At 58.7% G+C, this 57,671-nt stretch carries 49 protein-coding genes (1 of these 49 running past the window's edge); 11 read left to right on the top strand and 38 right to left on the bottom strand.

Annotated elements, in window-relative coordinates:
- From HMPREF3138_RS00705 to HMPREF3138_RS00690, 4 genes are all read right to left on the bottom strand, one after another.
- Nucleotides 1–270, bottom strand: the start of a protein-coding gene (locus HMPREF3138_RS00705) for an amino acid aminotransferase (protein ID WP_038872186.1). It extends 918 nt beyond the left edge of the window; 270 of the gene's 1,188 nt are visible here — the first part of the coding sequence; the start codon lies at nucleotides 268–270; the stop codon falls past the left edge of the window.
- Between the two features lie 57 nt (nucleotides 271–327).
- Nucleotides 328–699, bottom strand: coding sequence for a RidA family protein (locus tag HMPREF3138_RS00700; protein WP_038872188.1), 372 nt, complete (start codon nucleotides 697–699; stop codon nucleotides 328–330).
- A 1-nt stretch (nucleotide 700) separates the two neighbouring features.
- Nucleotides 701–1,498, bottom strand: a complete 798-nt coding sequence (locus HMPREF3138_RS00695) for an alpha/beta hydrolase (RefSeq protein WP_038872191.1) — start codon at nucleotides 1,496–1,498, stop codon at nucleotides 701–703.
- Between the two features lie 147 nt (nucleotides 1,499–1,645).
- Nucleotides 1,646–2,557: a LysR family transcriptional regulator gene (locus tag HMPREF3138_RS00690; RefSeq protein ID WP_038872194.1), complete on the bottom strand. Its 912-nt coding sequence runs from the start codon at nucleotides 2,555–2,557 to the stop codon at nucleotides 1,646–1,648.
- Between the two features lie 98 nt (nucleotides 2,558–2,655).
- Here HMPREF3138_RS00690 and HMPREF3138_RS00685 point away from each other — a divergent pair, with 98 nt between their 5' ends.
- Nucleotides 2,656–3,273, top strand: coding sequence for a glutathione S-transferase family protein (locus tag HMPREF3138_RS00685; protein ID WP_038872196.1), 618 nt, complete (start codon nucleotides 2,656–2,658; stop codon nucleotides 3,271–3,273).
- 4 nt (nucleotides 3,274–3,277) lie between these two features.
- Nucleotides 3,278–4,192: a pyridoxamine 5'-phosphate oxidase family protein gene (locus HMPREF3138_RS00680; RefSeq protein WP_038872198.1), complete on the top strand. Its 915-nt coding sequence runs from the start codon at nucleotides 3,278–3,280 to the stop codon at nucleotides 4,190–4,192.
- Between the two features lie 38 nt (nucleotides 4,193–4,230).
- Here HMPREF3138_RS00680 and HMPREF3138_RS00675 read toward each other — a convergent pair whose 3' ends face one another.
- Nucleotides 4,231–4,446, bottom strand: coding sequence for a glycogen synthase (locus HMPREF3138_RS00675; RefSeq protein WP_038872200.1), 216 nt, complete (start codon nucleotides 4,444–4,446; stop codon nucleotides 4,231–4,233).
- A gap of 211 nt (nucleotides 4,447–4,657) precedes the next feature.
- On the opposite strand from HMPREF3138_RS00675, the gene gabD reads away from it, so the two are divergent.
- From gabD to HMPREF3138_RS00645, 7 genes are all read left to right on the top strand, one after another.
- Complete coding sequence (gene gabD / locus HMPREF3138_RS00670; RefSeq protein ID WP_038872203.1) at nucleotides 4,658–6,133, top strand: NADP-dependent succinate-semialdehyde dehydrogenase; 1,476 nt, start codon at nucleotides 4,658–4,660, stop codon at nucleotides 6,131–6,133.
- 102 nt (nucleotides 6,134–6,235) lie between these two features.
- Nucleotides 6,236–6,649, top strand: a complete 414-nt coding sequence (locus tag HMPREF3138_RS00665) for a GyrI-like domain-containing protein (RefSeq protein WP_038872205.1) — start codon at nucleotides 6,236–6,238, stop codon at nucleotides 6,647–6,649.
- A gap of 19 nt (nucleotides 6,650–6,668) precedes the next feature.
- Nucleotides 6,669–6,818 carry a glyoxalase superfamily protein gene (locus HMPREF3138_RS26885; protein WP_220035413.1) on the top strand — a complete coding sequence of 50 codons (150 nt, stop codon included), beginning with the start codon at nucleotides 6,669–6,671 and terminating at the stop codon, nucleotides 6,816–6,818.
- A 109-nt stretch (nucleotides 6,819–6,927) separates the two neighbouring features.
- The gene (gene pqqU, locus HMPREF3138_RS00660; RefSeq protein ID WP_049194200.1) at nucleotides 6,928–9,081 is read left to right on the top strand and encodes a TonB-dependent receptor PqqU; all 2,154 of its coding nucleotides are present in this window, start codon (nucleotides 6,928–6,930) and stop codon (nucleotides 9,079–9,081) included.
- 147 nt (nucleotides 9,082–9,228) lie between these two features.
- A complete protein-coding gene (locus tag HMPREF3138_RS00655) occupies nucleotides 9,229–11,601 on the top strand; it encodes a glucose/quinate/shikimate family membrane-bound PQQ-dependent dehydrogenase (RefSeq protein ID WP_070558739.1) in 2,373 nt (790 codons plus the stop codon).
- 229 nt (nucleotides 11,602–11,830) lie between these two features.
- Entirely contained in the window at nucleotides 11,831–12,016 is a 186-nt protein-coding gene (locus HMPREF3138_RS00650) for a hypothetical protein (RefSeq protein WP_038872209.1), read from the top strand.
- On the top strand, nucleotides 12,013–12,192 hold the full coding sequence (locus HMPREF3138_RS00645) for a hypothetical protein (RefSeq protein ID WP_038872213.1): 180 nt from the start codon (nucleotides 12,013–12,015) through the stop codon (nucleotides 12,190–12,192). The genes HMPREF3138_RS00650 and HMPREF3138_RS00645 overlap by 4 nt, the downstream gene beginning before the upstream one ends.
- A gap of 44 nt (nucleotides 12,193–12,236) precedes the next feature.
- On the opposite strand, the gene HMPREF3138_RS00640 is transcribed toward HMPREF3138_RS00645, so the two are convergent.
- Nucleotides 12,237–12,419 (bottom strand): LuxR C-terminal-related transcriptional regulator, encoded by a 183-nt coding sequence (locus tag HMPREF3138_RS00640; protein WP_038872216.1) that lies wholly within the window; start codon nucleotides 12,417–12,419, stop codon nucleotides 12,237–12,239.
- Between the two features lie 310 nt (nucleotides 12,420–12,729).
- On the opposite strand from HMPREF3138_RS00640, the gene HMPREF3138_RS00635 reads away from it, so the two are divergent.
- Entirely contained in the window at nucleotides 12,730–13,575 is an 846-nt protein-coding gene (locus HMPREF3138_RS00635) for a lytic polysaccharide monooxygenase (protein ID WP_038872219.1), read from the top strand.
- A 21-nt stretch (nucleotides 13,576–13,596) separates the two neighbouring features.
- On the opposite strand, the gene HMPREF3138_RS00630 is transcribed toward HMPREF3138_RS00635, so the two are convergent.
- The 18 genes from HMPREF3138_RS00630 to HMPREF3138_RS00545 form a co-directional block, all read right to left on the bottom strand.
- Nucleotides 13,597–15,072: an EmmdR/YeeO family multidrug/toxin efflux MATE transporter gene (locus tag HMPREF3138_RS00630; RefSeq protein ID WP_038872221.1), complete on the bottom strand. Its 1,476-nt coding sequence runs from the start codon at nucleotides 15,070–15,072 to the stop codon at nucleotides 13,597–13,599.
- Nucleotides 15,073–15,186: 114 nt separating this feature from the next.
- Entirely contained in the window at nucleotides 15,187–15,585 is a 399-nt protein-coding gene (gspS, locus tag HMPREF3138_RS00625; protein ID WP_038872224.1) for a type II secretion system pilot lipoprotein GspS, read from the bottom strand.
- Between the two features lie 86 nt (nucleotides 15,586–15,671).
- Entirely contained in the window at nucleotides 15,672–15,872 is a 201-nt protein-coding gene (locus tag HMPREF3138_RS00620; RefSeq protein ID WP_016927170.1) for a hypothetical protein, read from the bottom strand.
- Between the two features lie 95 nt (nucleotides 15,873–15,967).
- Nucleotides 15,968–18,085, bottom strand: a complete 2,118-nt coding sequence (locus HMPREF3138_RS00615; RefSeq protein WP_038872229.1) for a peptidase domain-containing ABC transporter — start codon at nucleotides 18,083–18,085, stop codon at nucleotides 15,968–15,970.
- Nucleotides 18,072–19,367, bottom strand: a complete 1,296-nt coding sequence (locus tag HMPREF3138_RS00610; protein ID WP_038872232.1) for an HlyD family secretion protein — start codon at nucleotides 19,365–19,367, stop codon at nucleotides 18,072–18,074. Before HMPREF3138_RS00610 ends, HMPREF3138_RS00615 begins: the two co-directional genes overlap by 14 nt.
- A 73-nt stretch (nucleotides 19,368–19,440) precedes the next feature.
- Nucleotides 19,441–19,800 carry a hypothetical protein gene (locus HMPREF3138_RS00605; RefSeq protein WP_038872235.1) on the bottom strand — a complete coding sequence of 120 codons (360 nt, stop codon included), beginning with the start codon at nucleotides 19,798–19,800 and terminating at the stop codon, nucleotides 19,441–19,443.
- Nucleotides 19,801–19,936: 136 nt separating this feature from the next.
- Nucleotides 19,937–20,878, bottom strand: a complete 942-nt coding sequence (locus tag HMPREF3138_RS00600; protein ID WP_038872238.1) for a fimbrial protein — start codon at nucleotides 20,876–20,878, stop codon at nucleotides 19,937–19,939.
- Nucleotides 20,879–20,921: 43 nt separating this feature from the next.
- On the bottom strand, nucleotides 20,922–23,504 hold the full coding sequence (locus HMPREF3138_RS00595) for a fimbria/pilus outer membrane usher protein (RefSeq protein ID WP_038872241.1): 2,583 nt from the start codon (nucleotides 23,502–23,504) through the stop codon (nucleotides 20,922–20,924).
- A gap of 55 nt (nucleotides 23,505–23,559) precedes the next feature.
- Nucleotides 23,560–24,243, bottom strand: a complete 684-nt coding sequence (locus tag HMPREF3138_RS00590) for a fimbrial biogenesis chaperone (RefSeq protein WP_038872243.1) — start codon at nucleotides 24,241–24,243, stop codon at nucleotides 23,560–23,562.
- 56 nt (nucleotides 24,244–24,299) lie between these two features.
- Nucleotides 24,300–24,839: a fimbrial protein gene (locus HMPREF3138_RS00585; RefSeq protein ID WP_038872246.1), complete on the bottom strand. Its 540-nt coding sequence runs from the start codon at nucleotides 24,837–24,839 to the stop codon at nucleotides 24,300–24,302.
- A gap of 641 nt (nucleotides 24,840–25,480) precedes the next feature.
- Nucleotides 25,481–26,959: a PhoPQ-activated protein PqaA family protein gene (locus HMPREF3138_RS00580; protein WP_038872249.1), complete on the bottom strand. Its 1,479-nt coding sequence runs from the start codon at nucleotides 26,957–26,959 to the stop codon at nucleotides 25,481–25,483.
- A gap of 71 nt (nucleotides 26,960–27,030) precedes the next feature.
- A complete protein-coding gene (locus HMPREF3138_RS00575; RefSeq protein WP_038872252.1) occupies nucleotides 27,031–27,429 on the bottom strand; it encodes a hypothetical protein in 399 nt (132 codons plus the stop codon).
- 78 nt (nucleotides 27,430–27,507) lie between these two features.
- Nucleotides 27,508–27,741, bottom strand: coding sequence for a hypothetical protein (locus tag HMPREF3138_RS00570; protein WP_038872255.1), 234 nt, complete (start codon nucleotides 27,739–27,741; stop codon nucleotides 27,508–27,510).
- Nucleotides 27,742–27,847: 106 nt separating this feature from the next.
- Nucleotides 27,848–28,675: a Cof-type HAD-IIB family hydrolase gene (locus tag HMPREF3138_RS00565; RefSeq protein WP_038872258.1), complete on the bottom strand. Its 828-nt coding sequence runs from the start codon at nucleotides 28,673–28,675 to the stop codon at nucleotides 27,848–27,850.
- A gap of 1 nt (nucleotide 28,676) precedes the next feature.
- Entirely contained in the window at nucleotides 28,677–34,463 is a 5,787-nt protein-coding gene (locus HMPREF3138_RS00560) for a non-ribosomal peptide synthetase (protein WP_038872262.1), read from the bottom strand.
- Between the two features lie 34 nt (nucleotides 34,464–34,497).
- Complete coding sequence (locus HMPREF3138_RS00555; RefSeq protein WP_038872265.1) at nucleotides 34,498–35,367, bottom strand: hypothetical protein; 870 nt, start codon at nucleotides 35,365–35,367, stop codon at nucleotides 34,498–34,500.
- Between the two features lie 106 nt (nucleotides 35,368–35,473).
- Nucleotides 35,474–36,049, bottom strand: coding sequence for a helix-turn-helix transcriptional regulator (locus HMPREF3138_RS00550; RefSeq protein WP_038872267.1), 576 nt, complete (start codon nucleotides 36,047–36,049; stop codon nucleotides 35,474–35,476).
- A 703-nt stretch (nucleotides 36,050–36,752) separates the two neighbouring features.
- Nucleotides 36,753–37,043 carry a hypothetical protein gene (locus HMPREF3138_RS00545; RefSeq protein ID WP_038872271.1) on the bottom strand — a complete coding sequence of 97 codons (291 nt, stop codon included), beginning with the start codon at nucleotides 37,041–37,043 and terminating at the stop codon, nucleotides 36,753–36,755.
- Nucleotides 37,044–37,281: 238 nt separating this feature from the next.
- Here HMPREF3138_RS00545 and HMPREF3138_RS00540 point away from each other — a divergent pair, with 238 nt between their 5' ends.
- On the top strand, nucleotides 37,282–37,509 hold the full coding sequence (locus HMPREF3138_RS00540) for a hypothetical protein (protein ID WP_019453435.1): 228 nt from the start codon (nucleotides 37,282–37,284) through the stop codon (nucleotides 37,507–37,509).
- Nucleotides 37,510–37,771: 262 nt separating this feature from the next.
- Here the strand turns inward: HMPREF3138_RS00540 and HMPREF3138_RS00535 are convergent, their stop codons facing one another.
- The 14 genes from HMPREF3138_RS00535 to HMPREF3138_RS00470 all read right to left on the bottom strand — a co-directional run bounded on the left by HMPREF3138_RS00535 (nucleotide 37,772) and on the right by HMPREF3138_RS00470 (nucleotide 57,638).
- Nucleotides 37,772–38,125, bottom strand: coding sequence for a DUF6277 family protein (locus HMPREF3138_RS00535; protein WP_004935323.1), 354 nt, complete (start codon nucleotides 38,123–38,125; stop codon nucleotides 37,772–37,774).
- A gap of 25 nt (nucleotides 38,126–38,150) precedes the next feature.
- Entirely contained in the window at nucleotides 38,151–41,630 is a 3,480-nt protein-coding gene (gene tssM / locus HMPREF3138_RS00530) for a type VI secretion system membrane subunit TssM (RefSeq protein WP_038872277.1), read from the bottom strand.
- 35 nt (nucleotides 41,631–41,665) lie between these two features.
- Complete coding sequence (gene icmH / locus HMPREF3138_RS00525) at nucleotides 41,666–43,177, bottom strand: type IVB secretion system protein IcmH/DotU (protein ID WP_038872280.1); 1,512 nt, start codon at nucleotides 43,175–43,177, stop codon at nucleotides 41,666–41,668.
- Nucleotides 43,174–44,532, bottom strand: a complete 1,359-nt coding sequence (tssK, locus tag HMPREF3138_RS00520; RefSeq protein WP_038872282.1) for a type VI secretion system baseplate subunit TssK — start codon at nucleotides 44,530–44,532, stop codon at nucleotides 43,174–43,176. The genes icmH and tssK overlap by 4 nt, the downstream gene beginning before the upstream one ends.
- Nucleotide 44,533: 1 nt before the next feature.
- Nucleotides 44,534–45,040, bottom strand: a complete 507-nt coding sequence (locus tag HMPREF3138_RS00515) for a type VI secretion lipoprotein TssJ (RefSeq protein ID WP_038872284.1) — start codon at nucleotides 45,038–45,040, stop codon at nucleotides 44,534–44,536.
- 9 nt (nucleotides 45,041–45,049) lie between these two features.
- A complete protein-coding gene (locus HMPREF3138_RS00510) occupies nucleotides 45,050–45,415 on the bottom strand; it encodes a PAAR-like domain-containing protein (protein WP_038872288.1) in 366 nt (121 codons plus the stop codon).
- 6 nt (nucleotides 45,416–45,421) lie between these two features.
- Nucleotides 45,422–46,036 carry a DUF3540 domain-containing protein gene (locus HMPREF3138_RS00505; RefSeq protein WP_038872289.1) on the bottom strand — a complete coding sequence of 205 codons (615 nt, stop codon included), beginning with the start codon at nucleotides 46,034–46,036 and terminating at the stop codon, nucleotides 45,422–45,424.
- Nucleotides 46,029–47,183 carry a pentapeptide repeat-containing protein gene (locus tag HMPREF3138_RS00500; protein WP_223294888.1) on the bottom strand — a complete coding sequence of 385 codons (1,155 nt, stop codon included), beginning with the start codon at nucleotides 47,181–47,183 and terminating at the stop codon, nucleotides 46,029–46,031. The genes HMPREF3138_RS00505 and HMPREF3138_RS00500 overlap by 8 nt, the downstream gene beginning before the upstream one ends.
- Nucleotides 47,173–49,398 carry a DUF2169 family type VI secretion system accessory protein gene (locus HMPREF3138_RS00495; protein ID WP_038872294.1) on the bottom strand — a complete coding sequence of 742 codons (2,226 nt, stop codon included), beginning with the start codon at nucleotides 49,396–49,398 and terminating at the stop codon, nucleotides 47,173–47,175. Before HMPREF3138_RS00495 ends, HMPREF3138_RS00500 begins: the two co-directional genes overlap by 11 nt.
- Before the next feature lie 12 nt (nucleotides 49,399–49,410).
- Nucleotides 49,411–51,651, bottom strand: coding sequence for a type VI secretion system tip protein VgrG (gene vgrG / locus HMPREF3138_RS00490; RefSeq protein WP_038884710.1), 2,241 nt, complete (start codon nucleotides 51,649–51,651; stop codon nucleotides 49,411–49,413).
- Nucleotides 51,652–51,715: 64 nt separating this feature from the next.
- Entirely contained in the window at nucleotides 51,716–54,301 is a 2,586-nt protein-coding gene (gene tssH, locus HMPREF3138_RS00485; protein WP_038872299.1) for a type VI secretion system ATPase TssH, read from the bottom strand.
- 16 nt (nucleotides 54,302–54,317) lie between these two features.
- Nucleotides 54,318–55,346, bottom strand: coding sequence for a type VI secretion system baseplate subunit TssG (tssG, locus tag HMPREF3138_RS00480; protein WP_038872302.1), 1,029 nt, complete (start codon nucleotides 55,344–55,346; stop codon nucleotides 54,318–54,320).
- Nucleotides 55,339–57,180, bottom strand: coding sequence for a type VI secretion system baseplate subunit TssF (gene tssF, locus HMPREF3138_RS00475; protein ID WP_038872304.1), 1,842 nt, complete (start codon nucleotides 57,178–57,180; stop codon nucleotides 55,339–55,341). The genes tssG and tssF overlap by 8 nt, the downstream gene beginning before the upstream one ends.
- Before the next feature lie 11 nt (nucleotides 57,181–57,191).
- Complete coding sequence (locus HMPREF3138_RS00470) at nucleotides 57,192–57,638, bottom strand: type VI secretion system baseplate subunit TssE (protein ID WP_038872306.1); 447 nt, start codon at nucleotides 57,636–57,638, stop codon at nucleotides 57,192–57,194.
- Between the last annotated feature and the right edge of the window lie 33 nt (nucleotides 57,639–57,671).

Below are 57,671 nucleotides of genomic sequence, written 5' to 3'. Positions count from 1 at the left end.
TTCGGCCGCCTGTTGCTCGCCGAACAGCAGCGCCTGCACCTGGCGAGCGAACTGTGGCGAACCTTCGATCGGCGGATAACCGTGCGGGCGACGCAGCGCCAGCAACCGCTGCTCGGCGGCCTCCACCGCCTGCATCAGCGGAATATTCCCCTGCCGGTCGTAATAGAGCCCAATGCCTAAATTCACTTTTTTCGGATTGGGGTCCTGCAAATAGGCTTCCATCAGCGACATAATAGGATCGGCTGCAGAAGGTGCAATCTGTTTAAACATGACGCATCCTTAACTCGTTATTGAATTAATATGAAGACGGACTTAATAAAAATTAAATCAGGCGATGGCGCTGACGGTGATTTCTATTTTCATTCCCGGCACCACCAGTTTTTCGACAATAACCGTGGAACGATTGGGATAAGGATAATTAAAGTGTTTCCGGTAAATATCATCGAGCAATTTAACGTCGTTGACGTCGGTAAGATAAACGATCACCTGCAGTACCTTATCGCTGTGGCTGCCCGCCGCCTTCAACGTCTGCGCCAGGTTATCGAAGGTTAACGCAATCTGTTGCTCCGGCGTGCCGGTCTCGATGCTGCCGTCCGCCCGCACCGGGCCGTGGGCGGTAAACAGCATGCCACCGCCCCGGGTGGCCCAGGAAAAAGGCTGGCCGATGTCCGGCAGCCCGGTCTCTACGATCTCGCGCATGTCAGTGGTTTCCGTAGTGGTCAAGTTGGCGAAGCAGCGCGCCACCGGCGGCGAACAACGCATCCAGAATGGTGAAATGATTGGCGCCGGGCACCGCGACCAGTTCGGCCGGCAACCCGCGTTGGCGCAGCGCCGCGTGATAGTGTTGCGACTGACCGATCAACTCCGGCAGCTCAGCCGCGCCGTAATACAGCGTGAGCGGCTTACTGCGCGTCGGCGGGTGGCGCGCCGGGCTTAGCGTTTCAATCTGCCGCGCGGTCAGCTGCAGCGCCCGATTGACATAGCTCTCTTGCAGCGGCGCCAGTTCGAACAGGCCGCTGATGGGAAAGACCGCCTCCACCAACGCATGCTGCTGCCAAAACGCCGCCAGATGCCCGCCGGCGGAATGGCCGCACAGATGCACCGGATGGGCATAGTGCGGCGGCAGACGGCGCTGAATAGCATCAAGCGCCGCCCCCACCTGGCGACAAATAGCGTCAAGATTAACCGCCGGCGCCAGCGTATATTCCACCAGCACCACGTCAAAACCCAACGCCAACGGCCCGGCGGCGATAAAGGCGAAATCCGCCTTGTCGCAGAATTGCCAATAGCCGCCGTGAATAAAAATTAACGTCCCCTGGTGCTGCTTTGCAGAATAGAGCCAATCCATCGTCTCGCGTTCGCTTTCGCCATACGCAATATTCTTTTCATGTTTTGTCTGATGATAAATAGCCGCGCTACGGTTCTGAAATGAAGCCAAAATAGCGTCTTCATTATCCACCGTAGCGCCGTTGTCATAGCGCCCCGCAAGTTGTTTCATATATTAAACTTCGTTTATTATTTAAGATATGAATTAACTATTAGCACCCGCAACATTATTGTCAAGACGGGTCTATCAGCAATGCGCGCCCGGTAAAATAAAACAACACCGGCAGCGAAAAAGTTTAACCCATGAAACTTTTTGCGCTTATTTTCCCCGCCCGTCCGGCTGAATTTGCGGCAATGCGCTTAGCCGCTCAAACGCATAATCCCAAAAGGCGCGCACCTTCAGCGGCATGCGCTGCGCCTGCTGCGCCACCAGCTGCACCGGCATCGGCAACGGTTCATGGTCCGTCAACAGCCGCACCAGCGTACCGGCGGCCACATCGTCCGCCACCTGATACGAGAGCAGCCGGGCGATGCCCTTGCCGGCACGCACCGCCAGCAGCTGCGCTTCCACGTCGTTGAGCAACAGCCGGGGGGCCAATCGCACGCGCTCGCCGTTTTCCTGCGGGCCGAAGCGCCATTCACGCAGCGACGGCCGCTGGGTGCCGACGATGGTGGCGTGCTCCGCCAGCTGCGCCGGCGATCGCGGCTCACCGCAGCGCGCCAAGTAATCCGGGCTGGCGACCGTCACCCGGCTGACCTGCCCCAGCCGCCGCGCCACGCGGGAAGAGTCCTGCAGATGACCGATGCGCACCGCGATATCCAGCCCTTCGTCAATCAGATCGAGATTGCGATCGTTCAACACCATTTCGATCTGCATCTGCGGGTAATCATCGAGAAATGCCATCACCACCGGCGCCACGTACCGGCGGCCGAACTGCACCGGCGAAGTAACGCGCAGCAAGCCGCTCAGCTGCGCTTCGGCGGTATCCTGCACCACCGCCTGATAATCCTGCAGCAGCTGTTGCGCGCGCTCCAACAGCCGCACACCCGCTTCGGTGGGCGCCAGCCGCCGGGTGGTGCGCTCCACCAATCGGGTGCCGAAACGCTGTTCCAGCGCGGCGATGGCCCGGGTGATCGCCGGCGCCGAACGCCGCAGTTTGCGCCCGGCCGCCGCCAGGCTGCCCTGCTGCACCACCGCCACGAAGATTGCCAACTCGTCTAACCGATCCATAGATTCTTCCGAAAAATGAAATTATCAATTTCCACATTGCCGGATTTCGCTCATTCAACGCAAGAGTATGCTGACAAAAAGCACAGAGGAGAAACGCCATGTCCACCATCACACTCTACGGCACCCCGCTTTCCGGCCACGTTCATCGCGTGGCGTTGCTGCTGCGCATGCTGGCGCTGCCCTATGCATGGGTCGAAGCCTCGGCGGACGTACGGCAGAGCGCAGCCTTCCGCCGGCTCAACCCATTCGGCCAGATCCCGGTCTTGCAGGATGGCGATCTGACGCTGGCCGACAGCAACGCCATTCTGGTCTATCTGGTGAAGCGCTATGCGCCGGACAGCCACTGGCTGCCGGAACAGCCGGCCGCGGCGGCGCGGGTGCAGGCCTGGCTTTCCAAAGCCGCCGGTGAAGTTCGCTACGGCCCGGCGGCCTGCCGACTGATTGCCCAATTCGCCGTGCCGGAGGATTATCAGGCGGCGCGGGCAATCAGCGATCGTTTTCTGCCGCAGATGGAGCAGCACCTGAGCGAGCGCGACTACCTGGCCGGTGAACACCCCACCATCGCCGATCTGGCCTGCCACAGCTACGTGGCGGTCGCGGCCGAGGGCGGCATTTCGCTGTCGCCTTATCCTGCGATACGTCGCTGGACGGCGCGCATCGCTGCACTGCCCGGCTTCTTCGCCATGCCGGCCCTGCCGGCACCGGCGGCGAGCTGACGCCATGATCCCGCAACTGTTCCATCCCGATGAGCTGCGCGCACAGACGCTGGCCGGTTTCGATCGCGTGGGCGGCGGCATCTACCCCGCGATGCCGGATCAGCACCGCGCGTTTTTCGCCGCGCTGCCCTACCTGTTTGTCGCCACGCTGGACGACCAGGGCTGGCCCATCGCCACCCTGTTCAGCGGCCCGCCCGGATTTTTACGCACGCCGGATGACACGCACCTGCGCATCAGCGCGCCGCGCCGCAGCGACGATCCCGCCCAGGCGCTGTTGCTGCCCGGCAAACCGGTCGGCGCGCTCGGGCTCGACTTCAGCAACCGGCGGCGCAACCGCGCCAACGGCACCGTCGGCCGCACCGATAAAAACCGGGTGGAGATCGTCGTTCACCAAAGCTTCGGCAACTGCCCGCAGTACATTCAGCGCCGCGAACTCTACCCGATGGAGAGCCGGCCACAGCCGGTTGAGCATTTAGCGTCGCTCGATGCGGCGGCGCAGGCGCTGATCCGCACCGCGGACACCAGCTTCGTCGCCAGCGGCGCGCACCTGGAACTGGCGCAGGGCGGCGTCGATATTTCCCATCGCGGCGGGCGGCCCGGTTTTATCCATCTGGAAGGCGACAGGCTGTGGATGCCGGACTTTCGCGGCAACCGTTATATGAATACGTTGGGCAACCTGCTGGCCGAACCGCGGGCGGCGCTGCTGTTCATCGATTTCGATCGCGGCGACGTGCTGCACCTGCAAGGAAAAACGCAGATCCTCTGGCAGACGCAAGGGGATCCCGGCGTTGAAGGGGCGGAACGCTATTGGCGGTTTGACGTTCACCGCGCCTGGCGCTTTGCGGCGGCGCTGCCGTGGCGGGGACGCGATCTTGAGTATTCGCCCGCGACGCTGGCGACCGGAGTGTGGCACCGCTGAAATGAAAAGCCCCGCTGCGGCGGGGCTGAATCGGGAAATTACAGGCTGTGTTCGGCCGCCGCTGCGGCCTGATAAAGCTGACGAAAATAACGCAACCGCGCAAAGAACAGGCGGCTTTGCTGTTCCGACATATTGCCGGCCACCTGCCCGGCGTCAATCTGCCGCCCTTGCCATTCCATCAGGGCGATACTCGACGCCAAAAAATCCATTTCGCTGCCGTAGGCCGCGAGATGTCTGTCCACTGATTTCATCATTCGCACACTCCTTTTAATCACATCGAAAAGGGTCATATGCCTGCTCTTTCAGTATCGGCCCGACGGCGGATATTTTTTGTACAGAAGGTGCGCATGAAGAAAACGCTCATCTTGTCGCCACGCTGGCAAACGGCGACGGCAAAGTTTGCTAGGGTAAAGGGTAGCCGTATGGGATAGACCATTCTGTTGAACTCAGCAAAGGAAGAGACTAATGAGCACCAGCATCAGCGCTACCCTCAAGGACCCCTCGCTGTTCCGCGAGGCCAATTACATCGACGGGCAATGGTTGCCGGCCAAAGCAGGCCACGCGATCGCCATCCATAACCCCGCCAACGGCGAGCTGGTTGGCCATGTGCCGGCCTTCGGCGCCGAAAAAACCGCGCGCGCCATCGCCGCCGCCAAGAAGGCGCTGCCCGCCTGGCGTGCGCTGACCGCCAAAGAGCGCGCCGGCAAACTGCGGCGGCTGTTTGAGCTGATGATGGAAAATCAGGAGGATCTGGCGCGCATCATGACGGCGGAACAGGGTAAACCGCTGGCTGAAAGCCGCGGTGAGATCGCCTATGCCGCCTCCTTTATCGAATGGTTCGCCGAGGAAGGCAAGCGGGTCTACGGCGACACCATTCCACAGCCCCAGGCGGGCCGCCGCATCATCGTGCAGAAAGAGCCGATCGGCGTGTTCGCCGCCATCACCCCGTGGAATTTTCCGGCGGCGATGATCACCCGCAAAGCCGGCCCCGGCTGGGCGGCGGGCTGTACCGGGGTGATCCGCCCCGCCAGCCAGACCCCGTTCTCGGCGCTGGCGATCGCCGTGCTGGCGGAGCGCGCCGGGCTGCCCGCCGGGGTGTGCAACGTGATCACCGGCCCCAGCAAAGGCATCGGCGGCGAGCTCACCGCCAACCCGGACGTGCGTAAACTCTCCTTCACCGGCAGCACCGAAGTCGGCGCGCAGCTGCTGGCCCAGTGTGCGCCCACCATCAAGAAAACCAGCATGGAGCTGGGCGGCAACGCGCCGTTTATCGTGTTCGACGACGCGGATCTGGACGCCGCCGTGGCCGGCGCGGTCGCCTCGAAATACCGCAACGCCGGCCAGACCTGCGTCTGCACCAACCGTTTTCTGGTGCAGGACGGCGTGTACGACGCCTTCGCCGCCAAACTGAAAGCCGCCGTCGCCAAGCTGAAAGTCGGCAACGGCCTGGATGACGGCGTCACCATCGGCCCGTTGATTAACCCGGACGCGGTGGAGAAAGTGCGCGAACATATCGCCGACGCCGTCGAGCACGGCGCATCGGTGCTGCTGGGCGGCAAGCCTGACGCGCTGGGCGGCAATTTCTTCACCCCGACCATCCTGACCGATGTGCCGCGCACGGCGAAAATCTTCCGCGAGGAGACGTTCGGCCCGGTAGCGCCCCTGATCCGCTTCAGCCAGGAAGCGGAAGCCATCGAACTGGCCAACGACACGCCGTTCGGCCTGGCCGCTTACTTCTACAGCCGCGACATCGGCCGGGTGATGCGCGTGGCCGAAGCGCTGGAGTACGGCATCGTCGGCATCAACGAAGGGCTGATTTCCACCGAGGTGGCACCGTTCGGCGGCATGAAGCACTCCGGTTTGGGCCGCGAAGGCTCAAAATACGGCATCGAGGACTATCTCGAGATCAAATACCTGTGCCTTGGCGGTTTGGGCGCTTGATGCGATCGGCCTCCGCGTCTGCGGGGGCCCTGTCTGGCGGATCCGGAAAGCCTTTGCTACCTTTAGGCTTCTCGTTCAGAACGGTTAAAAGGCATTTCCAGTATGCAACCTCTCGTGGTACAGCTGCCCGGCTTTTACGTCGCCGGCCAAACGGTCAGAACCACCAATCAGGACGAAACCCGGCCCGAGACGGCAAAAATCCCGGCGCTGTGGTCAGACTTTTTCGCCACCTCGCCCGCCACGCCGGTCTATGGGGTCTACTCCAACTACGCCTCCGACGCCGGCGGGCCATTTGACGTCACCGCCGGCAGCGCGGCAGAGAGCGGTTTGCACATCCAACCCGGCCGCTATCTGGTGTTCCAGGCCCGTGGCGCCATGCCGGCGGCGGTTATCGCAGGCTGGCAAGCCATCTGGGCCTACTTCGAGCAACACCCGGAAATCGAACGCCGCTTCCTGACCGACTTCGAAACCTATACCGGCCCCGAGGCGGTCGATATCCATATCGGCTGCCGCTAACGTCGCATTGAACTCAACGATGACAACGTTCTTCTCCACCATTCCTATGGCGCATGTCTTTTCGGGGGACAAAACCAAGGCGTTTTACCTGAATTTTCTCGGTGACACGCTGGAATGTGAGCACCGTTTCAGCAAGGAGAACATCCCATCGCGAGATAATCTATACTGATGCCAGGATGCATTACTCTTTTCGTTTAGCGTCATGTAGATGGAGTGACAGATGGCTAACTCTGAATCGACCTGCGATTCCCTTTCAATACCAGTGGCAGATTTATTCCATGATCAATAAGAAAAACGCCGTGCTTACCCCGGCTGCAATGCTATTGCTACAGCCTATTTTCGCCAGCCAGGCACTGGCGGCAGAAAATAATGAAGAAAAAAGCGACACCCTGGTGGTGATGGCGCAACCCACCGGATTGACCGAGCTGGGATCGCCGGTCTCCGTCAGCGTGATCGACGGCGAAACCCTGCGCAACGCCGCGCCGCAGATTAACCTGTCGGAAAACCTCGGCAGCGTGCCGGGCCTGCAGATCCAAAATCGGCAAAACTATGCGCAGGATCTGCAGATGTCGATACGCGGGTTCGGCAGCCGTTCGATGTTCGGCGTGCGCGGGGTGCGCATGTACGTCGACGGCATTCCCGCCACCATGCCCGACGGCCAGGGTCAAACCTCCAATATCGACATCAATTCCGTCGAGCGCATCGAGGTGCTGCGCGGCCCTTATTCCGCGCTGTACGGCAACGCCTCAGGTGGGGTAATCAACGTTGACACCCAGACCGGCGCCCAGCCGCCGACGCTGGAAGCCGGCGGCTATTTCGGCAGCGACAACACCTGGCGCTACGGGGTGAAAGCGACCGGCGCCACCGGCGACGGCACCCAGGCCGGCGACGTCAACTACGCTATTTCCGGCACCCGATTCACCACTCAGGGCTATCGCGATCACAGCGCCGCGCGGAAAAACCTCGGTAACGGCAAGCTCGGCGTGCGCCTGGACGACGTCAGCACCCTGACGCTGATGTTCAACAGCGTCTCGATTGACGCCGGCGATCCGGGCGGCCTGACCGAGGCGGAATGGAGGGCCAATCCGCGCCAGGCGCCGCGCGCGGATCAATTCAACACCCGCAAATCGCTCGACCAGACCCAGGCCGGCCTGCGCTATCAGCGCCGGATGAGCGAGCGCGACGAACTGACCCTGACCGCCTACCACGGCGAGCGCCACACCACGCAATACCAATCAATCCCGATGGGGCCGCAGCTCAACCCCACCCACGCCGGCGGGGTGATCGTGCTGGAAAGAAAATATCAGGGCATTGACACTCGCTGGAAGCATGAGGATACTTTCGCATCGTTACCGGTAACACTGATCGGCGGTCTGGATTATGAAACCATGACCGAACGCCGCCAGGGGTTCGAAAACTTTATTCTGCGAGACGGCACAGTGGACTACGGCGAGAAAGGCGACCAGCGGCGCAACGAGAAGAACCGCATCTGGAACCTGGATCCTTACCTGCAAACCTCCTGGCAACTGACGCCGCACTGGACGCTGGACGCCGGCCTGCGCTACAGCACGGTCAGCTTCGACTCGACCGACTATTACATCACGCCGCGCAACGGCGACGACAGCGGCAGCAAACGCTACCACCAGTGGCTGCCGATGGGCTCGCTCAACTATAAGATCAGCCCGGCATGGAACGTTTATCTCTCCGCCGGCCGCGGCTTTGAAACCCCCACCATCAACGAGCTCTCCTACCGTCCCGACGGCCAGACGGGCCTCAACATCGGCCTGCAGCCTTCCACCAGCGACACCGTCGAACTGGGTAGCAAACTGCGCCTCGGCAACGGCCTGGTGAGCGCGGCCCTGTTCCAGACCGATACCGATAACGAGCTGGTGGTTGCGGAAAGCAGCGGCGGACGCACCAGCTATGCCAACGCCGGCAAAACCCGGCGGCGCGGCCTGGAGCTGGCGCTGGATCAAGAGTTTGCGCTGGACTGGCGCCTGCATATGGCCTGGACGCTGCTGGACGCCACCTACCGCAGCGATATGTGCGGCAAAGCCGTTTGTACCCCAGCCCAGACCATTCCCGCCGGCAATCACCTGCCGGGCATCGCGCGCAACATGGGCTACGCCTCGCTGGCCTTTGCGCCGCCGGAAGGCTGGCATGCCGGCGCGGAGCTGCGCTACATGAGCGACATTCAGGCCAACGACGCCAACAGCGCGCAGGCCCCCGCTTACACCGTGGCCGGCGTAAACGCCGGCTATCGCTTTACCTGGAACCGCTGGGCGCTGGACGTGTTCAGCCGGGTAGATAACGTGTTCGATCGCCGTTACGTCGGTTCGGTGATCGTCAACGAAGGCAACGGCCGCTACTTCGAGCCGGCGCCGGGTCGCAACTGGGGTGGCGGCGCCACCTTGTCTTACCGCTTTGAATAAGGCAAAGCACCTTAAGGTTAAAAGACGGAATAGGTTTTACGTCACCCTAGCGGCTTCCCGCTGAAATATTAGGGAGAAACCGCGTGTTTTTTCCGATTTGGCTTAATCTCTAAATCGGGGACTTTCATTTTTGGTAAGGGTATTGCTATGCAAAATAAAGCGTCACTATCGCCGCTTATCGTCATAACGGCGCTGTTTGCCGCCCTGAGCGGGCTTTATCTGCTCGGCGGCGGCATTTGGCTGGCCAAGTTGGGCGGTTCGCTGTATTACATCATCGCCGGGCTGGTGCTGCTGGCGACCTCTTGGCTGCTGTTCCGCCGCCGCGCCACCGCGCTGCTGCTGTACGCCGTGTTCCTGTTGGGCACCACCGTTTGGGCCTTGTGGGAAGTCGGCCCGGACTTCTGGGCGTTGACGCCGCGTCTGGACGTCACCTTCTTCTTCGGCCTGTGGCTGGTACTGCCGTTTATCTACCGTAAGCTGGTCGCCAACGGCAAGTTCGCCTACGGTGCGCTGAGCGCGGCGCTGGTCATCACCGTCATTGCGCTGGCCTATGCCGTGTTCAACGATCCGCAAGAGATCAACGGCACCCTCGACGCCGCGCAGGTACAGCCTAAAGACACCACCGGCGCCGACTGGCCGGCCTATGGCCGCACCCAGGAAGGCACCAGTTACTCGCCGCTGAGCCAGATCAACGACAAAAACGTTGGCCAGCTGCAAGAGGTTTGGCGTTTCCAGACCGGCGATCTGAAGACCGCCAACGATCCGGGTGAGATCACCAACGAAGTCACGCCGATCAAGATCCGCGATACCCTTTACATGTGTACGCCGCACCAGAAGCTGTTTGCGCTGGATGCCGCCACCGGTAAAGAAAAATGGAAGTTTGATCCGCAGCTGAAGTACAACCCGACCTTCCAGCACATCACCTGCCGCGGCGTGTCTTACCACGAAACCGCTGCCGCCGCAGACGCTGCCGGCAACGCCGCACCGGCGATGTGCGCACGCCGCATCATTCTGCCGGTCAACGACGGCCGCCTGTTCGCGCTGGACGCCGAAACCGGCAAGCCGTGCCCGGACTTCGCCAATAACGGCGAACTGAACCTGCAGAGCAACATGCCGTATGCGACGCCGGGCCACTACGAGCCGACTTCGCCGCCGGTAATCACCGATAACGTGATCGTCGTCGCCGGCGCCGTGACCGACAACTACTCCACTCGCGAGCCTTCCGGCGTGATCCGCGGCTTCGACGTCAACAGCGGCAAGCTGCTGTGGGCCTTCGATCCTGGCGCGAAAGATCCGAACGCCATCCCGGCGGACGAGCATCACTTCGTGCCGAACTCGCCGAACTCCTGGGCACCGGCCGCCTATGACGCCAAGCTGGATATCGTCTATCTGCCGATGGGCGTCGCCACGCCGGACATCTGGGGCGGCAACCGCACCCCGGAAATGGAGCGCTACGCCAGCGGCCTGTTGGCGCTGAACGCCTCCACCGGCAAGCTGGCCTGGTTCTATCAAACGGTCCACCATGACCTGTGGGACATGGACGTGCCGGCGCAGCCGACCCTGGCAGACATTACCGACAAGAGCGGTAAAAAAGTGCCGGTCATCTACGTGCCGACCAAAACCGGCAATATCTTCGTGCTGAACCGCACCAACGGCGAACTGGTGGTGCCGGCGCCGGAGAAACCGGTACCGCAGGGGCCGGCCAAAGGCGATCGCCTGTCACCGACCCAGCCGTTCTCCGAGCTGACCTTCCGTCCTGAGAAGAAACTGACCGGTGCAGACATGTGGGGCGCGACCATCTATGACCAGCTGGTCTGCCGCGTGATGTTCCACAGCCTGCGTTATGAAGGCACCTTCACCCCGCCTTCCGAGCAGGGCACGCTGGTGTTCCCGGGTAACCTCGGCATGTTCGAGTGGGGCGGCCTGGCCGTCGATACCGATCGCGAAATCGCTATCGCCAACCCGATCGCGCTGCCGTTCGTGTCCAAACTGATCCCACGCGGCCCAGGCAACCCGATTGAGCCGCCGGAAGGCGACAAGGGCGGCAGCGGTACCGAAACCGGTATCCAGCCGCAGTATGGCGTGCCGTTCGGCGTCACGCTGAACCCGTTCCTGTCACCGTTCGGCCTGCCGTGCAAACAGCCGGCCTGGGGTTACATTTCCGCCGTTGATCTGAAAACCAACGACATCGTGTGGAAAAAACGTATCGGCACCGTGCGCGACAGCTCCCCGCTGCCGCTGCCGTTCAAAATGGGCATGCCGATGCTGGGCGGCCCGGTGACCACCGCCGGTAACGTGTTCTTCATCGGCGCCACCGCAGACAACTACCTGCGCGCCTTCAGCGTGACCAACGGTGAGAAACTGTGGGAAGCGCGCTTGCCGGCCGGCGGCCAGGCGACGCCGATGACCTATGAGGTCAACGGTAAGCAGTACGTCCTGATCTACGCCGGCGGCCACGGTTCCTTCGGCACCAAGCTGGGCGACTATGTAGTCGCTTACGCGCTGCCCGATCAGAAGTAACCGCCACCGGTAATACCCTGCAAAGCACGCCGCAAGGCGTGCTTTTTCTTTTTACGCCCCGCCTGATGCGCCGCCCGCAATACTCTTAATTTTTTCATTTTCATTATTGATAATAATTATCATTCGCAATATTATGAGTGCGTGGCCCCGGCAGTGGCCCGCAATCCTTCTCCACCTTAATGGGCAATATGGCAGTCGGCCGCCTGCGGGCGGCCCTATTCGGAGGCGCATGGTCGACCACACGCAAAGACACCAAAAGAAGATCCTGCAAGCGGCGGTGAAAACGCGGCGCGCCGGCCTGCCGTTCGAGCCGGCTCCCCCCGTCCATTCGCCCTTTGTCGGGCTTCCCCATCAAACAGAGGCCGTGCTGGTGCACCTGATCGGCCAAGATGACCCACAGGAGCCGCCGGAATGAATGTGCAGCCTTTTACCGCCATGCTGATGTTTGCCTACGTGCTGCTGATGGTGCCGCTGCTCTACGTCATCGACAGCCGTCTGAGCGCCGGTAAGCTGGTGCGCAAAGCCACGCAAAACGTCATCATCATCGCGTTGACGCTGTTGTTCTTCAGCGCGATGACCCTGCTGTATTGACGCCGCAGCGGCTCAGGCGTAGGTCTGGCGCCTGAGCCGCGCCTTCACCCTCGCGGCCGCTCTACGGTTTTCAACCCGCCCATTCGCAGCCAGTGGTAGAGATCCGCGTTGCGTTTGAAACCCAGTTTTCTCATCGCCGCCTGTTTGTGGTTGCTGACGGTTTTCACGCTCAGGTGCAGGTTGCGCGCAATGGTGGCCTGCGGCAATTCACAGGCCAGATAGCGCATCACATCCTGCTCATGGCGGGTAATGCCCTCGCGTTATACCAATGAGAACGGTGGCTCTCACTGCCGTTCACCCACATCGTCAATACCCGCTCCAGCGGGCCTAATACACTGGTTCATATGTCCCGCCCCGTTGAAATATTCATAAAACTAAATAAATAATACTTATATTTCACACTTGCGTGACTTGAATCACAACAAATTGTGGATAAAACCGCATTAATACTTAAATATTTTTTATGTGAAATAAGACCATATCTCACTCATTCCGAGCAGTTCCCTTTGAACGGCTCACCACAAGTAGGGGTAATTTATGCTTTTGCAGAAAACGTTGTTAGCTTTGGCTTCCTGTTCACTATTCTCAGTCGCTGCATTCGCCCAAACACCTCCGTCCCCGTACCAAAACGTAGCCGCCTCCTCCCTGCAACCGCGACATGGTTCTCCGGCGATCCCCATCTCTCGTCAATACCAGTGCTACAAAGAGGGCGGATATTATTGGCCGGCAGACGGTTCCGGCATTCCGCAAAGCGACTGTAAAGCGGCGTATCAGCTCGTCTATCACAAGTACCTTGATAAGTCTGGGATTGTTGTGCCGAAAGAAGAAGGGAAAAAAAGCGCCATCAACAGCAAAAAAAATGCTGTCGATATTATCGAGCAGTCCAACTATCAGTTCAGGCAGTGGAATGAGGCCTCCAAGAATGTTGCTGACTACAACAATCCGGATGCCGTTAAAGCCGCCATCCCGGACGGGCAGCTTTGTTCCGCCGGTAATGTCGGCGCTGAATGGGATGAGCGTTCGAAAGTCTGGAATGACAAATCCGGTTTAGACGCTGTGACCGCCTGGCGCGCCACCGATATCCAAAAAACCAGTGAAGGCAAGATAGATATTGTCTATGACGCCACGGCGACCCACGATCCCAGCTTCTTCGAGGTTTATATCTCAAGGCCGGATTATAACGCCGCCACCGCGCCCCTGAAGTGGAGTGACCTGGTGTTGCTGGAGAAAGTCGAGAATGTCAAACCGGAAAACCAGCAATACAAATTCGCCGTAAACGCCAAAGACTATACGGGAAAACACGTTATCTACATTCGCTGGCAACGCATCGATCCTGTCGGCGAAGGCTTTTACAGCTGTAGCGACGTAAACATCAAAGGATAATCACCGTGACCGACAGCCGGTTCACTCCCTGTACCGGATTGCCGCCTCCTCCGAGGGGCGGCATAGGTCTCTCTCCTCGGCCCTGACCCGCGGATATTTCCACAGCCAGCGCCCGCTGACCATGCGCCAGTAAAACAAAGCGCCGCGCACCGCCCAATCGAGGAACATCCCCAGCCAGACGCCCACCACGCCCATGCCCAGTTCAATGCCCAGCACATAGCCGGCCACCACGCGGCAGCCCCACATGCCCAGCATCGTCACCCACATGGCGAAGCGGGCGTCGCGCGCGCCTTTCAGCCCGGCGGGCAACACCCAGGAAGCGGCCCAGATCGGCATAAAGGCGGCGTTGAGCCAGATGAGGGTTTTCACTACCGTTTTTACGTCATCCTGCGAGGTATAAAACGCGGCAAAGACGCCGGCCAGCGGCGCCGTGCCCCAGGCGATGGCGGTCAGCCCGAGGGTCGACAGCCAGAAAATATGGCGCAGCTGCCGCTCCGCCTGGCCGATCTCGCCTTTGCCGAGCCGCCGCCCCACGATGATGGTCGAGGCCGAGCCCAGCGCGTTGCCCGGCAAGTTGATCAGCGAAGCGATAGAAAAAGCGATGAAGTTACCGGCGATCACGTTGGTGCCCATGCCGGCGACGAACATCTGCGTCAGCAGCTTGCCGCCGTTGAACAGCACCGATTCGACGCTGGCGGGAATGCCGATCCCCAGCACTTCCCACAGGATGCCCATCTTCAGCGGCGTGAAATAGCTTTTCAGCGTGATGTGCAGCGCCGGGTTAAAGCCGATCGCCAGCACATAGAGAATGGCGATGGCGCCGATACAGCGGGAAATCGTCAGCCCCAGCCCGGCGCCGACGAAGCCCAGCCCGTGCCAGCCGAGCATGCCGTATATCAGAATGCTGCTGATGATGATATTGAGGATATTCATGCCGCCGTTGATCAGCAGCGGGATCTTGGTGTTGCCCGCGCCGCGCAACGCGCCGCTGCCAATCAGCGCAATCGCCGCCGCCGGATAGCTCCACACCGTGGTCTGCAGGTAAGAAAGCGCCAGCGCCTTCACCTCCGGCGAGGCCGCCCCGGCGATCACATCGATGATCGATTCGCCCGCCAGATGAATGCCTGCCGCCAACAGCAGCGCCACGCCGGTCATCAAGACCAGGGACTGACGCGCCGCCGCGCGCGCGCGCCGACGATCGCGCTTGCCGAGGCTGAAGGCCACCACCACGGTGGTGCCGAGATCCACCGCGGCGAAAAAGGCGATGATCACCATGTTGAAGCTGTCCGCCAGCCCCACCCCGGCCATTGCCTCTTTACCGAGCCAGCTCACCAGAAAGGTGCTCAGCACCCCCATCAACAGAACGCAGGCGTTCTCCAGAAAAATTGGCACCGCCAGCGGCGTGATTTCGCGCCAGAACAGCACGCGGTAGCTTTTCCGTTTGGCGTACCAGGGCGTATTTTCCACGCGCTGACGCAGGGCGGCATACAGGTTCAAGGTGGGCTCGATGAATAAAAGTGAAACATCATTTCAAATGATGAGCGATAAATCGTTATCCTGCAAAGAATTTTTGGGCGCCCGCGACGAGCGCCCGAAAGGCACACCGTCGCGCTACTCCATGTAGTCTTCCTGATCGGCCTGCGCCGCCGCGATAAAGCGTGCGGTGCTGCGGCTGAGCGTGGTGCATTTGTCCGTCAGCAGCTGATTGTCCTGCTGCAGAGTCAGGTAGCGCGCCTGGGTGAGCGCCGGCAGCTGCCGATACCCTGCCGCCTGCGTATCCCAGCCGCGATGCTGCGCCGCCCGCATCGCGGTGCGTTGCAATTTGACATCGTCCGGCACATCGCTGCGCCCGCAGTCCACGCGCAGGAAGTGGCCGCCGGCCAGCATCGAAGCGATGTGATCCAACTGCGCCTGCAGCGGCGGCGTCGGTTTATGCGCCGTTTGCTGACAGCCCGCCAGCAGCAACAACGCCACCGCGCCGCAAAGAGAAGTGCGAAACTGAGTAGACATGGGAGCTCCCGGAAAACCTGTGGGTGATGCAATGATCTTAGGTGAGCGGATGCCGGGCGGCAAGGCGAGCAGCACGCACTGCCCGCTTAACGCCGACCGCTGCTGACCTTGGTGGCGCGGGCGGGGTTGCCGGCGACGAACTCCAGCGTGGGGGAATAGTAAAACGGCAGCCAGGCGTTATAGCCGCTCTCCCACTCCCATTTGACCGGGCAGGGCCACAGCATGTCTTCATGCAGGATGTAATAGATCCACCGCCCGGGCGGACGGCGCGGTTTGCGCATTTTCATAGCGAGTACGGCGGCCTGATGGCGTGCGATAAGGTCAACTGCTGCATTTTACCGCGATTTTGGCCGCGGGGACAGCCTGGGTTGCCGAGCGAGCGTTAGCCGCCGCTCGCGGCCCCCAGCGCCACCACCCTATCCGCCGAGTCGATCGTCGATTTTCTGTGGGCGACAATCACGCGCGTGATATTCAGCGAAGATATCGCCCGGTTGATCGCCAATTCATTCTCAACGTCCAGATGGCTGGTCGCTTCATCCATAAACAGCACGCTTGGTCGCCGGTAGAGGGCGCGTGCAATAAACAGACGTTGCTTTTGCCCGCCGGAGATGCCGTTCCCCAACTCTCCGATCAGGGTTTCGTAACCCATCGGCATCTGCATGATTTCCTCGTGAATGTTGCTGTGCATCGCACAGGCCACAATCCACTCTCTATTGGCGTTGACCTCGAAGCCGCTGATGTTTTCCGCGATCGAGCCGGAGAATAGTCGGTCGTCCTGCAACACGCAGGCGATCGCATTGCGGTAGTTATTCACGCCGATTTTATGGATATCCATCATGTCGGCCAGGATCTCTCCCGAGGTCGGGTTGAGCAAGCCGCACATGACCTTCAGCAAGGTAGTTTTCCCCACGCCAGACGCCCCGACGATGGCGACGCTCTCGCCGGCGGCGATGCGGATATCCAGGTCTTTAAAGATCGGCCGAGACAGCGCGTCATATTGATAGGTGAGGTTTTTAACCTCAACGGCAACCCCCTTGCCCGGTTCGAAGACCTGCCGCGGCGCGGACTCCACCTCCGCATCGGTAAAGACGATGTCAGATATCCTCTCATTGTGCAGCGACAGCATGCGCAGGCCGATCGCCAGATCGATCAGGCTGGAAGCCCGCTGCGAGAACTGGCCTCGATAGGCGTTGAACGCCATGAACATGCCGAGCGTCATAGTATTGTCGATGACCATCATGGCGCCGAGCCAAAGTATCGCCACCTGATCGAGCGTGGTGATAAAGGTATTGATCCCGCCGAACATCATATTGAAACGGGTGATTTTGATATTGGTATTGGCGGCATCGACATTCAAATTGAGCCAATAGCTGGAGCGCGTTTCCTTGATGCCCAGCGCTTTGACCGTGGAAATACCGTACAGCGTCTCCATGAAGTGCGAGTTCGCCTTGGCCGCCTTGACGATTTGCTCCTCCGAGAATTGGCGGTAGGTGCGGTAGGTCATCATCCTGATGAGGATGTAGACCAAGGTGAAGCCTGACACCACCCAGACCAGCCAGCCGCCATAGACCATCATCATCACGAACAAGCCGACTGTCATGATGCCGTCGATGATCCCGCCGACGATATTATTGGTAAAGGTGGTTCTGATCGCATCCAATGAAGAAAACCGCGATTGGATATCCCCCAGGTGCCGTTTCTCGAAAAAGTCCAGCGGCAGCTTCAGCAGATGTTCGAACAGCGTCGTCTTCCACTGAATATCGGTCAGCGTCCCCAGCACGATGGAAATCCAGGCCCTGGCGATGCTGACCACCGCGCGAAACAGGGTGAAGAAGATCAGCCCCAAACAGATGACCGTCAGCAAGCTGTAGTCATGCGCCTGAATGACATGGTCGGTCACGAGCTGGGTCCCCACAGGCAGCAGCAGGTTGACCGACTCAATGACGAGCGATAAGGCAAAAATCTTGAGCAGCGTCCCCGGCAGCCCCTCGATGTTTTTCATCAAATCCAGCAGGCGTAAACGGGTTTTTAAGGTCTCTTGCTGAAAAGCCTTGTCGGGCCACAGCTCCAGCGCAATGCCGGTAAAATGGTTCGACATCTCTTGCAGGCCAATCACTCGGCGCCCGAAGGCAGGGTCATGAATCACAAAGCCCGCGCGCTGAACCTTAACCAGCACCACGAAATGGTTCATGTTCCAATGCAATATGCAGGGCGTTTTCAGCTGATTGATTTCATCGATGTCCAGCGACAAGGCCCGCGTCTTCAGCTGAATTTGCGCCGCGATTTGTGACAGGGTGCCCAGGGTCGCGCCCTGGGTGGAAATGCCGAATCGCTGCCGCAGGCTCAGCATATCCACATTAAATCCGTAATAAGCAGAGATCATCGCGAGGCAGGCCAGGCCGCACTCCGATGACTCCGACTGCAAGATGCTCGGCACCCGTTTACGCAGAGAGAACGTTAACTTTTCGTTGATCCGTTCAAAAAGATTATGATCCTTCATCGACTCTCCCCACCACGCTGTTTTTTATGTCATACAAAGGCGCGACCGCCCATTGATAAAGCGGTTTCTTATCCAGGAACACAATCACCCTGGCCTGCAGCCCACTGCTGATCTCCAGATATTTCCCTTTGTCGCTGAATTGCGTGTCGCTGATGGACGCCAACACTTTGTAGTAGGCGTTTCGCTCCCTTTTATTGCCGCTGCTGTATTCCGCCATCTCCTGTGGGGAAGCCGGAACCGAAGAGATGGATTCAATGCGCCCCGGAAACTGGCCGAACTTGTCCGAGGGAAAAGCCTCGTAGCGAATGTTGATGCCATCGCCGATTTTCACGTAGGGCAAACTGTTATTCGGCAGCCACAACACCAGGTAATATTTGATGTTTTCAATCGGCTTGATCTGCGCCAGGCTGCTGCCGCTCTCGACCACCTGCCCGGCGGTCACGCTCAGCGACTCGATTGTCCCCTTCAGCGGCGCCTTGATAATCACCTGGTCGCCGGCGTTGGATTCCGCCAATTGGCGTTGCAGCTCGCTGCGTTGCGATTCGCTTTGCGATATTTGATTGTCGTAATCGGCGGCGCGAATCAGCAGATCGCTGCGCAGCTGCGACAGCTGGATATTTTGCTGAATCTTTTGGCTGTTGAGCGCCTGATAGGAACTCTGCTGTTGCTGAAAGAGCGAACGCTGATAATTCAGCTGATCCTTGGTAATCAGCCCTTTCGTCAGGTAATGCTCGTAGTTTTTCAAACTCTCCCTCATTTTTTCCATGCCATCTCTGGCACTGAGGTTAAGTTTTTCCGTTTCTTTATACGCTATCTCATAGCTGTCAATCTGTTTTCTCAGGTTCTCCAGCATCGCGTCTTTGTTTTTTTTCAGCTTGCTGATGATCGAATCCAGATTGCCGATCTGCTTGTTGATTTCACCCGCGGCAATATGGCTGACGTTACCCGAGGCCGTGCTTCTGGAAACATCGATGATATAGAGCGGCTCGTCTTTTTCCACCACATCACCGGCCTGGTGAAAAGACCGATTTACATAGCCATATTGGGAAGAAAAAACGTTCGTCGAATGCGGAATGCTGATCACCTCCCCTTCGACATCCACCCTGCGCGTATATTCACAAAAATAGAGCGCGCTCGCCAAAATAAGAATAAAAACAAGGCACGTCACGGCAATCACAGAGCTGGACGCGCCGGAAATCAGCAGCGCTCTGCCGGTCCATCTTTGACGTTGATAATTGACCGCCTCCTGGCGGAAAATATTTCTGCTCTTATTATCACTCATAGGAAGACCTGCGCATGCCTGACCGGGAGACAGCCGCAGCGCGAGCGCTGCGGCCTTGGACAGCAATATTGATTTAGCTGATGGTGCCGTTAATCAGCCCATCGAGGCCTTTTTTGGAGTATTCCAGGGTGGTATCCCAGCCAACAACGGCTGCGGCCACGCCGCTGGCCACGCCACCCAGAATACCCGCAGCGACCATGCCAACGCCCTGGCCAATGGAGCCGACGCCCAGCAGACCGCCGCCGTCGCCGCCGTGCTTACCGCCGATGACGGCGCCCGCCATGCTGCCGACCGCGGCGCCCAAAGCAACGGACGAAACGGCTTCCGCGGCATTCGTGACGGCGCTGCCAATCAGGCCGGACAGCCCATTGCTCATATCCCAGGAATAGGCGCCTGACACTTCATTCATTTCGATAACAGACAGTTCTTTCATTGGTTAATCTCCATATTTAAACCGACAAACACAGCCATACATGCGTGTTGTCATTGCATTGGCATCGGCCTGCAGCGCCGGATGCCACCAATAATGCCGCGGGAAAAGACGGCATTATATTTTTGATACGGCTCCCTTAATTCTGCGTAACGGTGAATGTCATGACGGCATCGGCCTGCCCGGGGCTAATGTCCCCCGTCTGCTTATAACGCGCCATTAAGGGAATTCTTATCTCTTTTTCGGCAGCGGTGTGATAGTTAATCGGCCGGGAAAACGTGAGCGGATTACGGTTCTCGTCCAGGACTTCCACGGCAACGCCCTTTGCCGCATCAGAACCGTCGGCAATAGCGATCATGCCTACGCCCGGCGAATTTCCGGCCGCTTCAAACGTCACCTGTACCGGAATATTGTCTTCCTGGCATTGCAGGACCACGAAGAAGTTACGTTCGGAAGACACCGCGCTGCTGCCGACCCCATTAAATTCGCTGCGTTTTGGGCTGCCTAAGTCCACCGTTTGATTTTTATAATTCAAATCCACCAGGCAGCTTTTCTGAATGACCTTCATGCCGGAAATGCTCAAATCCAATACCGAGGTCGAGTCCAGATAATATCTGGCGATAATCTTCCCCCCCATATCACCGCCGGTTTTAATCGGGCCGGTTTTGATAAACGTCAGCCTGACATCATTGCGGTTGATCCACGGCGTCAGCAGGTTGGGCGAAATCGCCGTATTGAAAGGCACGTTCTTATTGCTCTGCCACAGATCCGAAATCGTCACGCCTACGCCGTCGATGCCCGTTTCAAACACGCCGGGCAGCGCACTCGGCGTCAGCGGCGACAGGGAACGATAGGCCACCGAGCCCGAGCAAAGAAAAGAAAACGTCGTGCCGCTGATGCTGTTTTCCGTACGGACTGCCAACTGTTCGCCGATTTCAATACGCGGATCCACGGCCAGCGTCAGCAACCCCATGCGGATGGTTTTCGCGTTGGTGGTACAGGTGCCGGCATACGCCACCGTCGTTAGCGTCGCCAGCCATAGCAGAGCGCCGTAACCGAATATCCTGATAAAAACGTTCATTTTCACTCTCACTTAACAAGTCATGATGGATACGGAGCGAGATCTATTGGCAAACGCCATTGAGGGTTTGGATCCCTGCGACGGGTTTCTCCGCCGGCAGTTGATAGCTGATGCGGCACTGATGCTCGGCATTTCGCCCCCACTGCACGACGAGCCGGCCTTGTTCCGCCATGCCGGAGAGATAAACCAATCCATCCCCGCCAATCAGGAACGGCTGCGCCGAATGATCCGCATCGCGGACGCTGGCCCCCAGAGGGAGAGGCACCCCATGTGGATCCGTGACTCTCATCAGGATCCTTTTGCCGACGTGCGCCTTGAAATTCGCCCGGCTTACCGCGCCGCGGGTAGGCGTGACCGACTGGTTGGTCAGCGCGAGATCGACATCATCCGGCAAACTCTCCACATCAAGACGAATCGAGTTGTTGCGATAAGGGGTGGCGTAAGGAACGATGGCATAGCCGCGCCAGTCGGTTTTCACCCCGACCTGGTTGCCGACCGCCACATCGCTGGCGCCGGCCGCCGTCACCAGGGCGGCCGTCTCGCCAAAGGGCTGGCCGAAGGTGACGCCGTCTTCGTGGGCAATCACGCCCCCTTTTACGCCATAGTTGACGCGCTGTTGGCTGCGATCGTAAGCGTATCCCGCGACGAGTTCGCCGTAGGTGGCGCGCCAGTCGAGGTTGGCGTTGCCGCTGTTGCCCTGGCCCTGATTGCCATACCCTTCCTGTACGCTCCAGTTGAGGTTGTTGCCGGCCAGCGCCGTGCCGTTGAGCCCCGCCGTATGGCTGGTATTGCCCTTTTGGCTGGTATTGAGGCTATAGGTGGCGTAGGTGTTGCTCAGCCATTTCTCCAATGGCACGCTGATATTGAAGGCAAACAGTTGGTCGCGATCGTAAATACGCCGTTGCCCCCGGTCTGAGTCACCGTAAATCGCCTGTGAATTACGGTTGTAGCTGTAGTTAAAACCGTAACTGATGCCATTCCAGCTATTGTTGTAACCCGCGCTCAGCGATTGCATGTTGCGCTCGGAATTCCAGTAATCTTCGCTGACCGCGCTGAGGGAAAGTGACCCCGCCCCCTCCCATAAATTCTGGTTGAGCGTAATCTCGGCGCGGTTTTTACGGCGGTCTGTCAGGGCGTAGCGGTTGCCGCTGCGGTAGGTGTCCAGCACTTCCTGCAGCCCATAATAGCCGCTGGTCGAATAGCGGTAGCCGGCAATGGCGAAGTTCGTGCCGGTCGCTACGATGTTTTTGCTGTAGCGCACGCGCCACGACTGGCCGTCGCTTTTCGGCTGATGTTCCTGTTTCGCCCAGGCCTGAGTCGCGTCCACCGACAGGGCGCCGAACTCACCCAGGTTTTTACCCACCCCCAAGGCCAAGGATTGATACGGGCCGGCGAACTGTCCGCCGCCATAGAGGGTAAAGCCGGCCGGCAAGCCGTAAATCAGGCTGCCCTGCGAGAAAACCTTTTTCTCCACGCTGTGATCGTAGGTGCGGTATTGGCCGGACGTCAGCGCGTATTTCAGGCGCCCTTCGCGTTGCAATACCGGCAAGCTGGCAAAAGGCACGGTCATATGCTGTTCGCTGCCGTCCGCCTCTTTGATGGTCACGTCCAAATCGCCGCTGCCGCCGGTCGGATACATGTCAGAAATCTCGAACGCGCCCGGCGCGACATAACTCTGGTAGATGACATAACCGTTTTGGCGAATGACCACCTGCGCGTTGCTGCGCGCAATGCCGCGCACCACCGGCGCATAGCCGCGCAGGCTTTCCGGCAACATGTCGTCATCGGAGGCCAGCTGCGCGCCGCGAAACGACACGCTGTCAAACACATCGGACGGACTGCTGCTTTCACCGAGCGTGAGCAAGCTCTTCATGCTGATGATATTGCGCTGGGCGTAGGTATAGACGGTGTCCCAGCGATCTTCCGACTGCCGCCCGCCACCGCCGCTGTTGTAGCTCCAGGTGGTGTAATTCCGCACCCGCCAGGCCCCCAGATTGAACCCCGGCCGCAGGTTGAGGTAGTAACTGCTCGCGCTCTGGGTAAAACGATCGCGCCCCTTGCTGTTGCTGCCGGTGAAACCGTAGTTAAGCAGCATCGCCGGCATCCCTTCGTCCCACAGTTCGGGCGGTACATAGCCGCGCACCCGATTTTCCAACGCCGCCTGGGGAATGCTCAGCACCAGCCGCTGGCGGTTAAATTGAAATTGCGCCGAGGCCTGCGGGATGGCGGCCAGATTCGCGCACTCTTCCGCGCGGTTCAATGCGGGAAACCGCTCGATCTTCACCCCGAGCCGTTGTAAATCCTCCCCCGTCAGGCAAGGCTGCAGGCCGGCTTTATCATCGCCGCCGGGCTTGATGACAAACCGAACGTCACGCGTCTCCATCAGCATGTCATTCACCCAAATATCCACCCGATACTTGCCGGGCACCTGGTTGCCGTTTTCAAACACCGACAGGTCAACAGGCTGTTGGCCCGAACGCCCCGTTTCCAGCAACGCCGGATTGAAATAGTCACGGGAAAAGGCAGGGTTGGCCATATTGCCGCATACCGCCGTGGTTGCCGTGAATAAGACGATGCGCTTCAGCCAAGCATCCCGCTTCGCTGCTCTACGCTGACGAGTTATCATTCATTAGCTCCATTATTGAATTCGTTATTCCCTTCTGCCGCCCATCCCCTGGCGGTTAAATACCTGACTGATGCTCCTTGCCGGTGCCGCCGTAGTCGTTAATTAATTTCCAACTGACCGACGACGCGCCAGAAACCGGCAATGAAAAAATTTCACTGCTCATCGGCGCGATATAAGTCACCTCTTTCATTTCGCGCCCGCCGATGCGAACATAATGAAAATTCATATAATACGGCGTGGGATTGGTGAGTTTTAATTCCTTGCCGACGCGCTGCCACGTCAACCGTTGAGTCACATCCTCGGGAACCTGTTTGAGCAACGCCGCAGGGCGATAAATCAGTTTGAGGCGCGTTTTTACCGCGATTTGCAAAGTGTTCGACTTACCCGTGTGTTCCGTCGAGGGAATGGACTTTATATTCATCCAATACAAGCTCTCTTTATCCTTCGGCAAGTCATCGCCGACGCGGACGATACGCAGCATATTCTCCTGATGCCCATCCAGACGAAATAAAGGCGGCGTAATGATAAAGGCTATCTTATCCACGCCGCTCTGTTGATTATCCAGCCAGGACTGAATTAAATAAGGTTCGTTGTCCGGGTTGTCGACGCTGATTGAGGCTTCTTTTTTTTCACCGTTAAAAATTACTCGCGTCCCACCGACAACCACACCGGCCTGCGCCGTAGAAAAAAATAATAATAAAATGAATCCCATTAGGGCACTGCAGCGATTAAACCGCATAATATTATCTCCGAGGCAATACGGCCCGCTGGAAACCAGCGGGCAAGAAAATATTATCAGTTGTAATTCAGCGTGAAGGTCGCGACGCTATTGGCTTTACCGGCAGTCACATCTGCAAGCGTGGAAATATAACGCGCGGTAAAATCAAGATTGTTTTTTACGCCGCTGCCGGAAGCCAGCGGATAGGCCGTTGAGGCCGTGTAAAGCGGAAGAACATTATTAGAAATATCAGACAGCTGGATGCCAACGCCCGTGGCGACATCCGTTTCCTGGGTCAGCTGCAATACGTTGTTGTCACCATTATCGGCCGCGCCGTCGAACTTAACGGTGGCGCTTTTTACCGTATCCGGACAATCCGTCACTTCCAGCGTAAATTTAGTCGCCGAGGAAGTGGATCCCTTGCCCCCCGCAAATGCCGTTCGGGCCACATCGCCCAGAACAACATTTAATGGATTACTCAAGTCATTTGTGACCTTGCACGCGGCATCAACAATATTCCCGGTAAAATTAACCTGCCCGTCTGCCGCCAGGGCCGGCAAAGCACTCGAAAAACTCGCCGCAACCAATGCCAACATAATCACTTTTTTTTCCATCATGGGTACTTCTCCTTTTGATTGGACAAACTTAATAATATCCCTATCACGGCTAATCCGTGATAAGGCGAATAGGAGCTCCGCCCCTTTCACAGTTAATTATGCTTGGCTTTCCCTCTTTAGCAATACATAAAATCAATGTAAAGATGAGAAAAGATAATTACCCCGAATCGAATTGGCATCATTCTTATTTTTATTTTAAAAAAACCAAAAAAACGGCGTTTCTTGATTCATTCATCTGGCCGAAAAGGAAAGGTTTATCAGCGTGTTTCATACACCAACCACAAGATAAACCACTCATTCCCTCTTCAATGAATGTGCGTAAGGATGAATTGACACAAAAATGAAAGACGCCGCGCGGGAGCCAATGACTGGAGAGGTTTTTGATTCTTGTAAGGACAGTGGCGCGCCGACGGCGAAACCGGATGGGGCAATAAAGGTTAAGCGTCCAGAAGAGATGGAATATGAGAGGGGGGGCTCTTAAATAAGAAAACGCCGACAATAAATCAGCGTAATAATGCTGCAGAAAGGGCGCCGCCGATCATCAACGGTTCCCTTCTGACGCAGGTTAATTCAGCGATGTAGCCGCGTTATCTTGACGTTCAATTCACAGTCAACGCTTTTCCGTCTTATTTTCAGCGGGATTAATCGTCATGGCGATAATCCTCCCCCAGCCCTCGACCCGGTAAGGTTTCACACGCCAGGCCATCGCCCGCCGGTGCGGCGATCGGGTAGCGATCGTCAGGGGTGATAAAGACCGGCGAGGTCGCGATATACCCGTCGCTAAACTCGGCTTCGATAAAGGTGGCCTCCCAACCCTGTGCAGGGGCGTTCAGCCGAAATTCACCGCGGTTCGCCTCCAGCGGCGCCGGGGTATAACGCACGCCGCACGAGTAGCGAAAATCTCGGGCCGTGCGGTTATGCGCAGTCCAGCGCAACACCCTGATCGGCGGCTCGGAAAAGCGGAGCGTGCGCAGCGCCGTCTCTGAGGCGTTGCTCTGCACCTCGATCGTCGGTAGCGCAATATCACGCTGACGACGGTTGACCAAGGCCAGAACAGCGCGTTCGGGGACCGTGCGCTCATCGCCGGCGATGGCTCGCATCGAGACCTCCCCCGGCAGCTTATTCAAATAAAACCGCGTGCTGTCGGGCGGATAGCGTTCGTCGCCGCCGGCGACGATGAAATACTTCGGCGCAGGAGGCCGCCCGCGCTCGGCCAGGGGGGGATATTCGATGGGATCTTCAATCTGCATCAGCTTGTCAAACGCCGGGGTCTCTATGCGCCGATCGATGCCCAGTTGGTAATAAGGGTGAAATGCCAAAGGCCAACGCCCGCCATACGTGCGATAGGTATGCTTCATCACCTGCCGCGCCGCGATCCCCTCAGGGAAAATGGCGGCTACGGCATCGATGCGCTCATCTGAAAGCGCCGTCAGCAAGGCCGTGGTTCCCCCCTCAGACACGCCCGCGACGATAAATTTGTCTATCTCCCACTGGCGCAATTCGCGCTGCGCCAGCGTCATGGTTTGCGACAGCGCCGCCGTCATCGGGATATGCAGCGGCATCATCAAATATTCATCGGCATCATCCAGGAACAATCGCCATCCTCTGGCCCGGCTTTCCGCCCCTGAACGGCGCCGTCCCTCATTTTGGTATTCCAGGTACGGGTAAGGCAGCCGATTGACCACCACCACCACTGTTTTGCTCTGCGCCGCCAGCGCCTCGGCGGAAAACGCCGGTTTTTGATTGCCCGACGTTCCCGGGCCGGCGGCGCTGCACGCGCAGTCTTCGCTCATCACCAGCAACGCTTTACCGGTGAATGCCCCGTTGGGAATATAAATGTCCACGTCGTGCCACCACTGCGTCGGCCGGATCGCGTCTTGCGGCGACCAGGATTGCGACATCAGCCGATAATGACGAATTTCCGTGTGTTGGCCGCTCTCCACGCTTTTTAACGAAAATGACAGGGGCAGCGTGGCCAGTTGCTGGTTATAGCAAGGGATCACCGTCTGTAATGCTGGGTGCTCATCGGCGAAACAGGCGTCTTCCTCCTTGGCCGCGGCGTACCGGCAGACGGCCAAAGCCAGCCAAATCAAGGTAATATAAGCGGAGATCTTTAACATTTTTCCCCCACGATAGTTGGCGTTGCCCCGCCCTCTCAGGCCGGCGCGGCGGCAAACGGGCATCAACAGCCTCACGAGGCGTGATGAAATAATATCGGGTAGCCGAAGCTGTCTTTTTCGAACATCACATCTTTCTCGTTTTCCCCCACCAGCACGCTATAAATGCGGTTCTCCTGATAACGACTCATGGCGACGTAGAGCACGGCCTCGCGATGATCCGTCAGGGTGAACTGCCTGCGCTTGGCAGTAATTTCCAACGTAAACGCCACCACGGGATTGTTGTTTAAAAACACCGCGGTCTGTCTCATAGACAGGATTCTGGCCTGCGCTTTCTCCGCGACCTGAAAGGGGGTGGCGTCACTGGGGTAGCGGATATCCATCTTCTTTTGGATATAGATGACGTTAAACACCGCCAATGCCACCGCCACAAAAAGATTGATAACCATAATCAGCATGATTTTATTTGCCATTCATCCTCCCGCCCCGTTCCCTGCACCGCGCTCGCGGTTGATTTAAAAGTGCCCTTGCGGGCACTTTACATTAGAGGCTCAAGAGGATTTGCGGCCAAACAACTGTGAGAACGCGCTAATCCCGGCATCGATGACGGCGCCAATGCCTTCACCGAGTTTTGCGCCGGCGTTTGACGCATCCGCATGGATACCGAAAAGACCGGTGCCGGCATCCACGATGGCGCCAATACCCGTACCCAGGATTTTGCCGGCGTCGGAAGCGATGCCCGCGCCGGATACCGCCATAACTTCTGCTTCAGTCAGTTCTTTCATACTCGCTCCTTTGCATTAATCTAACGTGTTCCGTTTTGAGAAAATGAAACCCTCACTGTTCGTTCACCTCCTTTTGTCTGCCAATAAACCTCGCCCGGTGAAAACGTCAGAACAGACCGAATTCACGACAGAGATAGTCTGCGACGCCATTGCGGCTGTTGGGCAACGCCACCGGATTCAACGGCAGAGCGCGTTTCAATTCGCTCATGGCATTGCCCATGACCACGCCCGTTCCGGCCCAGCGCAGCATGTCCAGATCGTTCATCGCATCGCCGAAAGAGAGGCAATCGCGCATCGCTATCTGTTTGGAATTCAAATAGTCGGCCACGCTTCTGGCCTTGGAAATATGCTTATCCATGATGTCTATCGTTTCCGTGGAGGACTTACAGATGGACAGCGTTTTTCCGAAGGCCTGGTTGACCTGGTCAAAGAGCGTCTCGATCGGCGCCGCGTCGCCATGCACCAGCACTTTCAATATCCGCTGCCGCTTCATGGCCTCAGGCTCGACATAGCGGCAGGCCACGCCCGACGTTTTGACGTAGTCAGAAAAATGCGGGTTCTCTTCGGCCATCATCCAGCCCTCTCGGGTGAACAGGGTCACGTGGAACGGGCTGGCGAATAAAAAATCGATCAGCCCGGTTTGCAGCTCTGCGGGCAAAAAATAGCTTCTATCCGCCGCCGCCTGCCCTTCGATGTTGACCATCGCGCCGTTGCAAGAAACGATCACCGGCGAGAACCCCAGCCCATCCACGATCCCGCGCGCATCCGCGTCGCAGCGCCCCGTTGCAATGACGATTTCCAACCCCCGACGCTGTAAAATGTTGAGCGTTTCCACCGTCACATCGGATAAATTCCCGGACGGATCGAGCAAGGTGCCGTCAAGATCGCTCACGATCGCCCGGTACTTTATTTTGCCGTCGACTGCCAGCCACATATCATGCCTCCTCAGCCTGGATAATCCCGTCCTCAGCGCAGATGTCGCTGTCGGGCGGGAGATTGGCGATCGCGAGCGCAATAATCAGAAAACGTCGGCCCAATTCGACGATGTTTTCCCGAGCGATCTCGTGGGAATCATAAAACAGTGAAATGGCGAGCCGTTCCGCCTCGGGGAACAGGCACAGCACCGTCTGGTGATTGCTGCCGCTGACGATATCCATCACGCGGCACTGAAACGGCAGCCGCGGATCCATCGCCGGTTTCGGCATGTTTTCGAACACGAACAGGCTGCCGAACGGCGAGGTGGGCACCCAATTCTCGTCGTATCGATTCAGTTCGGAAAAGGCGTATTTCTGCCGGAAGGTTTGTGAATCCGCAATGTCATCCAGCAGCTCATAAAGGGGGCGGCGGCGAATCGCCCGCAGCCGCAGCACCGGGCTTGCGACACACAGGCCAAACAGCGTCTGCACCTGCTCAATGTCGGCCGGGCGCTCGCTCATGGTCGTGCCGATGGCGATATCATCGCAAGCCAGCGCCTCGGCCAGCGCCAGCATCCAGGCCAGCTGCGTCAGTTGGTTGACCGTGATCCCCTGCCGCCGACAAAACGCGGTAAGGCGCGCCATCTGCGCGCTGGAGAATTCGTCGCCATGCTGACGCATCCGGCGCCCCTGCGGTACGAGCTGCGGTGCGGCAGTCAGCGGCAAGCGTTGATTGACCGGCGCATCCCGCAAATAGTCTGCCCAGAAGGCCCGCGCCTCAGGATCATTGCCGTGCGTGCGCACATGGGCGGCAAAAGGCTCGAATCGGTTAATCTCCAGCGCCGGCACCCTGCCCGCCAACAGGGCGAGGTAATCGTTGAACCACTGGCCGAACAAGACTCCCAGCGACCATCCATCAAACAGAATGTGGTTAAAGGTCTGCACCAGATAGTGCTCGTCCGCATGCAACCTGATGAGGCGCCAGCGAATCAACGGCGGCGCATCCAGCTCAAACGCGGTCTCCCTCTCCCGGGCCAGCAGCGCCTCCATCCGTTCCTCCAGAGAGGCTGGCGCGGTATCCGACCAATCGTCCATCGCGATTGGCGCCTGCAGCGTCTCGCAGATAAAGACGTTGGGCCGGCCGCGGCGGGTTTGATCGTCAAATCCGGCGCGCAGCATTTCAAACCGCTGCAGCGCCAGCGCCCATGCCTGATTCAACACCTCCGGCTGCAACGGCCCCGCGATCTCATAAACCGCCTGATCGATCTGATACTCGCGGTTGAGTCGGTTGAAATACATCAACTCTCGCTGGGTTACCGTGGCTTCGAAAACGGCGGCGAGGCGATGCTTTTGCTGCCAGCGATCCAATTCGGCGAGGCTGACGTCGGCATGGGGGAAGTCGCCCGGGCTGGCGAGACAAACGCCGTTGCCGGCTTCGTGGCAGCAGTGCTCGACCAGCGCCGACAGGCTGTCGACATAGTGCGACCCGATCCGCGACAGCGTTTCATGCGGCAGCAGACCTGACATGACGATGCTTAGCCGATCGTCGTGAACATAAAGCACCAGATCCAATACGTTGCCGCTGACCGGCATCGCGCCATTTTCCAAATCCGCCGTTTGGTCGATCAAGGCCCATAACGCGTCGTCGGCCTGCTCGTTGAACGCGCCGAGATAATTGAACGAAATGGCCGGCAGGCGGTGGCGCCGCAGGCAAGCCGGCACCTCATCGCCCGGCGCTGAAGCGTATTTCAGCGCCGAATAACCGATACCGTGGTCAGGCATCTTTCTCAGCCTGTCCTTGATGGCGCGCAGCGTGGTTTTTTGGCACTCGTGCGCGGTGATGCGCAAGGGCATCAAGGCGGTGAACCAGCCGACGGTACCCTCAAGCCGGATCTTATCGTCATTGATATCGCGGCCATGGTGTTCCAGCGTGAGGTAACTGTCCGCACTGCCGTGCCATGCCTGCAACACCGGCGCCAGGGCCGCTAACAGCACTTCGCGCACCGAGGTGTTGTAGGCCTGGTGGCAACCGTCCATCAGCAGCGCGGTCAACGCCACATCGCACTCGAAGCGGCAAAATTCAGGGGCCTGCGTCACGCCGCTGAGCGTGGCGTAATCGGGCTGCCCGGCGATCATCGCCAGCCAGTAAGCGCATTGGTCTTGCCGGGTTGCCGCGTATTGCCTTAACCATTCTCCCCATTGGCGGTAGCTGGTGCCTTTTGCCGGCAGCGATTCCCCCTGATGCAACCGCTGCAGATCGCTGACGATGACGCGCCAGGAAACCACATCGACGATCAGATGATGAAACGCGCAGAACATCAGCGCGTAGCCGGGGGCGCGGCTGTCAAAGATGTAAACGAAGCGGCATATCGGCCCTGTCGTCGGATCAAGCCCCGATTGCCATTGACGCAGCAGCTCGGCGCGGCTTTGGCGACAAAGCGCCAGGTCATAGTAGCCCCATGAAGGGCCGCCGTCGGCCGCTGACAGGTAGCGCTGCGACACGATGACGCCGGCGTCATCGACGCTAAAACGCGCGCGCAGCATGTCATGCTGATCCGCCAGCGCGGCCACCAGATCGGCGACCTGTTCGGCGGACATCGGCGGTACCCGCACCAAAAAAGTCTGGTTGAAGAAGGCGCTGCGATTCGGCGCCAGCTCACGGTACCAGCGCTGAATCGGCAGCAGCTCGAATTCGCCCTGCAGTTCGCCCTGTTCGTTGAGCGCGGTAACCGCGTCTTGCTGCCGCAGAATGCGCTGGGCCAGAGCCCGCGCATTTCTGGTTTCGAACACCGCACGCGAGTTGCTGTGGTAACCCGACTTGCTCAATTCACTGGTGAACACAATGCTTTGGATCGAATCGCCGCCCAATCGGAAAAAGTCGTCGTCAATGCCCACGGTCTCCACGCCAAGAATGTTCGACCACAGGGAACAAATCAGCGCCTCCAGCGGGTTCTCCGGCGCGGCATAACGCCCGCTTTGCGCAAATTGCGGCGCGGGCAAGGCCGAGCGATCCAACTTGCCGTTAACCGTCAGCGGTATCTCGTCAATCTCCACATAGCTGGACGGCACCATATAATCCGGCAAACGGCGTTCAAGCCGGGAGCGCAGCTCAGCAGGATCCCAGGCCACGCCCCGCGCCATCAGCAAATAGGCGGCAAGGCGCTTGCTCTCCCGATGGACGACATCCACCACTACGCCTTTCTCGACGCCCTCCAGGGCATTGATCGCATTTTCTATCTCGCTGAGTTCAATCCTGAATCCGCGAATTTTCACCTGGCAATCATTTCTGCCGAGATATTCCAGATTGCCGTCGCGCAGCCAACGCACCCGATCGCCGGTTTTGTATAGGCGCCGGCCGTGCAACTCGATGAAACTCGCCTGGGTTTGCTGCGGCTGGTTGAGATAACCGCGCGCCAGCGCCGAACCGCCGATATACAACTCGCCGGCCAAGCCCGGCGGCAGCGGTTGCCGCCAGCGATCCAGCACGTAGAGCTCACGCCCCGGTATCGCCCTGCCGATGGGAATGCTGCTGCGCGCTTCGTCCTGAGCGATAGCGTACATCGTGGTGAACGTAGTGCATTCGGTGGGGCCATAGCCATTGATGACCCACTGCGGACGGTGGGGTTGCCGCACCAGGCGCTGCATCAGCGTGGCGGTCAGCGCCTCCCCGCCCACCAGCAGATAGCGCAGCCCGGCAAACAGATCGGGGTTGCTGAGGTAGAGATGATCGAACAAGCTGCGCGTGGCCCAAAGAATCGACACCTGCTGCCGACGCAGCAGCGCTTCCAGCTGCGGCACATCGCCGGCGATATCTTCCGTGTCGCGGATGACCACCAGTTTGGCGCCGTTGAGCAAGGCGCCCCACACTTCGAACGTCGCCGCGTCGAACGCCGGGCTGGACAGGAACAACAAGACATCTTCGGGCGTGATCGCGATGCCAGACGCGGTCGCCAACCCGCACATCGCCTGCTGCTCGAGCATCACGCCTTTCGGCACTCCCGTCGACCCCGAGGTATAAATGATCGCGCCAAGCCGTTCGGCGGCGGTGACCACCGGCAGATTATGTCGTTCATGCGGCAGACGGCTCAGATCGCCCAGTGTCAGCACGGCCTGGGGATGCGGCATCATCGCCGCCAACGCTTCCGCTGCCGTCTGCATAGAGGGCCCGGCAATCACCAAGGCCGCCCGCGTTTCCTCAAGAATATGCCGAATACGCGCCTGAGGATAATGGCAGGAGATCGGCACATAGGCCGCGCCGGTTTTCAGCACCGCCAGCAGCGCCACGACCATTTCCAGGCTTTTTTCGCTGTACAAGGCGATCGGCGAGTCCGCCAGGGGCTCGGCCCCGGTCACCGACGCATAGCGAAGCACGATCTCGCGCGCCAGGCTGTTCGCCATGCCGTTCAACTCACGGTAGCTGACGCGCAGCCCCTCATACTCCAGCGCGATATTTTCCGGGTAGCGTTGCGCGATCGCTTCAAAACGGGCGCTGAGGGTCTCCCCTGGCAGCGGGAGACTCTCATTATCCGACGGTGACCTGTCGGCGGCGGGATAGAAGGCCATGTGGCTTAACGGGGCGTCAGGCGCGCTCATCGCCTGTTGCATCAGGCGAGTAAAATGCGCCGCGCAGTCGCGCATGTCTTCCTCGTCAAACATGCCCTGGCGAAAGCGCAACCGGAACTGCAACGCATCAATATCGGCCCGGTCTTCGTATTCCAGCGAGAGCGCCGCGCTGGCCATGTCGTGATTGGCTTCGAATAGCGGCCAGGTGACGCAATCGGCCAGCGGCAATGCCGCATCGCGCAAGTTGGTTTGGGCAAAGGAGATCGGCAACGCGCGGATCCCCAACGCCCGCACCACCTCTTGCGTGGGCAGCTGGTTAAAACGTTGGCGCGACTGCGGCGGCGCGGCGGTAATAAATGCCAGCGCCCGTCGATAAACGTCGGAAAAACTCGCGCCGTCACGCAAAGAGAGGGGCAACACGCTGGTGTTCACATGGCCGCCGAGCGCAAATTTTTGCCCCTTCTTTATCGACACCGGATAGCTGATGTAGACCGTTTCCTGATTGCCGCTGCGCGCCATCAAGATGCCCCACAGCACCAGCAACGCCAGGAAATCATTCACTCGCCGAATCCCCGAGGCCTGTTTCAGCGCTTTCCATTGCGCTTTGGGACAGTGGAAGCGCAGCTCGCCCGCTTCGTCTTCACGGCCGGCGCCGCTTCGCTCAAACGGTACCTCGAGCGCGCCCAAACTTTCCGCTTCGGCGCGCCAATGCGCCAGCGCCCCATCGGCGGCCAGTTGCTTCACCTCCTGTTGCAGTTGCCGGTTAACGGCGGCGATCTCGGCCGCCTCGACGCGCGTCGCCAGCCGTTGTTGGCGATAGTACTGGCTCACCAGGGTGAAAAACTCGTCGGAAGAGGCGCCGTCAATCACCAGATGATGGCCGACCAACGCCAAGGTATAGCGCCGCTCTCCCTCGGCGAATAGCGCCCAGCGATAAAGCGGCCCGCGGTAAATATCGAAGGGCCGGCGAATCACTTGCGTCAGCAGCGTGCGATCCGTGTAATGCTGCAACGGATGGATTGCGTCATTGCGGCGCCAATACAGCTCGCCATCCTGTTCATGAATATGGCTGTTCAGCAGAACATGATCTTGCACCAGCGCATTCAGCGCGGCTTGCAACCGGATGGGATCCAGCGCGCCCTCAATTCGCTGCAGCACCAATACGTTGTAATTGCAGCCTTCAGGATAGCGATCATATTCATCGATAAAAACTTTTGAGTAGGGTGATACAGGAATTTCTTCCATGACAAACACTCCATTTAGAATACACAAGCCCTGCTTAACGGCGATCCATGCGGCATACCCAAACCTCTTTCGGCATCAGGTCGCTTATCTTTTGTGAGTAATAGCCGATAAGCATGTTGATGCGTTTTTCTGAAATGACCTCCGCCGCCTGAGCGCAAACCGACTTATAAAAAGCGAGAGGGATCATTACCTTGCAACGGCTATGCAGATGCCGACACACACCGATGGCCCAAGAAAAACACTCCCTGGAAGGGTTGGAAATATCCAAGAGTTCGGCACATTCATGAGAACAGCCAATCACGGCGTAGTGGCTGCCTTTGTTGATATAATGAATTTTATGGTACAGGGGGTGTTTTTCAATATACTCAAAGGCGCGGCGATCTTTTTCCCGCCCTAAATTATTGATGAAGCTTGCCTGCTGTGCGAGCCCACTTTCAGCAAAACGAAATGCCATAAACTTGTCAGGCTTTAAGGTTAATTCGACATAAGGATAGATTTGGGTATTGGTTGTTAAATACTTTCTAAATATTTTTTCGTAAACCCGGATCTTCCTGTCATCGGAAAAGCAGATATCCGCCGCCACATCCGACCGTCTGGCCTGCAGGAAAAAATCTTTCAATACGGTGGAGGACTTTACCTGACGATGGATGCCAAGATCGCCAAGCATATTGACATTGACATTAACACCGTTGATCTTAAAGGGATAAAAGCTGGAAACGAACATCCCGAGATAACGCTCCCGATCCTTGTAGAATATGCCCGTCTTCTCCCTTGGCGCATCACAATGCGGATCGAGCAGATGCTTCCAGTGCAGGAAACGCTCCCCGCCCAGATCTCTGCCATAAAGGTCCTGCAATAATTTGAAATGATTTTTGGAAACCGTTTCCCTTACAAAACCAGCCATGTTTTATCTCCCTATAAAACCGATTCCATGCCAGGCGGCAACCATGAACGATCGCCGCCCGCGCCGGTAAAAATACCGAATCAGATCGTCACTTCCCCCCTCTCCATTAACAAGAGTCGCTGTGCATTTTTAACCAGCGCAAGAATTCAATATTGTTATCGATATTCAGTTTTCTCATCGCAGAGCGTTTATGAATGCTGACCGTTTTCGGGCTGATGCCGAGCAACATCGCAGTTTGATTTTGCGAGTATCCCAGATGAATCAGACGGCACACCTTCCCTTCGCTAAAGGTCAACTGGGTGCGGCAACGCGGGCAATAGCTTGAAACCAAACTGTTTTTCTTGCGATAGCAAGACATGACCTTATCCACGATCGCCGCCACGCCGTCTTTGCGCGTAATGCTTCCGGCCTCTAGATTGCAATGGATTTTTGGAAAAATCGTTTTATGCTCAAGTATTGAAAAATAGAGCGGAATAGAAGAAAAATTGCCCTGCAAAAGCTGGGTATGGCAAAAATTGATGGACACCCGCTTATCCGGTGCCCGAAATATAATGTTGGCCCGTTCCTCTCCCGTGATCTTGGCCTTGACACCATTCTGGAGAAAACCCTCTTGCAAGGCGAGCCCCAACCCAAGCTTGAAAAATTGATTTTGATCGACGATAGCAATATTGACGCGCTCCATAAACAAACCTCCCTTTTGACTACGCTTGCCCACTCTCCTTACTGCAATATGATTGCTGTGATTATTTTTTAGTTTTGAGATGCTTTTTAATAAAAAAGCGTTATATGCGATACGGAAACGTCTTCGCCTCGCAAAAAGTGTATTTTATATATAATGATATAAACTCATCAGCCCTGGCGAGCACACAAAAGCAAGACGCGGGGAAGCACCGCGTTTTACAAGGTAATGGGTTACCGTAAGTTATATTTATAGTGCATCATTGCCATCGGCAGCACGGTGCCAAGTGCTTTCTCTGATAAGTTAATTTTACTCCAAGAGCGCAATATATCCAGATAAATATCGAAAAAAAACATAATATAGAACATAACACGGCTCTGTATTGATTGTTAAGAGCATCCGATTATGTATTAGGATTTTACTTAGAATAAAGGTGGCATAATGCTTTATCTCGAGATGTACCTTTCCCCCGACAAGCCATATTAAAAAACCCTATAACCATATTAATCCTATTGTAAAAAAAATGCATAAAGAAAAGCTACACTTTATGACGATAAGTGATTCCAAAAAAAATGCGTTGATGGGTTGAAAAAAAGCGAACGCATCGTCCGCGGATATAAGAGAATCCAGGCAGGGACAGAGATTATTCAGCGATGTGACGAAAAACAAGAAGAACGCAATCGGCGTTGCCGATGCGGATCATTGTTTATATCTTTTTTAACCTCACCAGTTTTTTAGCCTCCAGGCAGGCGATCAGCCCGAGGTGATCTTTTTTTAACTGCTTATGACTTCCGATGGGGAGAATCAGTTTCACCGTTTGCAACTTACCGTGATTATTATAGATATCAAAGACAATCACCGGCGGACCATACCCCTGGATCAGGCAGTCTAAAAATCGCAGAGCGGCGCAGCCCAAGCGGCTTCTGGCCTCGGTGACAATTTTTTCCGCCAGATCTTCATAGCGGAAAGGCCTTTCCGGTGTCGTCAAAACCTTCATAAACTCCCCTTCGGATATAGGTCATTCAGATTGAAAATAAAAACCGGCATCCCTCATTCAGCACAAACGGGGGAGACGAAAATCAGGCTTCGGCAATATATACTCTAACGATACGAAATTAAAATAACAAACAACAGAATAGTATAAAAAACAGTAATACTTCTGTTGAAAAAAAGACCTGATTTGCAATAATGAAATTGCCTGAAGTAAAGGGCTAACTGAAAAAGGAGTTTCAATCATGAAAGAATTATCCGCAATTGAAATTGAACAAGTGAACGGTGCTGGTTTTTTTGGTGACGTAGGGACACTGATTGGCAGTGCAGTGGGAACCGGTATTGATACCATTTCCGCGATTGCCGGTGTTAACCCGGATGCCAAAACCGTTGTCGGCACCATCGGTAAAGGTATTGGTCTGGCCGTCGATGCGCTGATCTCCAGCGGATTGCAGATCATTTCAAAACTGTAATAACGCATTTTCATCCCTTCCTATTTTTTAATTCGTTTCACTTTAAGCACCTTAGCGGGTGCTTTTTTTTACCTCAAAGAATCAAAAAAGATAAAAGGTCAGAAAAAGCATCATCCAAAAAAACAGGCTGGGGACCACCACAATAAAAAAGCCCATGCGTTTGTTGGCATTTCTTAACATCCATTCGTTGATCATCTCACTTCTCCTTGTGAATACCAGGGGGCATTTCGGCCCCCCGGTAAATTACCCACCGAGTCGCAGATTACAGTTTCGGCACTTTGGAAAAGAAGTCCGCCATTTCGTGCGGGAACCCTTTCGCAATCGCCGGGCGAAGATCGTCCATAGAAACATTAAAATCTTTCGGCTGTTCGCCCGTTTGCATTTTTTGGTGTGCGTTCACATTCGACTGCAACCCATTAAAAATGCCCTTCATATTGCCGAACATATCATCGCAAGATTTTGTCACGTTACTCATGACCGACTTGGCCGCATCCGGCCCCGACATTTGAATATTGCTGACGCCTTGCATAAACGGCTGGCTCAGCGACGATTGGGAGTTGGTGCCCAAATTGCCGCCGGCCTTCATGGTTTCTAAAATTTTGGCTGGATCTAACATGTTTATCACCTCTTTACGGTTGTGTTTACATCGCTTTCGGGCACGAGAATCCTCGCAACGCCCGTGACCAAAGTGGGAAATCTTTCATCGTCGAGCGCAGTTCCAGTTTGAGCACGCCCACCACCGAAGACATCGACATCGTCAGCTCTCGCCTGTCGCTGGAAAGCGGCACGGGATTGCTGGCGTCGAACATCCGGAATAGGGCCCAGGGCCCGTCGAAACTGGCGACCTGGATCTGGCCGGTGCCGGTGCGGAAGATCAGCCGAACATAGCTGCCGCCTTTCGGGCCGGGCCAGTCGATACGCGTGGGTTGGCTAAAACCATGGCTGTAGTTAATCACCTGCCCATCGATGTCCAGGGTCGCTTCCGTAATGGTCGGCGTCAGGGACAGCGGCCTGATGAACATGGAAAACGAGAGTTTGTCGCCGGCGGTGAAGAAGGTGTCGCGAATCAAACGGGCATTTTCAAATGCGCCGAGCGTGCTCGCATTGACGATCCCCTCAGACCCCGGTTTGGCATTCCATTTCTGCGCGTTGACATCCACGTAAGCGGCCAGGTTTTCATCGAAGAACTGCTGCATGGCGCCGTTCTGCCCAAACATGCGCGAGAAGTCCTCGATGCCGACCTCCGCTCTGGCGTTGCGCGAGAACGGATAGCGCCCGCTGATGCTGCCCTTGCACAGCCCGGAAGCCAGCGATGAAGCCCCTTTGCTCAGGTTCTTCTGGCTCTGCTGGATCGTTTGGCTGTCGCCGACCTGCAACAGATCCATCATGACGCTGCGCACCGGTTCCGGCTGACGCGCCGCATCCAGCTGCAGCCGCTTCAGCGTGCCGCCGGCGGGCACCACCTGGCCACCGCGCAATGAGGTGGAGAGCGTGGTCAGCTGGCTGTACAGCGCTTCGAAACTGCGGCTCAGCGGATCGTTGCTGGCGTTGGTGGTCTGCAACAGCTGATACCCCAGGCGGCGAAGCAGCTCAAAACGGTCTTCCACCGCGCGTTCCGGCGTGAGACGAAAACGCGCACGCTCGCCGGAAATCTCGCCGAGGATGTCACGCCGCTGCTGTTCAATACGATTGCGCTGGCGATCGAACCAGCTCGCCGCATCGCCCTGGTTGGTGCCGGTCATGCTGGTTTCACGCGCGGCGAAACGCACCAGGTTGGCCAGCGGGGATGAAGGATCGGACAGCTGGCGCGCCAATATCGCCGCATCCTCCAGCCCGTTGACCGGCCGGGCGCGCACGTCGCGCATAAAGGCATCCCATTTATCGGCATACTCGATGAGGTAAAGCTTCCTCGCCTCGTCGGCCAGCTTCTGCGCCGAGGCCAGCGAGTTCACCGCGTTTTTCCCTTCCGCGCTGTCGCGCAGCACCCAGGACTCTTCTTCGATCATGTCTTTGGCGGCGTCATCGAGCTGCGCCAGGAAAACATCACGGTAGCTGGCGCGGGTATAGAACCCCGGCACGGCGGTATCGGTGACCGTCGCCTGGCTCTTGCGGCGCAGCATCAATGACACGTTCGGCCCCGCGGCATCGGCCAACGAAATGTCGTTGATCGCCGCCGGTAGCGGTTTCTCTTCGATGCGGCGCACCACCCTGACCTGCATCGGAATATTCATCGCTTTCACCCGCGCCAGGCGCAGCAGATCACCGTTCATTTTCATGACCGGCGCATTCGGCAGAGAGAACATTTCCCGCAGGTGGTAAGCGAAAATGCCTTTGTTCATGTCGGTGTAGCCCTGCGGCATGAAGCTATCCCAGCGCGTCATGAACCAGTCGACCAGCGCCTCGGCGGAACGGTGCGAGGGTTCGCCCATCATCAGATACACTTTCAGCGTGCCGTAGACGTCCTTATTGGACGCCGAAACGTCATTCTTGAGTTCGTCCGCGATATAGTTTTCCACCGCCGGCCAGAAAATCTGCAGCAAATGGCGTTGATAGGTCTTTTGCGCCGCGCTGTTGATCAGCTTGTGCTCGAAATAGGGATTCGGCACCGGCGAAACCTCGCCGCCCAGCTGCGCGTTCATGTATCCCAACTGCTCATAGGCGGCGATGACATCGTCGCTGACGCGGTTCGTGACCGGTATTTCGCGCACGATGCGCTTCGTTTCGTCAAAACGCGCCGCAATGTAAGAGATGTAATCGCTCTCCCACAGGTAACGCATCGCCAGCAGGTTAAAAGAGACCGCCAGCAGCACCAGCACCAGCACATAGCGGCCCAGGGAACTCATGCGGCTGCCGAGCGGCCTGGCGTGAGAAGACTGCTGCAGCACCCCGCGCTCCTGCCTGGCGTAATTCAGCTCTGGGTGGTAAATGCGCCCGGTGGGACGGGCTTCATAGATATCCGCCGCTTCCGCGTTATAAATCGCGCCCTGCGGCGGCAAGGCGATGGTGCTGCCCAGCCATACCTGTTGCAAATGGCAGGCGTAGCCCACCGGCGTTTGCGGGAAAATCTGCTCCAGCAGCGAATACAGCGGGTTGCCCAGCGAGCCCAACGACTCGGTGAAGAACAGCAGCTGTTGGCGGTTCTGGCCATCCGGCGCATCGTGCAGCAGTTCGAGCACGTGATGGCTGACGCGCGCCACCATCTCCCGGTAGAGATCTTCATACTGCTCGAACGGGGTTTCGCCCTGTTCGGCCCGGTTCAGACTGAACCCCATCCCTTTTTGCAACAGGTCGTCGCCCAGCATCGACAGGAAGGTCTCGCCGCCGACCAGTTGATCGAGGTGGCTGATGGTAAGATAGACCGGCAGCTCGCAGCGGAACCATGAGGCCATTTCCAGCAGGCGCACGCGCAGCGCATCGGCGACGGATTTTCTTTCCGTCAGCGAGGCATGCAGCAGCCAGCGTGCATCCAGGCACAGCATGATGCCGTCGATGCCCGGATGGCGGCGGTGGCGCCTGATCAGTTTGAACAGGGTATCGCGCGCCCTGGCGCCGTCTTCGCCAAGGCCGTTCAGCTGCAGCCATTCACCGGAGGTGTCCACATACACCGAGTTCTCCGCCAGCCACCAGTTGCAATCCTGGGTCGGCCCGACGTCCACGGTCTGCTGCAGGCCGTAGTGTTCAGCCAGCAAGAAACGTTCGCCGCTTTCGCCGATCAGCGAGGTTTTGCCGCTGCCCGGCGGCCCAATGACGAGGAACCAGGGCTTTTCGCTGATATAACGGCGCGTCAGGCGGTATTTGAAACGCTGCCAGGGGGTGCGCTGCTTCGACGTGCCGACGTATTGCAAGGTGCGCAAGGCGTCGTAAAAACGTGAGGTCACGCGATCTCGCTGCGCGGTTTTTCTTTTAGCCGGGGCCGGCGCCCGCGCGTGGCGGAACACCCAGGATAAAAACGTCGCCACGAACGGCCACAGCGCCCAGCACAGGATCAGGGCGATGATGATGCCTCTGACCCAAACCGACAGCAGCGGCCGGTAGGTGCCGATGGCGATCAGCGGCCCAATCCACCACACCACCGCACACAGCAGCAAGGCAATCACCAATATGAATGATCTACGTATCATATAATTTCCTTATTATCTCTACGCCGACGGATGTCTTAGTTATCCTCGGGGACCTCGGCGGCTACCCCTGCCTGATTCAACGTGGCAGACGGTGAAGCCATCTCCCTCTCGCCGATTTTCCAAAGGATGTCCACCCGGCGGTTGCGGCGGCGCCCTTCTTCCGTCGCGTTGTCGTCCAGCGGCTCCTGATCGCCCTTGCCGACCGACGTCACGGTGCGGTTGTATTTACTGTTGGCCAATGATTCCCGCAGCTTGTCGGCCACCGTCTGCGCGCGGGCTTCCGACAGTTTCAGGTTGGAGTTGTTGGAGGTGTTGCGATACGGTTTGTTGTCGGTATGCCCGATCACCTCCAGATCGCCTGGCCACGGTGCCAGCGCTTCCCCCAGACGCTCAATGTTGCGTTTCTTTTTAAACTCTTCCGACAGCTTCGACTGCCCGGTGGCAAAGGCGCCGTCGGAGGTGAAGATCAGCAGCCAGCCGCGCGGATCGGCGCGCACCTCCAGCCACCCTTCGCTGAGGATTTGCGGCAGCGGCTGCGGCAGCGTCTCCATAATGTTGATTTTGCGCGGCTGCGGCGGCGTCCAGGCCAGAATGGCGTTGCGCAGCGCGCGGGACTGGTCATGCAGATACCAGGCGGCCGAGGCATACGCCAGCAGCGCTATCGCCAGGCCGTAGCACAGCAGTTTGAGCGGCGTGATACGGGTGGCCTTGCGCACCACTTTGCTCGGTTCGGCATCGGCCAGCGTCTGCGTCGGATTCTGGCTGTACAGATAACCGTCAAGGCGATTGCGCACGTCGGCCAACAGCACCGCGCCGCGCTCCATCACGTGGAACTGCCCCTCAAACCCCAGCGACAGGATCAGATCGTAAAATGCCAGGATCTCCTTGTTGCGCGGCGAGGCGGCCAGATACTCTTGCAGGTGCTCGAAGCATTTTTCCCCACCCCAGGCATCGCGATAAAACTCCACCAGCAGGCTGAGGTTCAGTTCCCCGGACTCCAGCGTGCTCATGCAACACTCGTCCACGTAGGAACACAGCAGATAGGCCAGCTTGTCCACATCGCCCGGCGCAACGTGATCTGCCAGCAACGTCTGCTGGAATTGTTGAATCTCCCGCACGATCTGCGCACGCACCGCCGCCGGGTTCAGCTGCTTCTGATCGCGCACCCGCTCCACCTGCAGCAATACCGGAATGGCGGCGGCGATCAGCGGGTTGTCCCAGTGGCCCATCATCACCCCGGGCTTGCTCAGCGCGGCGCGGCCAAACAGCCCGCTCGAGGTCGGCGCCGCATCGGCCTGGCGATCGCCAGGCGCGGGTTCGGCGCTTTCCGGGGCGGCGGTTTCCGCTTCATACGCCGGATGTTCGGGGGGCGCCGCCACGCCGGCGCTTCCCGGCCGCAGCTTGGCCGCCAGCGCCCGCGCGCCGAAGGACAGCGCGGCGATTTCCGCCGTGGTTTTGCCCACCGTGCCGGACGTGGGGAGACGCGGGTTCGCGTTGTTGCGCGTTACCGCCATCGCCTCGCGGATTTTCCTCTCGAATTCGTTCATCCCACCCTCCCTTGCCTTAATCCCCAGACGTCAAAACGCAGGTCCGGGAAATCACCCACGATGCTGAGCGCCATCGCCGAGCCGCCCATCATTTCCTTGTAAATCGGGTCGGCATGATCCACCTCGAAGTAGATGCTGTTCGGGTAATACGGTATGTGCCGCGGCGGCGAAGCCATCGGCAGCAAGCGAGCGCCCGGTAATTGGAGATCGATCAGCTGAATGATTTTCTCGACCGGCCCCAGCTTGACCTGCGCGGGGAAATACGAGCGCAGATGCTCGATGGACAAACCGCAGCTGACGGCAAACACCAGTTTTTCCAGCCGCAGCTGCGAGTCGTTCGGGCACAGGTAGATGCTGTCGCCGCGATCGATAAACGGCAGCGCCACCGCCGGCGCTTCGATCACCAGCGACAGCGCGCGGCGAATCGAGGCGAACAGCTGGAAATAGCAGTTGTGCGGTTCATCGTGCAGATATACCAAGTCGGCCCGGTCCCAGAGCCGCTCGCCGCCGGGAATGATGCTGAGCCGCCCCAACAGGCTCAGCAGCGTGTCGAACAGGGTTTCTGGATGCACCTGCGGGCTGGCCAACAGTTGGCTGATGCGCAAATTGAACTCGCTCAAGGTTTGCAGCAGCAGCAATTCCAACAGCTCGGACAGCCCGCCGATCGTCATGTGCACGTCCGGGCGGAACACCGACTCCAGACGCTGGCTGATCAGCCCAAGCAATTCGGTGGTGAATGCGGGCAGCCAGCCGATGGCGCGGAAATCCAGCATCGGCGGCAGGGCGCGCTCATCCAGCAGCACCCGACGATCGCTGGTGAGTTCGCGCACGAAGCCGACCGGCAGCACGCTTTCCGCGCTGCTGACCGCATCTTCCAGACTTAGCCGCGTCACCAGGCTCCCCAGCTGCATCGTGCACACGCGTGGCGTTCCCTCCAGGCTGACGCCGTGGTTGCGATCCGGCACGTCGGCGTCCATGGTGCGAAAACGGCTGCTTTTCCGCTCATCCTGGATAAGATCGATCTGGGCATTGCCGGCAATGTCCATCAGCACGGACAGGCACACCACTTTCCCCTGGCAGCCCTCTCCCAGCACCAGCGGCGGCGGCAGCGGAATATCCTCAGGCATGCTGAACGCCGTGCCGTCGGGGAAAACGCCCTTGGCTTTCTTGAGCGCAAACTTGCCCTGCTCCAATAGTCCGTTGTCGATTTCCAGCGTCAGGAACCCCCAGGTAAAGGTTTCGACGCTGCGCAAGCGCGCTTCAATCAAGTGCTCGAAAAAACGTTCCTGCTGCTGGAAATGCTGCGGTTCCATCAACATGCCTTCTACCCAGGCGACGCGTTGTTTAGGTAACATGTCATTCATCCATTTTGTCGTTAGTCACTATGCTGAGTGACGTCATCCCCACCATCACCTTCATTTGCGAATCAGCCTGCGCGGGCGATTTTTGCTCGGCGAGCGGCAATACCCCGCTGATTTGCTGAAATTCCGCCCCCACGACGACCCATCGCTCTTGCCCCGCCGGCACCTCGAAGCGATAACGCAGCGTCTCCCTCGGTTGCAAAATGCTCTGGTGCCGGCTCAGCGCCCCTTCCGACGGCGCCGTCTCACGGCAAGGGGCACCATCGCCAATCCCGTCGGGCATCCACCCCGAGCGATTGGTTTCGATGACGCACACCTTGACCGGCTGCGCCTCCCCGGCCGCATTCGGGTTCACGTTGTCGTTCGCGGTCACCTCGACGTCGATAAACCGCAATCGACGCCCCGCATCCGCAGCTTCGTCGTGAGAAAACCAGCTGCACCCGCTCAGCATCCCCACCGCCAACAGTCCCCCTGCTGCGATCCCCCGGAGCGTTTTCACCATGCTGAACTCCTATGCATTAACGAAACATTTGGTCTGGCTCGGCGCGACCTGAGTGGCGACCATGTTGTTGTTGTTCGTCGTGCTGGAATCACCTAACCGCGTGACCGGCATGCCGCCGGTGAAATACTTCCCCGACCCCTGCATCGGCTGCATCTGCGCCGAATGCGTCCCCGAGGCGGCGCCGATCACCCCGCCCGAATCGACGGTGGCCACGCGAATGCTGCCGATGTTCTGTTCATTGCCGCCGCAAAGGAAATAGTTGGGCACGTTCGGTATGCCGGTATTGTTGGGCGCGGTATTCGGGCCCGGCGCCGGGATCATCGGGTCACAGCCGGCGAAGCTGATCCCGGCCGTGTTGTTGTTGGCTGCGGTCATGATGGCTTACCCCATATGTATCTGGCCGCCGTCGATCTTCAGCACCGCCGAAGACTTCAGGGAACCAATTTCACTGTTGATGACGAGGGATTGTCGGGCATCCTGAATGATGTGCTTCGCCAGCACCTCGTCGGTTTCCTCCACCCGCCGGCTTGCGTGCTTGCTGCGCACAAACAGGCGTTGAGAGATTTGGTGCAGCGTTTCGGCGACCCAGCGGCTGCTGCGCGTCAGCAGCGTGAAGTGCGGGCTGCGCAACGTCAGCCGCTTGCCGCCTTGCAGTTCGATCTCCGGCGCCACGATGCGCAAGTTGGCGCAGCGGCTGTCCAGCGTCATGACGGCGTTCGCCTGCTGGCGCGACAGGATCTCGGTAATGACCAATTTGTCGCCGTCGACGATGACGCAAACGCGATCGCCCGCCAGCGGCTGAACCAGGCAGCTGGTGGCGACCGCCAGGCAGTGGGCGCGCATGCCATCGACATACAGGCCGCCATTGGCGTCCGCCGCCAGCGTCACCACCTTGCGCCCCCCTTGTTCGGCAAGCGGAGCGCTGCGCACCAACTGCAAAGGCGTTACCCTGGCGTTGGCATAGACCTTCTGATGCTCTCTTCTGGACTTATACATATCTGCTTACTCCTGTTGGCCGTTGATACGACGGTTGCCGCGGTCCCGGTTGTTGATGCGCATACCAGGCGTCGATCGCACTCAAGAACGGATCGGCGGTAAGCGGCACATTTTCGGCGCGATGACGCTTCGCCCCATGCAGGCGGGCGCTCTGTTGCTGGGCGGCGGTCAACGGCTGTTCCATCAGGTTCGCTTCCCGCATCTCTGCCTGCTCCATGTTGGCCAGCGCCAGATCGCACGCCCTGAACTCCGCCTGCGTCAGCCTGGCGCGCCCCCAGTGGGCGCCGTTCATCGCGCATTCGCTGAACCGGGCCTTCTGCGCCTGCGCCAGGGTCAGCGTCGCACGCTCGAAATCGCAGCGCAGCGCCTGCACTTCGGCAAAGATCGCCGACGTCAGATCGCTGTCGGCGAACGAGCACCCTTCCAGCTCGCTGCGGTGAAAGCTGGCGCCCTGCAGCCGCAGCTGGGCCAGGTTGCAGCCCGACAGGCGGCAGGTGAACCAGATGCGCGCCTGCCCCTCGATCGTCTGCCAGCTGCATTTCTCCAGCCGGCAGCTCCCCATGATGTGGCGTTCGAGGGTCGATGCCTGCCACAGGCACTGCGTGAGTTGGCAGGCATACCAGTTGGCGTCCTGAATGATGTCCTGTTGGAACATCAGGTTGGTCAGGATGCTGGACTGCACGGCCAGGTGCCCCAGGCTGCTGCGCTCGACTTCCGCCCCGTTGACCTCGCACTGGATCAAACTGCAGTCGTCCAGCAGACAGTCGCCGATGTAGCCCCCCCGCAGCGTGGTGTCGTTGCACGCCAGATTGCACAGCAGCCCCCGTTGCAGCGTCAGGTTGTCAAACCGGCATTCGTTGAACGACAGGCGCAGCAAGCTGCCGCCGACCACGTTGACCTGGTTCAGGGTGCAGCCCTCAAAGCGCACCGCCCGTAAATCGCATCCTTCAAACGTGACGCGCTCGAAATGGCAGTCGATGAAAAAACAGTCGCTCAGCGTCAGCCCTTTCAGCTCGCGATCGTGGAAGCGCCGCTTTTTGAAGGTTCGCGGCAGGGGCGGCGTCTGCGACACCGCCTGAGCGACCTCCAGCTCAATCACCTCGGTGTCAGGCAGGGCCTGCTGAATCACGCGGCTTTCAGTTTTCATGCGCATAGTCCCCCTGAATAATTCTGCGCGGCACCCAGCACGCGCGCTCCAGCAAACACCCGCTGAAACGGGTGCCGGCGTCCTGCCAGGTCATCGCCAGATTCGCCGCCGCCAGGTTGCACTGCTCAAATCCCGCATCGCGCAAATCGGCGTTATAAAACATGGCTTGCTGGGCGCTGCTGTTTTGCCAGCGGGCGTGCGTCAGCACGCTGTCTTTAAACCGCACGCCGGCCATGTCGCAGCCGACGATCGCGCAAGCCGTCAGGTCGGCCTCGTCGAAATTGCATTCGGTGAAAACGCTGTACTGCAGCTGACACCTCTCCATACGCGCCGCTTTCAGCCCCACTTTGGTGAAGCAGCAGTCGCTGAACACGCCGTGGGAGAAATTCACCTGCATCCCCGCCGTCATGCTCTCGATTCGGCAACGTTCGAAACGCACGCCGCGCCAATTGCCGCCAAGAAACGAGTTCTTGATGAACGCCATATCCAGCGCCACCGCCCCCTCGACCAGGCAGCGGTTGAAGACGCAGGCGTCCAGCTCCCCTTGCAGGAATTGCGTGCGGATCAGCGTCGAGCCGTTGAACATGCCGTTGCCAATCGCCCCGCGCTCAAAGCGGCTCGCGGTGAAATCTCCCCGCTCGAAGACGCAGTAATCGAGCTTCACGCCCTCGGCCCGCATGCCTTGCCCCTGCGGCTCTTCCAGCGTCACTTTTTCGAGCACCGCCTCCTGCCATACGCTTTCCGCCATCAGCGGCTTTTGCAGGGTGCATGACACCATGCGGATCCGGCGCAGCGCCGCCTGCGTCAGGTTGACCGCATCAAAAACGCAGTTTTCGAAGGTGCAGTTCTCCAAAACGGCCTGTGAAAAATCGCAGCGCTCAAAACGGCATTGCAGAAAATGCTTGTCCGACAGCGCAGGGCTGCGCAATCCGGTGAAGGTTTTCCCTTCCACGGTCGCGCTAGCGGGGAAAAACGCGTCGTTGCCGTCTTCGGCAGGCAGATCCGGCAAATCGGGCAACGTCACGGGGGCGGGCTCCGCCGCCGTCTGTTGCTGGTGCAAGGCAATCGCCTCGCGAATGCGTTGATAGAAAACGGCGGAGTCGCCCAAAGACATGGGCGACGGATCGTAACGCAGATCGCTGGGGTGATCCGACGCCGCCTGGATGACGTTCAGCCCCATCTCCGCCGGCATCAGATCCGGATCGAACAGGAACTCGAAAGGCGAAGCGTCGTCGTCGCTGCGTTTATGGTGCACCTGCCGGAAATAATCGAACGGGCGCGGCGCGTCGCAACGATCCAACGCCAGCATCAGGGACTCGATGGATTCGTCCAGAAGATGCGTCAGCGGCGCATTGCCGGTGAAAATAATCAGCGCCATGTCGCTGTCGGGCAGGAACCACAGCGTTTTTCGCTGCAGTTCGATTTCCTCGAGGCCTTCGCTATCGTGGCGGCGTATGAATGCCCGCCCGCGCACCGCCGGCAGCTCGCCGCGAATCGCCTGGCTCTGCGCACCGACGCCCTGCAGTTCGAAGGGCACCCTATCCGGCCACGCCGCTTCCGGCAGCCACTGTGCCGGCGGCGCCATCTGGTAATAGCGCCGATCGATATCGGCCGGCAGCCCGGGAAACGCCTTCTCCAGGTAGGCCTTGCTCGCGATCTGGCCCGCCACCTTATCGATATGCGCCTTGCGCAGCGCAAACTCGTGCGGCACCGGCGCCGGCGCCGCCAGCGGGGAACGCTCCTGTGCAGAACCCTCGGCGGACAAGGTCATCAGCAGCGGCCGCAGCCCATCATTGCAGCCGCGCCCCACCGGGTTCTCCTTGCTGTCTTTACCGCCCCAGGCCGAGGTGTGGTCCAGCGGCACGCTGAGGAACGGCTCCGCCCCCATCGCGCCGCGTCGTCCCTCGCCCTCCACCCGCCAACGGCGCTTAAGCCCGCCGATGTCGGCGCTGACGTCCAGCGTTTTTACCGGCTGCCCGACGCCGGCATGGCCGGCGATCAGGTATTCGGCGAACGGCTTCGGCTCAGCAACGTCCAACACCGGCAGACTGAGCGGCGCACGCTTCCACGCCTCCCAGATTTCGGCTTCGTTCACGAAGTGTTCCGGTCGGGACAGGTAGCATCCGGCCACGACGCTGATGCCGAGCCGGCTGTCTGCGCCGATCTGGTAACCCCCTTTAATCACTACCAATTGCTGTGGCCGTATGATTCTCATTGCCGCGCCTCGTTAGTTTTTGCTTTGCATCCCGACTTTTTTCAAATCGACGCCGGTCTCGGACAGTGACGCGCCGGTGTAGCTGATGGACACCCCCGTCGTGCTGGTGCTGCTGCCGGTATTGCTGACGCTGCTGCCGGTGCTGCTGACGCTGCTGCCGGTGGTGCCGACGCTGCTGCCGGTGGTGCTCACGCTGCTGCCTGTGGTGCTGATGCTGCTGCCGGTGGTGCTGGTCGACGAGCCGGTGGTGCTGATGCTGCAGCCGGTGGTGCTGGTCGATGAGCCGGTGGTGCTCACGCTCACGCCGGTAAAGCTGGTGCTGCTGCCGGTCTGGCTGGTGCTGACCGTGGTGTAGCTGTTGCTTTCGCCGGTCATGCTGTTGCTGATGCTGGTAAAGGAGTTGCTTTCGCCGGTCATCGAGTTGGAGACGCCGGTGCAGCTGGTGCTCTGCCCGGTAAATGACGTGCTCAATCCGGTGAACGACGTGCTGACGCCGGTAAACGAGGTGCTGACGCCGGTGAACGAGGTGCTGACGCCGGTGAACGAGGTGCTCACGCCGGTGGCGCTGAGGCTGACGCCGGTCAGCGAGGCGCTGACGCCAGTGATGGACGCGCTAAACCCGGTGATGCTGAAGACGTAATCTTTGTAAGAAACGTGGTTGGTGAACCAGTCAGTAAAGGTGCGGCGGATGATGTCGAACTTGTCCATCCCCACCTCGGTGGCCTGGTTGCGCTCGACCGTGGTTTGCAGATCGCGTTCGGCGTGCAGCATGACGCGTTCGTTGTTGCGGTTGTCGTCGAAGGTCAGCTGGCTGGCATGCTGCGGTTTGCCGAAGCGCAGCGAACGCGACACCATCCCCGAGTAGTTGATGTATTCAGGCAGTTGATAAGGCGGCGGGTTATCGCCGTTATAAACGATACCTGTCACCATCGGGCGATCGAGATCGCCGTCGACATAGGTCACCAACACTTCCTGGCCGACGCGCGGCATGGCGATCACCCCCCAGCCTTTCCCCGCCCAGGCCTGCACCACGCGGATCCAGCACGAGCTGTCTTCCTCGGTGGTTTTGTAGCGATCCCAGTGGAAGTGCACGCGAATGCGCGCAAACTTGTCGGTATGCACTTCGGAATTGGGCGCGCCGACCACGGTGGCGCTCTGGATGCCCGGCATCTGCGGCTTGGGCGTCTCGCGCAGCGGGCGGAACGCCACGTCGTCGTTCAAGGCGTTGAAACGGCAGGTCACGTTGCGGCCGTCGCTGCTGCTGTCGGGGCCATCTTGCACGAACACATAGTCGCAGCGGGTCAGTTTGAAACGGCGGTTGCGGTTGGCGTCCGGGTGCAAAATCAAGGAGAAGTCCTTGCCGGCCATCAACCCGACGGCGTTGCTCTCGCCAAACAGCAGGTGGCCGTCGCTTTGCATTTCTTCCAGGCGCAAACGCGCCAGATTCTCGCCGCGTTCGGTATCCACATAGCCCGCAGCGTAGTCGTACCACTCCAGCGGCGTGTTCTGCAGGCCGAGGCGGCTCTCTTCCACCTTGGTTTGCAGGTTCTTGCGCGGGTTCTGGAAGTCGAAGTCGCGCAGCACGATTTCATTCGGACGCACTTTGCGGGAACGCTGGATGCGCTGGATCCCTTCGCGGATGGCGCGGTTTTCTTCGCTGTCCGGCATGAACGGCAACACGGCGTAACCGAAATCCAGATCGTCGAAATCCTGCCGGTCGGTGATCACCAGCGTGTGCTTATCCTCGGCGTGATCGAAGTAATACCAGATGCCTTCGTCTTCCAGCAGGCGGCTGATAAACGCGAAATCCGTTTCGGAAAATTGCACGCAATACTCACGCGTCGGATAGGTGCCTTGAATATCCAGACGGTAGTCGGCAAAGCCATAGCGAGAGAAAATTTGCTCGATGATGTCGAGCACGTTCAGATCCTGGAAAATACGGCTGTTGCGGTTCTGCATCAAAAACCACAGCCAGGTGCTCAGCTCCAGTTTGTACACGAACTTATCCTGATGCTGCCCCGCATCGGACGCGCCGATCACGTAAGCGTAGAAAGGCCGCGAGCCGAAATCCGGCCTTTCTATCTGGATGCGGATCCCTTCACCCAGCAAGGATTCATAATCCACGTCCGCCTGTTCGCATTCGAATTCGAGCGAATATTGCGAGTTGCTCGACAACCCTTCTTGGGTGGTGAAGCTGAGTGGAAACGCATTTAATTCGGCTAACACCGGGTTATCAATTTCGATTAAAGGCATAACAACCTCTCTGATCCGATATCGAACCCCGCCCCGCGTTTGCGGGCCGGCGGTAAATTAAAAATCAGTCGAAATAAACACTTAAGCTATCGTTCTCGACCATGAGTTGGATATTCTGCAGTTCCTGTCCCGTCCGTTTGCGCTGCAGCACTTCATTGCTGATCGGCGGCAAGATCGCCTGCTGCAGCAGCGACTCGACCGCTCTTCCGCGCGATGGATGGGCGCTGATGCGTTTGGCGATCCAACCTGGGATGTCGCCCTCCAGCACCAGCGACACGCCCACTTCTTTGCGCAAACGCTGCTGTAAACGTGAAATCTGTTTGGTGGCGATATGGGTTATCGCTTCGGTGGAAAGCGGCACGTAGGGAATGACGTTCATGCGCGCCAACAGCGCCGCCGGGAAGAAGCGCGCCAGCACGTCGTGCAGCATCGGCCGCAGCGCTTCGGTTTTCAGATCCGGCGTTTCCGCCAGCGTCGCTTCTATTTCGCCGGCGCCGATATTGCTCGTCATTAAAATGAAACACTGGCGGAAGCTGATCATGCGGCCCTCACCGTCTTCCATCACGCCCTTGTCGAAGACTTGATAAAACGCCTCGTGGATATCGGGATGCGCCTTGTCGAATTCGTCGAGCAAGACGATGGAATAAGGTTTGCGGCGCACCGCCTCCGTCAACTTGCCGCCCTTGCCGTAGCCGACATAGCCCGGCGGCGCCCCCTTCAGCGTGGAGACGGTGTGCGACTCTTGAAACTCGCTCATATTGAAGACGATCAGGTTATGCGCGCCGCCGTACATCGCCTCCGCCAGGGCGAACGCGGTCTCCGTTTTGCCGACGCCGCTCGGGCCGGACAGCATGAAAACGCCCAACGGCCGATCGTGCGCCTGGATACCGGCGCGGGAGATCCTCACCGCCTGCGCGATTTCATCGATCGCCGTCTGCTGGCCGAATATCTGGCGGCTCAGCAGTTGGTTGAGATTGAGCGCATTGTCCAGATCGCTTTGCAGCATGCGGCCGGTGGGGATGCCGGTCCAATCCGACAGCACTTCCGCCACGACGCGATCGTCCACCCACGGATACACCAGCGGCAGGCCGCCGTCCTGCAGCTCGCCCAACTCGGTAGCCAGCTGCGGCAAACGATCCGGCGACTGCTGCTCTGCATCGAGCAAGGTGGTGACGGCCTGCTGCTCCTGTGCCTGCCGCTGACGCAGCGCATCCAGCTCGCCCTCCATCTCGCTGAGCGTCTGCTGCAATTCGCTGATGCGGGTGAGCGCCAGATCGTCGAATTTGCTTTCTTCCTGCAGGCCGTGCATTTCGGTACGCTTCACCGCCAGCCCGGCCTCGAGCGACTCGATTTTTTCAGGCTGCGCATGCCGGCTCAGCGCCACCCGCGCGCAGGCGGTGTCCAGCAGGCTGATGGCCTTATCCGGCAGCTGCCGCGACGGCAGATGGCGCAGCGACAAATGCACCGCCGCCTGCAGCGCCGACTCGCGGATCTTGACGCTGTGGTGCTGCGCAAAATGCGGGGCGATGGCGCGCATCATGTTCACCGCATTCTCTTCGTCCGGCTCTGAAACCAGCACGTACTGGAAACGGCGCGTCAGCGCGGCATCCGGCTCGATGAACTGTTTGTATTCCGACCAAGTGGTCGCCGCCACCATGCGCAGCGCGCCCCTGGCCAGCATCGGTTTCAACAGGTTGACGGCGTCGCCGGTGCCCGCCTGCCCGCCGGCGCCCACCAGCGTATGCGCCTCGTCACAGAACAAAATCACCGGCACGGCCGAATGCGCAATGGCGTCGATCAGCGCTTTCAGGCGCGATTCGAATTCGCCCCGCATGCTTGCCCCAGCCTGCATGCGCCCCAGATCCAAAGACAGCAGCCGGGCGCCCTGCAGCAGCGGCGGCACCTGCCCTTGGGCTATCTTGCAGGCCAGCGCTTCCGCCACCGCCGTTTTGCCGACCCCGGCTTCGCCCACCAAAATCGGGTTGTTCTGCCGACGGCGCAGCAAAATGTCGATCACCTGGCGCAGCTCCGCTTCGCGGCCAATCACCGGGTCGATTTCACCGTCGCGCGCCTGACGCGTCAGGTCCGCACACCATTTATCGAGTATCTCGACCGTCTCGGGCGCATCCGGCGCCTCGCCGAGCGCGCCGTAGCTTTCTTCTTCTTCCTCCTCGTGTTCGACAGACTCCGCCAGAATCACCGGGTAGTCGTCGAACAGCTGCGGGATCGGCAGCTTTTTAAACTCTTCGCTCAGCCGGTACAGGCTGCGCTGCAGCGTGGGATCCTGCAAAATGCCGACCAGGATATGGATGGTGCGCACGCCGCCGGACGGCGTTTCGGCGAGCTGGCTCATCAGCAGCCCTCTTTCCACCACCGTTTCCAACTGCGTCGACAGATCCACCACCGCATTCGTCCGGTTTGGCAAGGTATGGAGAATGCGATCCAACGCATCGCTGACGCGCTGAATATTGATCGCGTAGTGCGCCAGGATCAGCGGCAAGTCGCCGCGTTCTTTGTCCACCAGAACTTTCAGCCAGTGTTCAAGCTCCACGTATTCGTGCCTGAAGGTCCGGCACAGCTTGGTGGCTTCAACGAAGGACTGATAAGCAAAGTGGCCCAATCGCGAAAAAAGACGTTCTCGTTGATACACCTTAAATTTCCTTATATTAAGTTGTTGATTGATAAACCAGCTGCCTAAACGTCCCTGTCTTAGGTGTCAGCCAGCTGTCTTTACTCAGCGACTTGCCGCCCAGCTGCGCCGCCATGCCCGGCTCCGTGGCGATCAGCAGGCTGACGTCCAACATCAGCTGATGGCTCGTGAAGTCATGGCAGATGCTCACCAGCGCCTGCAGCCGCCGGCTGCCGCGCTGATACTGCTGATAATGCGGGGCCCCCAGCGGCCCGATTTGAATATGCGCGCCGTACTGGGCATCGAAAAAGCGGCTACCGATGCGCGTGCTCCCCAGCTTGCCCAGCTTTTGGCTACCGTTTTTTTTGCCGTCGTCGATCCATTTGGCGTAGCGCGGCGTAATTTTGATGGGGACGGCAAAGTAGGCCGCCAGCATCTTGTTAAGCTGGCGCAGCGAGCGGCGGCCCGGCAGATAAATGCCGGGGTAGGCTTCACGCAGGCGCTGGATATGTGGGTTCACGGCCAACGTGGTGTCGACGCCCACCGTCTGACGCAGATGATGCAAGAACGGGTTTTTGTCATCGTCATGGTCATGCCCGATCATCGCCTTCAGCTGCGCCCAGGCCCGGTAATGCAGTACGGCGAAGCGCTGGCTGACGATGCCGACAAACTGCTGGAACGCCTGATTACGCCTGGCGATGACTTCGGTGCGCGCGTGCTCGGTCACATGGATCGGCAGCGGGCCGTAAGGGGCGAACATGCCGAAATGCCGCGCCTGAATCAGCACCTGCGTAGGGCGTTGTACGATGGAGGCGATTTCACGCGAGGCGAAGCCCATATCCGCCGGCTGGGTGATGCAGAGCCTTTCGCGGCTGCGATCGTTGGAGACGCCGAGCCGCGGCGCATCCGGCTGCGCACGCTCAATGCGCCGCAACAGCTCGAAGAAATCCTGCCGATTGGACAGCCCGCGGATTTCGGCCTGGCCCACGCTTTCGCCTTGGGACTCCGGCGCCGGCGCCTGTTCCAACGACAGCGCCGTTTCGCGCATCAGCGACATATCAGCCATAGTAGAGCGCCCCCCAGTCGGCGTGGGTTTCCCCATCCAGCAACAGCTTCATGCTCAACGTTTGGTTTAGATCGCCGTATTGGCTCAGCGCGTGGTGCAATATTTTGCCGAACAGATAGGCGCCGTGATCGGCATGATGATTGGCGCTTAGGTTGACGGCGATCTCGGCCCCGCGGATCCAGGCGAGCGGCCCCGGCCCCTGATTGCGTTCGAAGTGGTGCTCCACCCAGGCGTTTTTGATGCTGGCGATGCGTTTGCGCTGGCTGGAGTCATCCTGATGGCAGAACAACGACAGCCAGTCGCGCAACAGCGCCGAGCAATCCTGCACGTCAGGGCGCGCATGGCGCAAAGGATTGGAGGCCAGCATCTGGATCGCTTGCCACGCCTGGCTGATGTTAGGCACTGCAACAGGGTTGCTCGGATAGCGGACGATCTCCACCTGGTGGATCGGCATCGCCGTTTCCAGCTGAAAATACGGTTGCTGCAGGTGCGCAGGCACCAGATGCCGTTCGCAGACCAGCGCCTCGACGCTGAGCGACGTGATGTCATCGATGTCGATGCCGCTTTTGCCCGGCGAGATGGCGATAAAAGTATCTTCGTTGGGCAGGTGCGGGTTGTTGTATTTGGATGGCGACGGTTCCCGGCGGCGGTGCAGCGTATAGCCGGCCGGCTCCCGCTCGCAGTCGTAGTGCACGTCGGCTTGCAGCGAAGAGAAGATCACCGGGTTGCCGTCGGGCAACATGCCCTTCACCTGTTTGACGCTATGAATCTCATACAGCGAGGTGTTCAAACGATCGACCACCAGCTGGTGTTCCGTGCGTTCTCCCGTCAGCAGCACCGGCGAGCAATGGCGGCGATACAGGTTGATGACCGGGGTCGCGAAAAGATGAAAATCCCTGGCGTTGACGCGACCGATCAGCGTAAGCGGGCGTTGCTCAAGCGCGAACAAGATCTCGAATTCATGGACGCGTTCACATTGGCGCAGAAAATCCCGCACGCCATGCAGCTCCAGGCTGAAGAAGCGGCTCGGCGCCGCAAAGTATTCGCGCATCAGCCGGTTGCCGGGCAATTCCCCCACTGCGGTGGGCAACAATGCCTCTTCGTCGCCGACGCCGCCCAGACGCAGGCTTTCCGGTTGCAAGACTTTGATGACCGGCCGATCGTCGTTTTTCGCCCATAACACGATGCGCAAGGTGCGGTTAAGCAGCGCGGCCATCAGCTGGTTGGCCCGCACCGTATCTTCCGCCAACGTCAGGTGCAACGGCTCGAGATCCAGTTCCGAGACGGGCAACACGCCGTGCGTGGTCAGGCCGATTCTGACGTAGGCCGAACAGTCTTGCATATGCCTGGCGGCGCCGTCGGGCAAATGGTGAGGCGGCAGGATTTCGCATTCCGCCAGTGCAATCTCAACGGGCTGCACTTTAATATGCCGCGCCGTGGTGAACGTGGCGGGTTTGTTGTTCAGCGAGATATCGTTCAGGGTCATTCGGCTCCCGCGCGGCAGGTCAACCTGGCTGTGCCACTGGGGAAAAGAGAGATCGGGCTTAATCGCGACGGTGGCGATCGCAGGAACCGGCGTGTACCACAAGGGCGCCAGGCGCGAAAGCATTTGCAAGGCGAATTCTGGCTGCTCGTTGTTCAGCTTTTCCTGAATGCGGGTGCAAAGAAAAGCAGAGCCCTCCAACAGGCGCTCGACGAAAGGATCCAGCACGCCGTCGATATGCATGCCTAAATGCTGAGCGACCTGGGGATGCGAAGAGGCGAACTGACGGCCGGCCTCGCGAAAATAACGCAGCTCATCATTATATAATTGGAGAAAACGCTCACTGAACATAGTCACCTCTATTAATCAAATACGTGTACGGCGCCACAGGAATAATCAAGAGCTATGCGCAAATTCACCAGCATTTCGTCACCCGGTAATGAGCAGGTGCCATAGATATCGAATAAGATCGCCAATACATACGATTGACGCTCATTCACTACCGGCACCACGCGAATCGTTTTCGGATCCAGCCGTGGCTCAAAAGACGTAATGATTCTTTGTATATGTCTCGCCAGCGTTAGCGGATCGGTATTAATCGGTATTCGTTGGCTCAGCGACGGCAGGCCATAATTCAATACCGAGCTTTCGCTGTGCGCATAATCGTGAAGTTTTAAATCTGCGCTGCGCGATGCGTCATTCAATAAGAATTCGATATCGCGCACCAGGACGCGCCGCCAATTATCGGCGCTGCCGCTTTGACTTCTCACGCTGAGCTTATCGAATAGCATGGGTAATGACGCTTTCATTTAAGGAAGGTGCGAACAAGTTCCTGATATGAG

The sequence above is a fragment of the Serratia sp. HMSC15F11 genome (assembly GCF_001808215.1).
In the GTDB taxonomy this organism is placed as follows: Bacteria; Pseudomonadota; Gammaproteobacteria; order Enterobacterales; family Enterobacteriaceae; genus Serratia; species Serratia nevei.
The sequence above is the reverse complement of the archived record's forward strand: the minus strand, read 5'-3'. Positions and strand labels throughout refer to the sequence as shown.

Excerpts from the sequence above, each read along its gene's own strand:
- HMPREF3138_RS00650 (WP_038872209.1), top strand. The coding sequence starts at position 11,831 with ATGGTCGACCACACGCAAAGACACCAAAAGAAGATCCTGCAAGCGGCG.
- HMPREF3138_RS00495 (WP_038872294.1), bottom strand. The coding sequence starts at position 49,398 with ATGAGAATCATACGGCCACAGCAATTGGTAGTGATTAAAGGGGGTTAC.
- tssK (WP_038872282.1), bottom strand. The coding sequence starts at position 44,532 with ATGTTACCTAAACAACGCGTCGCCTGGGTAGAAGGCATGTTGATGGAA.
- HMPREF3138_RS00615 (WP_038872229.1), bottom strand. The coding sequence starts at position 18,085 with ATGAAGGATCATAATCTTTTTGAACGGATCAACGAAAAGTTAACGTTC.
- HMPREF3138_RS00500 (WP_223294888.1), bottom strand. The coding sequence starts at position 47,183 with ATGAAAACTGAAAGCCGCGTGATTCAGCAGGCCCTGCCTGACACCGAG.
- HMPREF3138_RS00510 (WP_038872288.1), bottom strand. The coding sequence starts at position 45,415 with ATGACCGCAGCCAACAACAACACGGCCGGGATCAGCTTCGCCGGCTGT.
- HMPREF3138_RS00550 (WP_038872267.1), bottom strand. The coding sequence starts at position 36,049 with ATGGAGCGCGTCAATATTGCTATCGTCGATCAAAATCAATTTTTCAAG.
- HMPREF3138_RS00680 (WP_038872198.1), top strand. The coding sequence starts at position 3,278 with ATGATCCCGCAACTGTTCCATCCCGATGAGCTGCGCGCACAGACGCTG.
- vgrG (WP_038884710.1), bottom strand. The coding sequence starts at position 51,651 with ATGCCTTTAATCGAAATTGATAACCCGGTGTTAGCCGAATTAAATGCG.
- HMPREF3138_RS00470 (WP_038872306.1), bottom strand. The coding sequence starts at position 57,638 with ATGAAAGCGTCATTACCCATGCTATTCGATAAGCTCAGCGTGAGAAGT.
- HMPREF3138_RS00560 (WP_038872262.1), bottom strand. The coding sequence starts at position 34,463 with ATGGAAGAAATTCCTGTATCACCCTACTCAAAAGTTTTTATCGATGAA.
- HMPREF3138_RS00600 (WP_038872238.1), bottom strand. The coding sequence starts at position 20,878 with ATGAACGTTTTTATCAGGATATTCGGTTACGGCGCTCTGCTATGGCTG.
- HMPREF3138_RS00570 (WP_038872255.1), bottom strand. The coding sequence starts at position 27,741 with ATGAAAGAACTGACTGAAGCAGAAGTTATGGCGGTATCCGGCGCGGGC.
- HMPREF3138_RS00545 (WP_038872271.1), bottom strand. The coding sequence starts at position 37,043 with ATGAAGGTTTTGACGACACCGGAAAGGCCTTTCCGCTATGAAGATCTG.
- HMPREF3138_RS00505 (WP_038872289.1), bottom strand. The coding sequence starts at position 46,036 with ATGTATAAGTCCAGAAGAGAGCATCAGAAGGTCTATGCCAACGCCAGG.
- HMPREF3138_RS00620 (WP_016927170.1), bottom strand. The coding sequence starts at position 15,872 with ATGAAAATGCGCAAACCGCGCCGTCCGCCCGGGCGGTGGATCTATTAC.
- HMPREF3138_RS00575 (WP_038872252.1), bottom strand. The coding sequence starts at position 27,429 with ATGGCAAATAAAATCATGCTGATTATGGTTATCAATCTTTTTGTGGCG.
- HMPREF3138_RS00585 (WP_038872246.1), bottom strand. The coding sequence starts at position 24,839 with ATGATGGAAAAAAAAGTGATTATGTTGGCATTGGTTGCGGCGAGTTTT.
- HMPREF3138_RS00590 (WP_038872243.1), bottom strand. The coding sequence starts at position 24,243 with ATGCGGTTTAATCGCTGCAGTGCCCTAATGGGATTCATTTTATTATTA.
- HMPREF3138_RS00690 (WP_038872194.1), bottom strand. The coding sequence starts at position 2,557 with ATGGATCGGTTAGACGAGTTGGCAATCTTCGTGGCGGTGGTGCAGCAG.
- HMPREF3138_RS00685 (WP_038872196.1), top strand. The coding sequence starts at position 2,656 with ATGTCCACCATCACACTCTACGGCACCCCGCTTTCCGGCCACGTTCAT.
- HMPREF3138_RS00580 (WP_038872249.1), bottom strand. The coding sequence starts at position 26,959 with ATGTTAAAGATCTCCGCTTATATTACCTTGATTTGGCTGGCTTTGGCC.
- HMPREF3138_RS00540 (WP_019453435.1), top strand. The coding sequence starts at position 37,282 with ATGAAAGAATTATCCGCAATTGAAATTGAACAAGTGAACGGTGCTGGT.
- HMPREF3138_RS00665 (WP_038872205.1), top strand. The coding sequence starts at position 6,236 with ATGCAACCTCTCGTGGTACAGCTGCCCGGCTTTTACGTCGCCGGCCAA.
- HMPREF3138_RS00565 (WP_038872258.1), bottom strand. The coding sequence starts at position 28,675 with ATGTGGCTGGCAGTCGACGGCAAAATAAAGTACCGGGCGATCGTGAGC.
- HMPREF3138_RS00635 (WP_038872219.1), top strand. The coding sequence starts at position 12,730 with ATGCTTTTGCAGAAAACGTTGTTAGCTTTGGCTTCCTGTTCACTATTC.
- HMPREF3138_RS00610 (WP_038872232.1), bottom strand. The coding sequence starts at position 19,367 with ATGAGTGATAATAAGAGCAGAAATATTTTCCGCCAGGAGGCGGTCAAT.
- HMPREF3138_RS00605 (WP_038872235.1), bottom strand. The coding sequence starts at position 19,800 with ATGAAAGAACTGTCTGTTATCGAAATGAATGAAGTGTCAGGCGCCTAT.
- HMPREF3138_RS00535 (WP_004935323.1), bottom strand. The coding sequence starts at position 38,125 with ATGTTAGATCCAGCCAAAATTTTAGAAACCATGAAGGCCGGCGGCAAT.
- HMPREF3138_RS00675 (WP_038872200.1), bottom strand. The coding sequence starts at position 4,446 with ATGATGAAATCAGTGGACAGACATCTCGCGGCCTACGGCAGCGAAATG.
- HMPREF3138_RS26885 (WP_220035413.1), top strand. The coding sequence starts at position 6,669 with ATGACAACGTTCTTCTCCACCATTCCTATGGCGCATGTCTTTTCGGGG.
- tssF (WP_038872304.1), bottom strand. The coding sequence starts at position 57,180 with ATGTTCAGTGAGCGTTTTCTCCAATTATATAATGATGAGCTGCGTTAT.
- HMPREF3138_RS00595 (WP_038872241.1), bottom strand. The coding sequence starts at position 23,504 with ATGATAACTCGTCAGCGTAGAGCAGCGAAGCGGGATGCTTGGCTGAAG.
- HMPREF3138_RS00555 (WP_038872265.1), bottom strand. The coding sequence starts at position 35,367 with ATGGCTGGTTTTGTAAGGGAAACGGTTTCCAAAAATCATTTCAAATTA.
- HMPREF3138_RS00640 (WP_038872216.1), bottom strand. The coding sequence starts at position 12,419 with ATGCGCTATCTGGCCTGTGAATTGCCGCAGGCCACCATTGCGCGCAAC.
- HMPREF3138_RS00655 (WP_070558739.1), top strand. The coding sequence starts at position 9,229 with ATGCAAAATAAAGCGTCACTATCGCCGCTTATCGTCATAACGGCGCTG.
- HMPREF3138_RS00645 (WP_038872213.1), top strand. The coding sequence starts at position 12,013 with ATGAATGTGCAGCCTTTTACCGCCATGCTGATGTTTGCCTACGTGCTG.
- gspS (WP_038872224.1), bottom strand. The coding sequence starts at position 15,585 with ATGTCTACTCAGTTTCGCACTTCTCTTTGCGGCGCGGTGGCGTTGTTG.
- HMPREF3138_RS00695 (WP_038872191.1), bottom strand. The coding sequence starts at position 1,498 with ATGAAACAACTTGCGGGGCGCTATGACAACGGCGCTACGGTGGATAAT.
- tssM (WP_038872277.1), bottom strand. The coding sequence starts at position 41,630 with ATGATACGTAGATCATTCATATTGGTGATTGCCTTGCTGCTGTGTGCG.
- gabD (WP_038872203.1), top strand. The coding sequence starts at position 4,658 with ATGAGCACCAGCATCAGCGCTACCCTCAAGGACCCCTCGCTGTTCCGC.
- icmH (WP_038872280.1), bottom strand. The coding sequence starts at position 43,177 with ATGAACGAATTCGAGAGGAAAATCCGCGAGGCGATGGCGGTAACGCGC.
- pqqU (WP_049194200.1), top strand. The coding sequence starts at position 6,928 with ATGATCAATAAGAAAAACGCCGTGCTTACCCCGGCTGCAATGCTATTG.
- HMPREF3138_RS00515 (WP_038872284.1), bottom strand. The coding sequence starts at position 45,040 with ATGGTGAAAACGCTCCGGGGGATCGCAGCAGGGGGACTGTTGGCGGTG.
- tssG (WP_038872302.1), bottom strand. The coding sequence starts at position 55,346 with ATGGCTGATATGTCGCTGATGCGCGAAACGGCGCTGTCGTTGGAACAG.
- HMPREF3138_RS00700 (WP_038872188.1), bottom strand. The coding sequence starts at position 699 with ATGCGCGAGATCGTAGAGACCGGGCTGCCGGACATCGGCCAGCCTTTT.